A 55,545-nucleotide genomic window follows, 5' to 3' on the forward strand; every position below is an offset into this window, starting at 1 on the left:
CGGCCACCTGCCACGCGCCACTGACCGCGCCGAGCCGCCGGAGCGGTTCGAACATCATGCCGATGGCGGTGAAGAAGGTCATGAATTCGCCGAGCGTCTTGCTGCCGTCCTGAATCTCCGTTCCGGCGAAATAGAGGATGCCGAAAAACCCGAGGCCGGACATGATGTCCACCAGCGAGGGCAGGAGCGCGGAGCCTGCGGCGGAGCGGGTTTCGCCGCGCACGCGGTCGCGTGCAAGGACGCGATATCTGCGGGACTGGTGGCGTTCCAGCTGGTTGAGCTTGATCGCGGTGATGCCGTGAAAGACCTCGTTCAGCCGCGTGGACTGGTCGGCGGCGATGTCGCGGACCTTGCGCGCATTTTGTCGCACGTAGCGTTGCAGCATCGCGGTCGGTGCGATCATCAGCGGCAGGCCGATCAGGGCCACAAGCGTCCACTTCCAGTCGGTCCAGAAGGCCACGCCCAGAAGCGCCACGAAGGTGAGCGCATCCCGACCGGCGCCGGTGACAAGCGTGCTCCAGACCTTGGCGATGGCGCCGACGTCACCCTCGACCCGCTGGATCAGCTGGCCGGGGCCCTTGTCCGCGTGATAGCCGATTTCCAGCGTCATCAGGTGGTTGAGCATGTCCTGCCGGATATCGGCCATGGACAGCTGGGCGGCGCGCGTCAGGATCACCTTGTGCACCGCGCTGGCCAGTCCACGGGCCACAAAGAGCACCAGAACCACCACGCCCACGGTGACCAGAATGCTGCGATTCGAAGAGGTGAAGGCCTTGTCGAACAGCGGCTCCATCATCACCGAGAAGCCGGCGGTCATCCCGCTTTCCAGCGCCATGAAAGCCAGCGCAATCAGCAACAGGCCGGTGTAGCGCCGCAGGTAACGCCGCCACAGCCACATGAACAAGTATTTTGCGTTTGTGTCGGAGGATGTCACTGCTCGCGCGCCTCATGAAGACGTCTGGCCATCTCGGTCTCTGGCGTGCGCGCGTCCCAGCCCTCCTGGATCGGACCGGCAACATATTCCGTCTTCAACCAGTCCTCGAAGCCGATTTCGCCAATGTCCTGGCGCGCTTCGAACAGGCGCAGGATGTAATCCTGAACGCCGGTCTTGGTGAAATCGAGGTGGATGTATTTCAGGCCGAGCTGTTTCTTTGCCTCTGACACGGGCACGTTTTCGAACACCATCAGGTAGATGGCCGCGACGATGCCCGCGCGATCGGCACCGGATTTGCAGTGGAACATCATCGGGCGCTCTGCCTCGCGCAGCGCGTCGATCACCGCCAGCAGGCGGCGGCGGGGGGCGGCGGTGCGGGCCCAGAGCTTGGCATCCACAAGCGTCATGCCGAGCGCCTCGACGCTTTCCTTTTCAAAGAGATAATGCGCGCGCTTGTCCTCGCCGCGCAGGTTGACCACCGTTTTGATCCCCATGGCGGCATAGCGGGCAAAGCGCGCGTGCGTCGGCTGGTTCGAGCGGTAGACCCCCGGTGCGATCTGGAAGAAATTCGTCCAGAGCACGCGCAGAAACGCATGGTCGAAGACATGATAATGCAGCCGCGACAACATCCGCTGTTTCGGATCGGTGATGTCCTTGCCGAAAGAGTGACGCACCCTGCGTTCGGCGTGGTCGAGTCTGTCGAGGAGTTTGGCCAGCATGCATGGTATCCTGTGCTATGGGGCCGCGTCTACCGGGGTCGGGGGGCGCTGTCCAGCAACGCGACATCGCTGGGGGGATTGACGCGGCGGTGCTGCGGGTGTTCCGTCCGACCAAAACGACAAAAGAAAGGTCGCATGATGACGCTTGCCAGCGGTCGGTCCCATATCGCCATTCCCGGACCTTCGGTCATTCCTGATGCGGTGTTGCAGGCCATGCATCGCCCGGCGCCGGACATCTATGACGCCGAGTTGCTGGCCATGGTGCAGGGCATCGTGCCGGATCTGAAGTACGTGGCGCAGACCGATCAGGACGTGGCGATCTATATCAGCAATGGACATGGCGCGTGGGAAGCCTCGTTGGCGAACACGGTCGCGCCGGGGGAAACCGTGCTGGTGCCTGCCTGCGGACGCTTTGGTCACGGCTGGGCAGAGGTGGCTCGGGGTCTGGGGATCAACGTGGAGCTGCTGGAACACGGCCGCCAGACGCCCATCGACGCCGAACGGGTGCGCGCCGCGCTGCTGGCGGACAAGGGGCAAAAGATCAAGGCGATCCTTGCGGTGCATGTGGACACCTCGTCCTCGGTTCGGTCGGATATCATGACGGTCCGGACCGTTCTGGAGGAGACCGGGCATCCGGCGTTGCTGATGGCGGATTGCGTGGCGTCCCTGGGCTGTGATGTCTACCGGATGGATGCCTGGGGCGCGGATGTGACAGTCAGCGCCTGCCAGAAGGGCTTGATGACGCCACCTGGACTGGGGCTTGTGTTCTTTAACGAGCGCGCCGCCGAGGTGCAGCGCGCCATGCCGGCCGTGTCGAATTACTGGAACTGGCGGCCGCGCGCCAATCCCGAGATGTTCTACCAATACTTCGGAGGCACGGCGCCGACGCATCATATCTATGGCCTGCGGGCGGCGCTGGACATGATCCGGGCCGAGGGGCTGGATGCCATCTGGGCGCGTCACGCGACGCTCGCCGGGGCTATCTGGGCCGCGGTGGAACATTGGGGGCAGGACGGTCCCATGCGGTTGAATATCGCCGAACCGGCGCTGCGGTCCCACGCCGTGACGGCGCTGAGCCTTGGCAAGGGGCAGGGCGATCGGCTGCGGGCATGGTGCAGGGATGTGGCGGGCGTGACCCTGGGAATCGGTCTGGGGGTCGAAGATCCCGATGATCCGACCGCCTCCGGCTATTTCCGCATCGGTCATATGGGCCATGTGAACGCGCACATGATCCTTGGCCTTCTGGGTGTGATCGAGGCCGGGCTGACCGCGCTGGACATTCCGCACAAAGCGGGCGGTGCCACGGCGGCGGCACAGGCACTGGCGCGGCGCTAGGCTGCGCGCGCAACTGGTCTTACATCGTGTCGGCGGGCGTGCCCAAGGTTTCGTCCCGCTGGCGGCGGTGGTGATCGAGACGTGAGATCATATGGTTCAGCAAAGCTGAAATAATCAGGATCGGGGCAAGACCCCACACCGACCAGACGGCGATAAAGACCCAAGTGAGGTTGATGGCGAGCAGGAACATATTTGCGGTCATGTAATCCTCGACCGGTTGGGGGTGATGTGGCATGGCCGTGCTCCCGCGTGTTGATGCCTGGGTCTGATGTGTCTCCAAGACAATATAGCGAAAGCGGCCGTTGTCAGATCACGATAGCCAAAAAATAATAAACAGTGGGTTAACCGAGGCGCTGCGCTGCCGGAACAGACGGTCCGCAAGCGTTGGCCGGACCGCATGCGCCCGGCCTTACAGGGGTGTCACACCTTTGCGCGGGCGCGGGCAAGTGCCTTGGGGAGCGCCTCTGCCAGCACTGCCATATCGTCTGCCGCGCCAGCGCTGATGCGGATGCAGCGATCCTGCGGCGCCACGAATGGCATACGGACAAAAACGCCGTCCTCCGCCAATTCCGCCAGGACCTTGCGCGCGAAGTCACCATCCGCGCCGCAGTCCACCGCGACAAAATTGGTGGCGGAGGGAACGCAGGTCAGCCCGTTGTCGGCGGCGATGCGGGTGATCTCGGCCTTCGAGTGTTTGACGAGGGCAATCACCTCGTGCAGCCATTCCTGATCCTGCTGCGCGGCCAGCGCCCCGGCCACCGCCGCGCGATTCATGCCGAAATGGTTGCGGATCTTGTCGAAGGATTTAATCACGTCAGGGTGGCCCATGGCATAGCCGACACGCGCGCCTGCCATCCCGTAGCCTTTTGAAAACGTGCGGAAACGGATGACGCGGTCATCGTCTGCGGCGATCTGCGGCACAGCGTCGGAGGGCGCGAATTCAACATAGGCCTCGTCGAGCATCAGCGTGCAGCCCTCGGGCAGATTGTCCAGCGCCTGCGCGATCTCTGACCCTTTGACGAAAGTGCCCATCGGGTTGTCGGGATTGGCGAGGTAAACGATCTTTGCGTCCGTCTCATGCGCCTTGGCCACCAGGGCGCGCAGGTCCTCGCGATCATCGGCGTAGGGTACCTTGTGCAACGTGCCGCCAAAGCCCGCCACGTGGTAGTTGAAGGTGGGGTAGGCCCCGTCGGAGGTCACGACCGCATCGCCGGGTTCGACCAGCAGGCGCACGGCGTAGCCCAGCAGCCCGTCGATGCCTTCACCGATCAGGATGTTCGCGGCCGTCATGCCAAGCTGTTGGGCCAGCGCGGCCTTCAGCTCTTCGTGGCTGGCGTCAGCGTATTTCCAGATCTCGCCCGCCTCGTCCTGCATGGCCGCCACTGCAAAGGGCGAGGGGCCAAAGACGCTTTCATTCGCGCCAAGGCGGGCACGAAAGGGCGCGCCACGTTTGCGTTGCAATTCTTCCGGTCCGACGAAGGGAACGGTGGCGGGCAGGGCTGCGGCGAGCTTTGTGTAACGAGGTCCGGTCATGGCCCGATTTATGCGGGCCACACCGGGCAGCGCAAGCGGTTTGCCACGTGGCAGTGCGGCATTTCGTGCATACGGCTCAGCGGGCGAGGACGGGCGCCTTGCCGATTGTGCTGTCATCCTCGAGCGCGTTCAGGATGTAATCCGCCACATCCGCGCGGCTGATCATGCCCATCCGCCAGGTGCACGGCTCCTCCATCACGCGATAGTGTTGCGAGGCCTTGTTGTGGGTCAGGATGGTCGGACGCACGATGGTCCAGCGCAGGGTCGAGGCCTTGATGATCTCTTCTTGCCGGGATTTGTCCTTGTACGGCTCTGACAGAAAAAACTGATGCCCCAGCTTTTCGGGCGCGGAGAGCGCGGAGGCACTGTCGCCCGCGCCAATGCCGGTCACGGCGATCAGCCGGTCTGGCCCAAGCCGCTGCATGAGAGGCACAAGTGCCTGAGTTGCCGTGGAAAACAGCGTGACGCGCTGCCACAACATGCTGAGGCTTTCCTTGATCCCCAGCGCCAGCACCACCGCGTCCACACCGTCGAGCGCGGGTTTCAGCGCCTCCGGGTCGGTGGCGTCGCCGGATATGGGCTCCAGCCCCTCGGCGGGGTCGATTTTGTCGGCGCTGCGGGCAAACGCGCGGACCTGATGGCCGCGCGCGAGGGCGTCTGTGACCACGGCGGCGCCGATGCCGCGGGTGGCGCCAATGACCAAGAGCTTCATGGTATCTCCTTGCAGGTTATCGCCATATGCTTTTGATCAACTTGACCCTCCGGGGGCAAAAGGCCAGTTTCCGGCCAGAGAACTCGGCCGAGCAGCCATAAAGAAAGTCACGCCCCCATGCGCAATCCGCCGCCCTTCGCGCCGTTTGAATGGATGATCGCCTGGCGCTACCTGCGCGCCAAACGCGCCGAGGGTGGGGTTTCGGTCATGACCTGGATCAGCCTGATCGGCATCACGCTGGCGGTCTTTGCCTTGATTGCGACGCTGGCTGTGCGGTCCGGGTTTCGGGCGGAATTCGTCGATACCATCGTGGGCGCAAATGCGCATGTGACGGTGTACCATGTGACCCGCGCCGATGAGGCGGGGCAGGACACGCGCACCTTGCCCGATTACGAAGGCATGGCCGAGGCCGTGCGGCAGGTCGAGGGCGTCACCCGCGTGGCGCCGCTGGTGAAGGGGCAGGTCATGGCCTCCGCCGAGGGCAACAACGCCGGGGTCGAGGTGTTCGGCATCGGTCTGGACGACCTGAAGGCCATCCCGCGCATCGCCGACCCGGAAACCGGGCGCGGCGATATCGAGAGTTTCGGCGAGGGGCTGGCCATCGGGTCCGGCGTGGCGATGGAGCTGGGGGTGGGGCTTGGCGATATGGTCAAGCTGATCTCGCCCAACGGGGTCAAGACGGCGTTTGGCGTGTCGCCTCGGGTCAAGAGCTACGAGGTGCGCTATATCTTTACCGCCGGGCGCTACGACATTGATCGCACACGGGTTTACATGCCCTTCGACGAGGCGCAGCTGTATTTCGACCGCGAGGGCGTGGCCGATGAGCTGGAGGTCATCGTCGAAAATCCCGAACAGGTGGAAACCTATGTCTCTGCCATCGCGCAGGCGGCGGGCACGGGCGCGTTGCTGTGGACGTGGCAGGATGCCTCGGGCGGGTTCCTCAAGGCGCTGGACATGGAGGACAACGTGATGTTCGTCATCCTGTCGGTGCTGGTGCTGATTGCCACGATGAACATCGTGTCCGGGCTTATCATGCTGGTAAAGAACAAGGGGCGCGACATCGGTATTCTGCGGACCATGGGGCTGACCGAAGGGGCGGTGATGCGCGTCTTCTTTATCTGCGGATCGTTCACCGGGATCATCGGCACGCTGATGGGCGTGATCTTGGGTTGCTTGTTCGCGCTCTATATTGACCCGATTTTTGGACTGGTGAACTGGATGTCGGGGGGAGGGGCGTGGGATGCGTCGATCCGCGGGATCTACTTCCTGCCTGCCAAGCTGCAACTGGCCGATGTCATGTCGGCGGTGATCCTGTCGCTGGGCCTGTCCTTTGTGGTGACGATTTTTCCGGCCCGCCGTGCGGCGCGGCTGAACCCGGTGGAGGCCCTGCGCTATGAGTGACACCGTTCTGCGCCTGACCGGCATCGAAAAAGCCTACAACCACGGAAAACCAAATGAGGTCAACGTGCTGCGCGGCTGTGACCTGACCGTACAGCGGGGCGAGGTGGTGGCCCTGGTCGCGCCGTCCGGGGCGGGCAAGTCGACGTTGCTGCACATCGCCGGGCTGTTGGACACGCCCGATCGCGGCACGGTCGAAATCGCGGGCGAGCAGTTGGAGGACAAATCCGACCGTCGGCGTACACAGGTGCGGCGGGCGGAGGTGGGCTTTGTCTACCAGTTCCATCACTTGCTGCCGGAGTTCTCGGCGCTGGAAAACATCGCCCTGCCGCAGCTGGCGAACGGCGTGTCAAAGCAGGCGGCGGAGGCGCGTGGGCTGGCGCTGTTGGACAGCGTAGGCATCGCGCACCGCGCTTCGCACCGCCCGGCGGCCATGTCCGGCGGCGAGCAACAGCGCGTCGCTTTTTGTCGGGCCATGGCGAATGAGCCAAAGCTGCTGCTGGCGGATGAGCCGACCGGGAACCTCGACCCCGAGACCTCTGACCGGGTGTTCGGCGCGCTCATGACCCTGGTGCACGAGACGGGCCTGTCGGCGCTGATCGCGACGCACAACCTTGAACTGGCGGCGCGCATGGACCGGCAGGTGCGGATGGGCAACGGCTATCTGACGCAGGGCTGAGGCCTTGTCGAGACTGGGGCCTCAGGCCCTTTGCGTGATCCAGACACCCACGGCCATGACGGTGATGCCCGTGGCGCGGGTGAAGGTCAGCGGCGACAGCCGCGCGCCGAACAGGCCAAAGTGGTCGATGGCGGCGGCGGAAATCAACTGCCCGATCAGCACGAAAAACACCGCGTTGCCGACGCCGAAGCGCGGCGCGATGAAGGTCACGGTCAGCACGTAGAACGCGACAAAGGCGCCGCCGCCCAGCAGGTGGCGCGGGGCGCTGAGCACGGCGCCCATGCTGCCCGCGCCGGTCACGGCCCAGACGATCAGCGACAGCACCAGCGCGACGCAAAACAGCACCACGGCGGCGGCAATCGGGTTGCCGAGGTGCTGCCCGAGGGCGGCATTCAGCGCCGCCAGCGTGGGGATGCCGATCCCGGCAAGCAGCATGGTCAGGGCGTAGGGGGCCATTTCAGAGGTCATGGATGCTCCTGCTGGTCAGGATGTGTGAAAGGTGGTGGAGGGCTGCGCCACCGCTGTGTCGTCGGGGGAGGTGGTAAGGCTGGCCCGGACAAACAGCAAGGCGTGCGTATGCCTACGGTGACTTGCGGGGCACCGGACGTGCCCGGCGCACGTCATCGGTTGATTGCGTGTGTCGCGGGAGATGGGCGTGGGGTCCGGTGGATGCAGGCAAGGGGCCTGTGCAGGGTCTCGGACGAGGCGGTTGCCGTGAACGGGCTTGGATGGCGTGATTTCTGTCACTCTGGGTTGCAAAGCGAACAGCCAGAGGGCGAAATTCCTTTCTAACACGGCTGGAGTTTTGGCAGGATCAGGCAAGAGTGTCTTCGGCGTCCGTGTCTGACAGGGTGGCGGGACAGGCGGCCTGCGTCACGCGCCTTGTGGCAGACGGCCCAACAGAGGCCGGGCAGGGAGGGGCGACAGATGACGATTTGGATGAAGCGCGGGGCGCTGTTGGCGGGCGTTGCGATGCTGGCGGGGTGTGGGCTGTTTCGCGCCCAGCCCGAGGCGCCGGTGACGCTGAGCGGGACGGGGCCAGCCCCGGCCGCGCTGACGATGGTCGCACCGCAAAGGACGGTCGTGCCCGATCTGATCGCGCCCACAGGGCTGAATTTTGCCGGGGGGCGCAATTATGCGCATTGGTGCTCTGACTGTCACGGCGCACAGGGGCGCGGCGACGGTCCCCTGGCGGTGATGACGGCGGAGCGGCCCGCAGATCTGACGAGGTTGGCGCGCGGCAACGGCGGGGTGTTTCCGGCCCGGTATGTGAGCACACGGATGAACATGACGCCCGGCCCCTACCATCGCGGCATTGCGCCGAGCTTTGCCATGGCGATGGATGGGCCATTGGTGGAGTGGGCCGAACCGGGGGCGGCGGGGCATCTCACGACATCGCGCATGGCGGACTTGCTGAGCTACCTTCAGGCGTTGCAGGGCTAAGGCCTTGCTTCGCGTGCCGCGTGAAGGCATCACAGGTGTCAAAAGAAGGAGACGAGGCATGCGGGCATTTATTCTGGCAGCATTGGGCGCAGTGGCGCTGAGCGGATGTATGGAAGACGGCGCGGGCGAGATGCCCGGACCGCAGGACGGACAGGCGCTGTTCATGGAAAACTGCGCAGTCTGTCACGGCGAGGATGCCAAGGGCAACGGCCCGCTGGCCCGCCGTCTGGAGAAGGCGCCAAAGGATCTGACCCTGATCGAGCTGCGCCACAAGGACACCTTTCCCCGGGCAAAGATCATGTCGATCGTGGACGGTTACGCGCGCTCTGACATGACGGGGCCGGGAATGCCGGAGTTCGGTGCGTTGCTTGAGGGCGATCTGGTGCCGTTCGACAGCGGCGATGGCATTCAGACACCGACGCCGCGCAAGCTGGTGGCACTGGTCGAATACCTTGAAACGGTTCAGCAAAAGCGCTGAGCGGGATGAGGGTGGCGCCGCCTAGGCGCGCCGCCACCAAGGGGCACGCCCTGCACCGTTTACCGGCAGGCGACAGGGCCGGAAGGGCCTGTGGGTCAGGCTGTGACGGCGCGGCGGACCATGTTCCAATAGTGGTCCTGAACTTCGGTGGGCGTCAGGCGCCCGCCGTCACGATACCACGTGGTGACGCCGGTCAGCATGGCGATGATGCCGAAGGTCGTGAGCTTGGCATCGTCGATATGGAAGTCCCCGGTGGCGCGGCCCCGGTCGAGGATGGTGGTCAGCGCGTCCTCGTAACGGCGGCGAAGGCTTTCGATCCGGGTGAAATTGTCCGGCGTCAGATTGCGCAGCTCCATATAGGCGATGAAGACGGCTTGCGGGCGCGCCATATGAAACGCGATGTGAAAGCGGACGAAGGATTCCAGGTTCTGCATGGGCTCAACGGTCTGCGGCAGCGCGGCCCATGTGTCGAGCAGGTCGTGCATGTGGCCCTCCAGCAGGGAGACCAGCAGCGCCTGTTTGTCGGGCGTGTAGTTGTAGAGCGCCCCCACCTGTAGCCCGACTTCCCCGGCGATCTGGCGCATGGACACGGCGGCATAGCCGTGATCGGCAAACAGCCGTTGCGCCGCAGCCTGAATGCGAGGGCCGGTGATTTCTGCGTGGGAACCTTGGGTGCGCGCCATGCAGGCAGATTATATGAACGAGTGTTCAGATCAAGCGGAAGGCGCGTCAGGCGTCGCAGGTGGCGTCATCATAGGATTGTGCGAGCGCACGGGATGCGGCATGACGGGGGGATGATGCGTATACGTGATCTCCTTTGGTCCTTGCCCGTGGTGGCTTTGACCGCCTGCACACAGTTTCCGGAACTGGAGACGGTGCAGTCGGAAGGCGTGGCACAGGCCCCCTATCCGGATTTGATTCCGCTGGAGGGGGTGGTGGGACAGCCGACTGCGCCCAATGCCACGGTGGAGGTCATTGAGCAGGTCGAGGGCCGGGTCGGCGGGTTGAAGTCCCGCGCAGACCGGTTGTCGCGCCGGGATGTGGCGCAGGAAGATGCGGTCGCGCGCAGGCTGCGCTTGCTGCGCGAACGTGCCGAGGAGTTGCGCCAGCAGCAGCTTTGAGCGTGGCTGCGACGTCGTGGGCGCGGGGCTTGGCGCTTCCCCCTGTTGCAGGGCGCAGCACTTGGCGGTAACGGGGGCGCATCAGGCCAATTGTCCCGGAGGAACGCCCCATGTCAGACCCCTTGCGCCTTGGAATTGCCGGTCTGGGGACCGTCGGTGCCGGTGTTGTGAAAATCGTTCGCCAGAAAGCGGCCATGCTGGAGACGCGCTCTGGCCGCCGGATCGAAGTGGTCGCTGTCTCTGCCCGCAACCGGGACAAGGATCGCGGTGTGTCGCTGACGCAATACGCATGGGAAGACGATCCCGTGACGCTGGCAACCCGCGATGATGTGGACATCTATATCGAACTGATGGGCGGCAGCGACGGCCCGGCGAAGGCATCGGTCGAGGCCGCTTTGAAGGCGGGCAAGGACGTGGTGACCGCAAACAAGGCGCTTTTGGCGCATCACGGGCAGGCGCTGGCGGAACTGGCAGAGGCCAACGGCGCGGTGCTGCGGTTCGAGGCCGCCGTCGCAGGCGGCATCCCGTGCATCAAGGCGCTGACCGAAGGTCTGGCCGGCAACGACATCACCCGTGTGATGGGCGTGATGAACGGCACCTGCAACTATATCCTGACGCGGATGGAGGCCACGGGGCAGGGCTACAACGCGCTGTTTGACGAGGCGGACAAGCTGGGGTTCCTCGAAGCGGACCCTAATCTGGACGTGGGCGGGATCGACGCGGGGCACAAGCTGGCGCTGCTGTCCTCCATCGCCTTTGGCACGCAGGTGGATTTCGACGCGGTGGAGCTTGAAGGCATCCAGCGGGTCAGCACCGACGATATTCGTCAGGCTGCCGATATGGGCTACCGGATCAAGTTGCTCGGCGTGGCGCGCATGACCGGCCGGGGGCTGGAGCAGTCCATGGCGCCCTGTCTGGTGCCTGCGAATTCAGCGTTGGGGCAGCTTGAGGGCGGCACCAATATGGTGGTGATCGAGGGCGATCAGGTGGGCCAGATCGTGCTGCGCGGCGCCGGTGCGGGCGAAGGCCCCACTGCCAGCGCGGTGATGGGCGACGTGATGGACATTGCGCGCGGTCTGCGGATGACCACCTTTGGCCAGCCTGCCGCGACCTTGGAAAAATCGGTGCCGGCGCAGGCGGCGGTGGCCGCGCCCTATTACCTGCGCATGGGTCTGGTGGACAAACCCGGCGCGTTGGCCAAAGTCGCTACCGCGCTGGGCGAGGCCGGGATTTCGATCAACCGGATGCGCCAGTACGACCACGTCAACGAGAGCGCCCCGGTGCTTATCGTCACGCACAAGACGACGCGGGCGGCGCTGGACGACGCATTGGCGCGGATGTCGACCACCGGTGTCATATCCGATACGCCTGTGGCGTTGCGGATCGAACAGGTCTGAGGGCTTGCAGGGCGGGGATTTCCCCGCCCTTTTTCATTTTACGGTCGCGCAGTGTGTTGTGCGCTTGAGGAGGTCCGATGGATTGGTCCGCACCCATTGATCTGTATTGCGAGCGGGCCGGCACCGGCCTGTGGAGCGAGCCGTTAAACGCGTGGAGCAACCTCGCCTTCCCGCTGGCTGCGCTATACGGGGCGTATGTCGCGCGGGCGCGCGGCCAGTTGCGCCCGGTGGTGGTCGTGCTGCTGGGGCTGGCCGCTTTGATCGGGCTTGGGTCGTGGTTGTTCCATGTCTTCGCCAATGGCTGGTCGGAATATGCCGATGTGATCCCGATCTGGTCTTTCGTGGCCTTGTACGTCCTCGCGGCGGTCCATTTGCTGGGCGGCGTGGCACCGGGGAAGCTTTTGCGCATAGTGGCCGCCGTGGCGGCGGCGATCGTTGTGCTGTCCTTGGCGACGTCGACGGACGCGGGCGCAGAGGCGGCAGCGGACCCGCTGAACGGGTCGGGCCAGTACCTGCCCGCGCTGGTGGCCTTGTGTGTCTTTGCGGTGCTCAGCTGGCAAAGACGCCACCCGATCCGTGGATGGGCCCTGGCCGCGACAGCCGTGTTCGCCATGTCGCTGGTGCTGCGCACCGTGGATCTGCGGTTCTGCGCCTTGCTGCCTATGGGCACGCATTTCATGTGGCATATTCTCAACGGCGCAATGGTGGGTCTGCTGTTGCAAGGGTTGATACGCACGATGCCCGCACGCGAATAACGCCTGGGCGACGCTCCGTTTCGCGCGGACAGACGCATCTTTCGATCTGGCTTGCAACTGTTAGCGCTGGCAGTCTTCCCCCTGTCACGGGGCTGGGGTAAGCCTTCGTCAAAGTTATTACAAAGGACGACCAAATGCCCGAGCCCAAGGATTTCAATGATCGCATGCTGTCTCTGGGCCTTGCCCGCGTGGCAGAGCAAGCGGCCATCGCCAGCGCCGACCTGATCGGGCGTGGGGATGAAAAGGCCGCTGACCAGGCTGCGGTCAACGCCATGCGCGAAGAGCTCAACAAGCTCGACATTTCCGGCGTGGTGGTGATCGGCGAGGGGGAGCGCGATGAAGCGCCGATGCTGTACATCGGTGAGGAAGTGGGTCGCGGGGGCCCCGGCGTGGACATCGCGCTGGACCCGCTCGAAGGCACCACGCTGACCGCGCTGGACATGCCCAACGCGCTGACCGTGATCGCCATGGGTCCGCGCGGGTCTATGCTGCACGCGCCGGACGTCTACATGGACAAGCTGGCCATCGGGCCGGGCTATGCGGTGGATGTGGTGTCGCTCGACATGTCGCCTGCCGAACGGGTCGAGGCGCTGGCCGCGGCCAAGGGCTGCACCACGCGGGACATCACCTGCTGCATTCTGGACCGTCCGCGCCACGAGTCGATGATCGCCGAAGTGCGCAAGACCGGCGCTGGCATCCGGCTGATCACCGACGGCGACGTGGCCGGTGTCATGCATTGCGCCGAGACCGAGAAGACCGGCATCGACATGTACATGGGCTCTGGCGGCGCGCCTGAGGGTGTTCTGGCGGCGGCGGCGCTCAAGTGCATGGGCGGCCAGATGTGGGGCCGTCTGCTGTTCCGCAACGATGACGAACGGGGCCGCGCGGCGAAGGCCGGGATCACCGATCTGAACAAGATCTACGCGCGCGACGACCTGGTGACCGACCACGTGATCTTTGCCGCGACCGGCGTGACCAACGGGTCTGTCGTCGAAGGCATCAAGCGCAGCCCCGGCTGGATCGAGACGGAAACCATCCTGATGCGCTCCAAGACCGGATCCGTGCGGCGGATGCAGTATCGCAACCCGTTCGAGCACAAGATCTGACGGCCGCTTTGGCCCCGTGTGCTGACCGGCAGACGGGACCGTCCACCGATACGAAGGCCTCCGCGCAGCGCGGGGGCCTTTTGCTTTGGATGGGGTTTGGATATGCCCTGCGGAGAGATCAGAAGGGGAATGCGCGTGGCCTATCTGGACGTGGAAGAGAGCCTTTTGGGGCGTCGCTGGGTTGGCCCCGGCGCGGACGTGGAGCGGCAGGCGGAACTGATCGCGCAGCAAAGCGGGTTGGCGCGGCCTTTGTGTGCGTTGCTGGCGCGGCTGGGTGTGCCCTTGGCGGAATGCGATTCCTATCTTTCGCCGAAGCTGCGGGATTTGCTGCCCGACCCCCGATCCTTGAAAGATATGGAACGTGCGGCAGAGCGGTTTCTGACGGCGGTGAAACGCGGTGAGCGGATTGCTGTCTTTGCCGATTACGATGTGGATGGCGGATCCTCTGCGGCGCTGCTGATCGACTGGCTGCGGCAGATGGGGCGGCCTGCGACGCTTTATGTGCCGGATCGCATCGACGAGGGCTATGGGCCGAACGATGCGGCGATGGCCGCTTTGGCCAAGGACCATGATCTGATCGTCTGCGTCGATTGCGGGACCTTGTCGCATGATCCGATCGCAGCGGCCGTGGGCGCGGATGTGGTTGTGCTGGACCACCACCTCGGGGGGGAGACCTTGCCCGATTGCGTCGCGGTGGTGAACCCGAACCGGCAGGACGAGGATGGCGCGCTGGGGCATCTGTGTGCCGCTGCGGTGGTCTTTTTGATGCTGGTGGAGGCCGGGCGGCAATTGCGGCTGGCCGGTGAGCGTGGTCCGGATCTGATGGCGATGCTGGATCTGGTGGCGCTTGCGACGGTGGCGGATGTGGCGCCCCTGAAGGGGGTGAACCGGGCCTTGGTCCAGCAGGGGCTGAAGGTCATGGCCGGGCGGGCGCGGCCCGGTCTGGTGGCGCTGTCGGATGCCGCGCGGCTGGAACGCGCGCCGGAGGCCTATCACCTCGGCTTTGTTCTGGGGCCGCGCGTGAACGCTGGTGGCCGGATCGGTGCGGCTGATCTGGGCGCGCGTCTGCTGTCCACCGATGACCCGGTGGAGGCGCAGGCCCTGGCGGCGCGGCTCGAGGAGCTGAACGCAGAGCGCCGGGAGGTCGAGGCTGCGGTGCGTGCGGCCGCTTTGGCGCAGGCCGAAGAGCGCGGGCTGGACGGACCGCTGGTCTGGGCGGCGGGCGAAGGCTGGCATCCCGGTGTTGTGGGCATCGTCGCGTCCCGCCTGAAGGAGCAGACCAACCGCCCCGCGATCGTGATCGGTCTGGACGGCGGCGAGGGCAAGGGATCGGGTCGGTCGGTCGCGGGTGTCGACCTTGGCGCCTGCGTGCAGCGACTGGCCAGCGAAGGGCTGCTGATCAAGGGCGGGGGCCACCGCATGGCCGCCGGGCTGACCGTGGCCGAAGGCAAGCTTGAGGCCGCGATGGAGCGGCTCGGAGCGCTTTTGGCCAAGCAGGGGGCCGGAGAAGGCGGCGCGGCGGACCTGCGTGTGGACGGCCTGCTGATGCCCGGTGCGGCGCAGGTGGAGCTGGTGCAGGATCTGGAGCGCGCAGGGCCGTTCGGCCAAGGGGCGCCGGGACCGCGCTACGTGGTGCCGGATGTGCGCATCGGCTTTGTCAAAGTGGTGGGCAGCGGCCATCTGAAGTTCCGTGCCGACGATGGACTGGGCGGGCGTCTGGAGGGAATCGCCTTTGGCGCAATGGACGGGCCGTTGGGTCCGGCGCTGATGAATCACGGCGGCAAGCGGTTTCACCTGGCGGGCAAGCTGGACATCAACACATGGCAGGGACGTCATTCAGTGCAATTGCGTCTGGATGATGCCAGCCCGTGCCACGACTGACCTTATTTGGCTGAAACCGTCAGGGATTGCGCGACTTGGCGTCGCCTCGGTCCCGTTGCGCAAAATACACAGCAAAGCTGCGTGAAAAAATGTCGGGGACTTTGGCGTTTTTGCCCTTGCACGGAGGGGAGGCTTTTCATATTAGACGCGACACCGACAGAGTGGCCCGTTCGTCTATCGGTTAGGACGCCAGGTTTTCAACCTGGAAAGAGGGGTTCGATTCCCCTACGGGCTGCCACTTTTCTTCGGAAAAGAGTGCGGAAAGCGGTTGTTGTGCCGCGCCAAATAGGCGAAGACAGCGACATCAGTGGCCCGTTCGTCTATCGGTTAGGACGCCAGGTTTTCAACCTGGAAAGAGGGGTTCGATTCCCCTACGGGCTGCCACTTTCCCCTTGTATATCAAAGTGAAGTGCGCCACCGCAGCACGCTGTGCCAACCGGCGCGAACTCAGGTTTGAGCCCCTCTGTCGTGTGGTGCTTGGGATGCGGCCGTTACACGGTCATCGAACGCCATGTGGCCGCGCCGGAGGGCCGCTGGCCTTGTGATCCTTGCCAGGCCTTTCATGGGTGGGGCGTAACTCTCAGCCATGATCTGACCGCAGGTTGCGGCGCTCCGGTGGCACTGCGACGGGTCAAGGCCGTTGGTGGCAGGCGGTCCGAGCGAAGAGGGGCGAGAACGTGGTGCAAAGGATATGGTACGCTCGGAGAGCCCGGACAGGCTTCAAAGCAATCTGGTTCATGATGGAGAAGCACGGTGGTGGCGTGGGGGGGACTCGAACCCCCGACCTAACGATTATGAGTCGTTCGCTCTAACCAACTGAGCTACCGCGCCGGACCGTGGGCGGGGTCTAAGGTGGGGCGCGCTTGGCGTCAAGCGGGAAATCCAAGAAAAAACGCGACAGATGAAAAACCGCTTCTCCGGGGGCATTTCGGTCTCCCCCCACGTTTCCAGAGAGGCGCTTGCCACGCGTTGTGAGGGCGCTGGCAGAGGCGAGAGGCGTGACACCCGCTGCCGCCCTGGTGTGCTGAAGTTGCGGTGTGTGCGGCATGGTCTGGATGGCTCAGCCAGAGGTACGGCCCCGCCGCTACGGTTTGGTCTGAGGTTTTCGGCAAACCAGCCTATTTGACGATTTTCTCGTCTTTTACGAACATGTTGCTCCACGCCCTGTCGATCAGCTCCGGGGTCATTTTGTAGGGAATACCCTCGAAATCGCAGACCGCGATCATCTGGTCGATCAGGAAAACCGGCTGGTAGTTCGCGAATATGTTTTGGATTGTCGGGTACTTGTGCTTCAGGAGGTGCACGAGGCTGGCCTCGTCCAATTGCATCTTCTTCTTGCGCGCCACGAGGGCGAAGATTTTCAGAAAGTTCTCCTGAGTGGGTCCGTCGATCTTGATCTTGAAGAAGATCCGGCGAAGCGCGGCCTGGTCAAAGATCTCGTTGGGGTGGAAGTTGGTCGAGAAAATCACCAGCGTGTCGAAAGGCACCTCGAATTTTTCACCCGATTGCAGGGCGAGAATGTCCTTGGATTCCTCCAGCGGTACAATCCAGCGGTTCACCAGCTTTTGCGGCGGCTCTGCCTGACGGCCAAGGTCATCGACGATGAAAATCCCGCCGGTGGACTTCAGCTGAAGCGGGGCCTGATAGGTGCGGGCCGTGGGATTGTAGACGAGGTCGAGCATGCTCAGCGACAGTTCGCCCCCGGTGATGACAGTGGGGCGCTGACACAGCACGTAGCGGCGGTCGAAGCGGGACCGCTGTCGCAGGGTGGAGGTGTCTTGGGAATCGCCGTCGGCAATGGTGTGCACGATGGGATCGAACATGGAGATGATCTGGCCGGAATATTCCAGCGCGCGGGGGATGTAGATATGATCGCCCATGGCATCGCGGATGCCGTTGGAGATCGAGGATTTGCCGTTGCCCGGCGGGCCGTACATCAGGATTGATCGGCCGGAACTGACCGCAGGGCCGAGGTTGGAAATCAGATCTTGCGGCAGGACCAGGTGGCCCATGGCCCCGGTCAACTGTTCGCGCGTGATCTGGATGTTGCGGATGGATTGGCGTTCAACCTGTGCGCGGTAATCCTTGAGCGGCACGGGCATGGGGCCAAAGTATTCGGACTGGGCCAGCGCGTCGAGGGCACGGGCCTTGCCACTGTCGGTCAGCTGATAGGGCATTTCATTGGCCACCTGGCCCGCAGCCCCCAGCGTGCCCATCGCCTCGATGAGGTTCTGGCTGCGGGCCATGTCGATGAGTTCCTGACAGATCGGAACAGGCAGGCTGACAGTGCGGGCGAGGTCCGTGACCTTGTTGGTGTTCTTGCGGAACAGTGTCTTCAGGATGATGTCGCGCATCATGACGTTCGACAGCCCGATGTCTTCGATCTGGCGCGGTGTCGGGGGCGCCATTACGGTGCCGGTCTGCATGTTCATTTTGGATGTCCTGCCCGGAAGTATTGTTGCCAAAATCATCCAGGATTGTGGCGTGGTCGCGGCAGGATCTGGGAGGTTGAAGGGCTTTGTCCACACTCGCCCGTGTGGTGGATCAGGGGGCGGGCTGGCCGTAAAATACGCCAAGCGCCAGATAGATCGCCAGCGTGGGGCCAAGCGCCAGACCCATGGGGAATTTCTTGCCCGCCTGCCAGCTGACCCATTCGGGCGCCAGATTGTGGATCGGTGTCAGTTTGGCAAAGCGATGACCGATGAAGGCCGCCAGCAACGTGACGCCGAAAAGGATCATCAGAAAGCTCAGGTCCCCCAGATGGATGAACGGCGCCATGGCGGCAATCCACTTGGCATCGCCCGCGCCCATGGCACGCGCTGCGGTCAGGGCCATGCCCGCCACCAGCGCCACAAGAAAATAGACGTAGCGCCAGAGATATTCAGAGAAGGGCAGGGCGATCAGACCGATCACCACGAAGACCACGAACAGCGTGCCGACGGCATGGTTTGGAATGCGCATCTGCTTCATGTCGGTGAACATGATATAGAGGCAGATGGGCAGCGTGAAAGGCAGGAACCACGTGGCGGAGGCGGCAGTGATCGACATCACGGCGTCAGGAACCTTCTTCCAGCGCGGTCAGGGCGCGTGCTGCGGCGTCAAAGTGCTGCGGATGGGTTTCCACGGCATCGCGCAACAGGCCCTTGCCGATTTGCACATCGCCGCGCTTTACCGCCGCCAGTCCCAGCGTGTACAGCAGTTCGGCACGCTCCGTCTGGCTCATGGGCATGACGGGCAAGGTGTAATTTCCCTGGGCGCCACGCGCCATGACCATATTGTTCTTGGCGGTGAACATGGTTTCGTCGGCGCGGATGGCCTCTGTGAACAGCCGCTCTGCCTCTGCGAACTGGCCCCGGCTGAGCTTGGAATACCCCCAGTTGTTCATGACCGACGCAGGCTCCGTGGTGAGACCCATGGCCACCTCGTAGAAGCTGTCGGCCTTCGCCCAGTTCTTGTTGCCGTCAGCGATCATCGCCTCCAGCCGATAGCGTTTGTAGGTCTCGAAGGTGGGCGGCACGCTGTTCAGCACGATTTCGGCCTGCGCCCAGTCGTTGGCGCGGATCAGAGCGTCGGCAAGCTGCACGGAATCCTCGTGCGTGGCGTCTTTGTGCGCGACCACCTGGGCCCAGGCCGCACGGCCTTCGGGGATGCGTTTGGCGCGGATCAAAGAGGAGGCAAGGCCACGCATCAGGTCGATCCGGTCGGGAGCCGCCGCGGAGCTGCGCTGGAAATAATCGACCGCTTCGTTCGGGTCGCGCACGGATAGCATCACCTCGTTGAGGTTGCTTTCGTCGATGACATTCACGCCCTGGAACTTGCGATCCATCTCGGCCTTGTCGATGTTCCTTTCACAGGCCGACAAGGCGGTCACGGCGACCGCGCCCAATAGTACAACGATGGAATGGCGCATGTTGCCTGCGTCCTCTTACTGCTCTGCCTCGGTCCCGCCTTTGTGACGGTTGTTTTGGTCCGGCCCGCATCTGGCGGCGAGTCTCGGGATCTGTCTGGGCCCGCCTGGGGCCTCGTTCACTCTGTATTGCGTCGGATCAGATAGCTTCCGCTGCCCCGGCGCACGAGTTTGAAATCTTCTTGTTGACCGTTATCGTAAACTCTATTGTCAAGTTTTGCGAGCGCCAAGCGAAGATTGTCGCGAATTGAGTCACTTTCGCCATTGTCGAGCGCATAGGCGCGGCGAAAAATCTGCACGGCCTCGGACGGTTTATTCCGCTCCATCACGACAACCCCAAGGTTGTTCCATGCTTCGGGCCAATCCGGTTCCAGCTCGATCGCGCGGCGCAACAGCTTTTCCGATTGGTTCAGGCGCCCGAGCGAAAGATTGGCCGACCCCAAGGCGACGAGCACTTCTGCGGTCAAGCCGTGGCTCGCGGCGGCGCGGATGAAGGATTCCAACGCCATATTGTATTCGCCGGCTTCCATCAGGCGGTGCCCGACGATCAGCCCGTCGACGGCCTCCCCATCGGGGTCGAGCGTCGGCGCGAAAGGGCTATCAGGCGGGCGCGTGTCCTTTTCCGCACAGGCCGTCAGGGCCAGAACGCAAGACACCGCGCAGGCCGCGCGGATCAAAGGACCTCTGAAAGGCATAGGAAGAAACCGCCTTTTTGTTCTGATCTGTCGTTCTGCGCCGACCTGTGTCAAAGGCTGCCGCAAATTTGCGAGAAATGCAATGTGGCCTGGGATTGCGCGACGCTGGTCGGCGGTCCGAATGGAACGGCCCGCACAGTCTGACTGCACGGGCCATCCGGTGTGACGCAGGTCATCTGTGGCTACGGCGACATGTTCCCCATGTTTGCGATCCCGACGATCGAGGGCGAGACAAGGATGATCAGCAATGGCGGCACGGTCAGCATCATTGTGGTCAATGTCATCTTCGTGGGCAGCTTGTTGGCGGCCTCTTCGGCGCGCATCACGCGTTTGTCGCGCATTTCGGCGGCATAGACCCGCAGCGCGTCCGAAATCGAGGTGCCGAAGGTCTGGGCCTGGTTCAACACGGTCACAAAGCTCGTCACATCCTGCAGGCCGCAGCGTTCCGACATGTCGTTCAAGACCTGCCCGCGATCCTTGCCCGCTTTCATTTCGTGGCTGATGATCTCGTATTCATCCGCGAGGGCGGGGTAGGATGCGCGCAGTTCCTTCGCGACACGCAAAATGGACTGCTCCATGGATTGACCGGCTTCGACACAGACCAGCATCATGTCGAGCGCGTCCGGAAAGCCGGACTGGATCTCATCCTTGCGCTTCTCCACCCGTTTGTTGACCCAGTATTTCGGTGCCATGTAGCCGACGATCCCGGGGCCGAGGATGTAATAGAGCTTGGTCTGCATGGTCGCCGTTTCCGGGTCGATAAAGAGCACATAGTATAACGTGCCGGCGGCGAGCAGACCGATGCCCAGCACAAACTGCATGAAGTAGTAGATCTGCACGGCGTCCTTGGACCGATAGCCCGCCTGAAGCAGCTTCATCTTGATCTCGGACAGCTCCTTGGCGTCCTGTGGTTCGAGGAACTGTGCGTATTTGTTCAGCTTCTCGTTGCGCTTCTTGTCGCGCAGGACGGCGCGCTGCTGCGCATCCATCTTTTTCTGCGCGCCCTCGTTCAGCTTGTCCAGCGGATCAGGCTTTTGGCTGAGCATCATGGGGATGGTCGAGAGGATCAGCAGAACCGCAAGACCGGCGACCAGGATCAATGGACCGGCAGGGCCCAGTGTCTCGTGGATCATGGTGTTGATTTTATCGAACATGGTGTGCGTTCCTTAGACCTTGATGTCCACGAGCCAGCGCATGACAAGCATGTTCAGCGCCAGCATGACGGCCACCACAAGACAGCCCGGGATGAAGTATTCGTGGTCCTTGACCCCGTCGTAGTAGTCCGGCTTCGTCACCTGAATGAACAGCAGCGCCAGAAGCGGGAAGCTCGACAGGAATTTGCCGGACCACTGCGCTTCGGCGGTGATCGCCTTCACGCGGCGGAACAGGCGAAACCGTGCCCGGATCACCTTGGCCAGACCTTCGAGGATCTCCGCCAGGTTGCCGCCCGCCTGCTGCTGGATCGCCACGGCGACCGCGAGGAAGCGCATGTCCTGCATGTCCAGGCGTTCCGCCATGTGTTTCAGGGCCTCACCGATATCGCGTCCGTAAGCGGATTCATCCGCGATGATGCCAAATTCCGTGGCCAGCGGGTCCTTGATCTCCTTGGAAACGATGGTGATCGCAGAGCTGAAGGGATGCCCGACCCGCAAGGAGCGCACCATCAGCTCCACCGCGTCAGGAAGCTGTTCCTCGATCATCGCTAGGCGCTTCTTGGCCTTGTGGCTGACCCACATGAACACGCCGCCCACACCCATGACCACGGCCACAACGGCGCGTACGGCCGGCCCGGTCTCTGTGCCAATGGTCAGACCGACGAAGGCAAAAACCGAGGCGCCTGCCATGATCATCAGCAGCTGCTGTGGCGTGAAGGCGATGGCGGCCTTGTTGGCCTTGTCCGCCAGCATCGAGTAGATCGGCAGCGAGCGGCTTTCCATATGCTGGTCCATCTCCTTGCGGAGTTTTGCCAGCACGTCTTCGCGCCGTTCGCCTTTTTCAAGCATTTCCAGGCGGCGGTTGACCTTGTTCGAGAAGGAGATCGATTTGCCGAAGGCGACCAGATAGACGCCGTTCACCAAAGCGACGACTCCCAGGAAGATCATGCCGTAAATGATGGGTGCTGCAGTGAGCATAATCGATTACTCGCTTTGAAGACTGAGGGTAACGGGAAAACTGGTCAATCGGGTCGGAACGGTTCGTAGATCGAGGCCGGGACATCGTAGCCCCACATGCGGAACCGTTCGGAAAAGGCAGATCGAACGCCGGTCGCGGTGAAGTGGCCGATGATCTTGTTGTCCGGCGTCAGGCCGACCCGCTGGTAGCGGAACAGCTCCTGCATGGAGATAACATCCCCTTCCATGCCGGTGATCTCCGTGATGGAGGTCATGCGGCGCGACCCGTCCTGCAGACGCGACGCCTGCACGATCAGGTTGACAGCCGATGAAATCTGGCTGCGCATGGCCTTGAGCGGCATGTCGATGCCCGCCATGGCGATCATGTTTTCCAGACGCGCCACGCCGTCACGGGCGGAGTTCGCGTGGATCGTGGTCATCGAGCCGTCGTGACCCGTGTTCATGGCCTGCAACATGTCGATGACCTCCTCGCCGCGCGTTTCGCCCACGATGATCCTGTCAGGGCGCATCCGAAGGGCGTTCTTGAGGCAATCTCGGGGCGTGACGGCGCCTTTGCCCTCCACATTCGGGGGGCGGGATTCCATGCGGCCCACGTGGGACTGTTGCAGCTGAAGTTCTGCCGTATCCTCGATGGTCAGGATGCGTTCACTGTCGTCGATAAAGGACGACAGGGCGTTGAGCGTGGTGGTTTTACCGGAGCCGGTACCGCCGGAGACGATGATGTTCAGACGCGTGGCCACGGCGGCCTGAAGGTAGACGGCCATCTCCTCGGTGAAAGCGCCAAAGTTCACAAGGTCGTCGATGCCCAGCTTGTCTTTCTTGAACTTACGAATCGAGACCAGCGATCCGTCGATGGCAATCGGCGGCACCATGGCGTTGAAACGCGAGCCGTCCTGCAAACGCGCGTCGACGTAAGGGTTCGATTCATCGACGCGACGTCCCACGGCAGAGACGATCTTGTCGATGATCCGCATCAGGTGCTTCTCATCCTTGAAGGTGATGTCACTGACCTGCAGCTTGCCCTCACGTTCCACAAAGATCTGGTGCGGACCGTTCACCAGAATATCCGAGACGGTCTCATCCTTGAGCAGCGCTTCCAGCGGGCCAAGGCCCTTCACCTCGTCGTAGAGGTCGGTCATCATGGTGCGCCGCTCTTCGCGGTTCAGCACCAGGCCCTTTTCCTGCAGGGATTCGGTTGCGATTTCAGATATTTCTTCACGCAGCTCCGCCTCGGTGGCCTGATCCAGCGCCGCGAGGTTGAGGTTTTCCAACAGCGCGCGGTGCAGCTCCAGCTTGACCTCGCCAAGACGTTCCTTGCGCTTCTTTTCCTTGTCCGCAGGGGCGGAGATCGCTGATTTTGGCACCACCTTGCGCGCCGCTGATGGCGCCCGCGACGAGGTGATCGAAGGCTTCTCCGCCACGGGAGCGGCGCCCGCGGGATCCAGCTTCAAGCCAACTGCCGGGACAGGCTTTCCTGCAGGCTTTGACGTGCCGGTTTTCTTGTAGCGCTGGAACATTCAGCAGACCCCTCGTATCATGCCGCCTCGGCGCTGTCGGCGCCGATGGCATTGAGCATTTCAGCCAGTTTCACGATCTCCTTGCGCAACGGGTTCTTCGTCGCGTGCGTCGCAAGCGGCTGGCCATGGTCGCAGGCCTGCATCACGGCGCGACCGCCGTCAGGCAGTTGCAATTCCAGCGAAATCCCAAGGCTGTCTGCCATGCGCTTCACCCGGCTTTTGCCCTGAAGATCGGTGAATTTCGGCGCGCGGTTCAGCGCAAAGCGGATCTTGTCGAACGGCAGTTCTTCGGATTGCAGCATGCGCTTCAGCCGCAGGGTGTTTTGGGCGGAACGCATGTCCAGCTCCATGACGGCAAAAAAGATCTGCGCCTCTGTCAGGACGGTCTCCGTCCATTGGACAAGGCTGCCGGGCATGTCGACCACCACATAGTCGAAGTGCTCCCGCGCCACATCCAGCAGCTTGCCGACCTCGGCGGGACCGACCAGATCCAGTGGCAGGATATCGGCAGGGGAGGTAAAGACCTGCAGCTTGTCCTCGAAAGACACAAGCGCCTGACCAAAGCTGTCACCGTCCATCGATTCGATGTCAGAGAGCGTCTCGAACACCGCCTCGCGCCGGGGCAGGTCGAGGTACGTGGCGACGGAGCCGAACTGCAGGCCCAGGTCGATCAGGCAGACTTTTGGCGGCTTGTTCCCTGCCGACACAGTGGCCAGCTCATAGGCGAGATTGACCGCCAGCGTGGTCGCGCCGCAGCCGCCGGACAGCCCCTGGACGCCGATAAGGACGCCGTCGCCGTCACCCGCCAGTTTGACCTTGGACCCCTCGGGGGCCTGAGCCACGGGCACCGGGTCTGGTGTGCGCAGCCTTTCGACGGCTGCCGACAATTCCCCTTCGGGCAGGGGGTAGGGCACGAACTCATCTGCGCCACCGCGCAGCAATTGGTGCAGCGAAGCCGGTGTGACATCCTCGGCAATCAGGATCACCTTGATCCCCAGCGCCTTCGCGCCGGCGATGATTTCGGTGATATACGACAGCTCGCCCTCGTCGATGGCGTCGATCGCAATCGCGACGAATTCCATCTCTGCGGCCTCTGGCTGGTGCAGGAAGGGCAACGCCTCGTCAAAGCCAAGATCTCCCCAGGCTTCACCTAGGAGGGTTTCCATGTCCTCAATCAGCAGGTCGAAGTTCTGTACGTCCCGGCTGATGGTGCAGGCCACGATGGGGGCGGGATCTGCGGGTGTACCTGTCATGCCTCTCGTCCTTCATTCCTCGCGCTTTGGGCTACGGTCGCGGCATTCTGCCGGCCCCCCTCAGACACGGGCGCCGATTCGGTTCGGCGCAAATCTGGTTCCTGCACAACTTCTCCTGCAAACGAGGCGACATTTTGGCCAAATCCTCGTAATTGTGCGGTGTTTCTGTACGCTGCCCGGAAACAAGGGCGCGCTTTGCCGATATCGGCACCAGTTCAAACACATGTGTTCGACAGCAAAACGGGCCGCCAAGTCATTGGCAGCCCGCTAAAATTTCTGACACGCTTCCGATCAGGCCGGGTTACTGACCAATGGACAGTTCGTTGCCGGTTTGTGCGTTCAGCGAGGAGGACGGTTCCGCACTGTTGATGTATTCGCGATAGATAATCTCGGCATACTTGCCTTCGAGCACGGTGGGATGCCGCCCGACAAAGCCAGACACTTCGGTCACGGTACGCCTGTTGCGCCGTTCGCGTCCCTCGGTCACAATCAGGGGCTGTGTTTCGCCAAAGGACACGACCGCCTCCAGACGGGAGCGGGAGATGCCCTGGCTGACGAGGAAGTTCACGACTGTATTTGCACGGGCAAGACCAAGCGCCTTGTTGTACCCGTTGCCGCCAACCTTGTCGGTATGGCCATAAACGCGGAACGTCGCCTCGGGGAACTGGCGTATCCACCGCGCCTGTTCCCGCAGGGTGTCTACGCCGCCCTGGTCCAGCACCGAAGAGTTGAACGCAAAGTTCACCGTTGTCATCACCTCGGAGGCAAAACGCTGCGACAGTTCATAGACGTAGGTCTTTTCGCCGGTCATGTACTGGTGGTTGTTCATCGTCGCATTGCCAAAGGCACCGGTGTCGACGGAGGCGCCCACATCGCTGCGAAAGCCTTCGACCATGGAGCTTTGGGTCGAAGAGGAACAGCCCGAAACGAGCAGCCCCATCGCCATCCCGGACAGGGCAAGCCTGAAGGTCGGCCGGGGAAGGGAGGTGTCTGCCATGGTCATCAATCCATCACGTAGCCGTAAGAGCCGTTGAAATCCTGCTTGGCGATTTCGCCTGCGGCACCTGTTGTGGGCGTGCGGCCGCCGGTGACCTTGCCGCCCAGAAACAACTCGCGCTCGGTGGGCAGGGTCACGCGGTCGGTTGGCAGCGCAAGCGCCTCGCCCCGCACCGGCGTCACCAGGTGCGGTGTCACAATGATCACAAGCTCCGACTGTTCCCGTTCGTATTCAGCGGACCGAAACAGCGCCCCAAGGATCGGCACGTCCCCGAGCCAGGGCACCTGGCTGTTCAGGTTGTAGAAATCTTCCTGCAGCAGGCCTGCCACGGCGAAGCTTTCACCGTCACGGAGCTCGACGGTGGTCGACGTTTCGCGGCGCGCAAAGCCAGCGACGGTGACATCTGAAAAGGTGATGCCGTTGCCGGCGTCGATAGAGGAAACCGCAGCCTCGATTTCGAGGTTGATGAGGTCGCCATCAATGACACGCGGAACGAAGGCCAGCTCCACACCGAAGGGTTTGAATTCGATGGTGACGGAATCGTCACCCTGCGCCACCGGAACGGGATATTCGCCACCAGCGAGAAAGGTGGCCTCTTGCCCCGACAATGCGGTCAGGTTTGGCTCCGCCAAGGTGCGGACCATCCCCTTGTTTTCAAGCGCTTCAAGCAGGATGCCCACTTCGAGGCCGCCTGCGTTGAACCCGAAAATCACCGCGCCATCTGTGCCAAGGCGACGGGGGCCAAGCTTGTTGGCAACAGCGTCCACATCCGCGGCAACGGCGGCGTTCCCGGTGCCAAGCTCGACGCCCAGATCGCCATTCAACACCGAACCGCCGGTTGCGATCGAGGCGCGCAGCGCCTTGGATACCGACCTGCGCATTTCTGCGAAGCGGACCTTGAGCATCACCTGCTGAATGCCGCCGACCACCATCAGGTTGGAGACGCGTTCCGGCGCATAGCGTTGGGCCAGATCAAGCGCGCGTTCCATCCGCGCAATTGAGGTGACGGTGCCAGACAACACGATGCCATCGTTTGCGGTGCGAACCTCAATTGTTTCCTCTGGCAGGATCTGGCGCAGACGTTCCTTGAACTCGGTCACGTCCGCGGCCACGCGCACATCCACGTTCGTCACAAGCTGACCCGCCGCGTCGAGGATGGTCAACGTCGTCGTGCCGGGCGATTTTCCCAGCACGTAGATGGTACGATCCGAAAGGGAGGAAATGTCAGCGATGGCGGGGTTGGCGATGGAGAGTTCGGCGAAGGGGATATCACTTTCGACGACCACAGCGCGGTTCATGGGCACGTTCAGAACCGACTCCGTGCCTGTGCGCACCACGCGGATGGATTCCGCATGGGCCGGCACGGACAGTGTCGCAGCGCCCAAGGTCAGCCCAAGCAGGGCCGCCTTTATAAATCCGTCAATTTGCATGTGACCTGCCTTTCGATCACGCCTCGTTCGCGGGTCTTGCTGCCCACATTTGCCGGTACTGTGCGGCACAACTGCTTTTAATGCAAGAATCAAGGCATTCGGCTGCACGCTTTATGTGGATAACCGGTCACAGATCCGGTTTTTCGTATAGCGGAGGCCAGGCCCTTAAATGGAAACAGAGCGCGGAGGCGCGCGCTCTGAGTGTTGCGTAACTTGATGACCGCCGGCTCAATTGGTGCAGGGAATTGGGATCTCCATCACCTCTGACCCGCGCCGTACACGGGTAGAGCAGGTCTTCGCCTTCGGGGCAGCCTGCGGCGTCGGCGCCGCGCGCTCGATGCCGAGCATCGACAATTGGTCCACTTCGATCGGACCCGTGACGGGGGTGGTGTCGGTCACGCCGATCAGCGACAAGGTCAGCTTGCCGGTTGACTGCGCGTGTGTCAGCACACTGACCACATCGCGGGTGCCCGCAACGGTGACGGTTTGCGCGATGCTTGTCGCGGATGTGTCCGCCTCGGCGTTCTGGTCGATGGCAATCAGGCGCACGCCGCTTTGGATCAGCCGGGTGACTTCGTTGGTCTGACCACGCCCGTCGCCGTTGAGCGATGGCGTTTCCACGCGACCCGTCCAGTAAATGTCCACCCTGTCGCCGGGGCGCAAGAAGCCGGACACGCCGGAGGCCACGTCCACCTTCAGGGCAAACGCACTTTCTCCCGCCCGAAGATGGGACGTCAGCCCGGCGGAGCCGCCAGGTTCGGAAACCTTGCTGGGCAGAAGGGCTTCAAACGGGTCGATGGCACGCAGGGCGACGCGGCGCTCGATGCCGGGGCCCAGAAACGGGGTGTCCTCGGTGAAGACACCCTCGGGCATGATTTCCACGGGCCAGGGCGCCAGCTTCACGTCGTCCTCGGTGACTTCGTGGCCATAGGGAATGGCGTTGACCGAGACATACACCATCTTTGTCGGGACGGAGGCCACCTGGTTTTGCTGAGCTTGGTCCAGCGCGGTCTCATACGCTCCGATATAGTTCTGAGCCATGTAAACGGCGAAACCGGCGAGGCCGATTCCGACGAGAAGAACCAGTCCGAATACAAGTCGCATAAATCACCTCATGGTACGCGTCAGTCGCAGGGCACGGATGGCGCCCTACGGCGGTTTTCTAAAGTCTCACTGCATTGTTGCGAGAGCGTGGAGCCTTTGCGGCCTTTCCAAGGCGCTTGGGCCTCAGAGCAATGAAGCGTGCCACACGTGGCACGCCTGAGCAGACCTTTCGAAGAAGACTGGCGTCTCGGCGGGCAGGGCCGCCGGTGTCCTTACTCTTCGGTCGGAAGGGGTTCTGCCCCGATGCGCGCGCCGGCAGCATTCGCCAGAGTGTGGGTGCTTGTTTCAATCTGCAAATATGCAGCAACGGCGAGCCCGACCACGGCGGCGGTCAAAACGACCCAATCCACGGTGACAGCACCGGACTCATTGCGGGTAAAACGCTTGATAATCTGGAACATGCGCCTGTTTCCTACTGATATAAAAACGGGCGGACCCAATGACTGGCCAGCCAGATGGAAAAGGGAGGCGCGCGCGTTTTGCGGACGCCTCCCTCAAGAGGTGGTCACGCCGCGTTCAAGAGCGGCGCGGCGGCTATTAGTCAGCTGCCAGGGTGTTTTCAGCGTCCACACGCAGAGCGGCTGCGTCGATCAGGGTCGTGGTCGATGTTTCGATCTGGGTGTAGGCGGCCACGGCCAGACCCACGACGGCTGCGGTCAGGACGACCCAGTCAACTGTCACGGCGCCGGCTTCGTCTTTGCGGAAGTTCTTGATGAATGCGAACATGGTTTTGTCTCTCGATCTGAAGCTCTGACCCATCGCGGGCCTTCTGAGCTATGAAATGTGGGGGCGCGCGAGGGGCGAAACCCGCGCAAGTCTCAGCCGATCAGGCGATGGTCACGCGGTCCACGTGGACTGCGGAGCGCCGATCAGTCAGCTGCCAGAGTGTTTTCAGCGTCCACACGCAGAGCGGCTGCGTCGATCAGGGTCGTGGTCGATGTTTCGATCTGGGTGTAGGCGGCCACGGCCAGGCCCACGACGGCTGCGGTCAGGACGACCCAGTCAACTGTCACGGCACCGGCTTCGTCTTTGTGGAAGTTTTTGATAAAGTTCATCATGGTCTCTCTCCGTAGGTATGTTGTGCTCACGTGGACCAGCTTTGGGATCGTAGCGGGCTCTCTCATTCCCTGTCCCTCGTTGGTATGACCTAGTTTTGAACCTGCTTTGGGGCGTTTTTTTGACCTGATTGTAGTGATTTTTAAGCCAAGGCTAATTTCGTAATTAAAATATGCAACGCCATGGTTTCATTGTGTAAAACAGGCTGATCGCCGTCGCCTCGGTGGGGATTTGTATGCTTTCGGGCAGGGTGGTGAGGCAAGGCGGTTCCTCGAATGGCAACACTATTGGTGTTTTGGGGCGAATTGTGCGAAGTTAGGTCAAAGAAAACCCGACAAGGGATCGAGCAGCCCATGGGACTCACTATCGCAAAAGCTGCGGCTTTGACCGTTCTGCTGTCTGTGCCGCTAGCGCTTGAGGCGCAGCAGATCACCAGTGACTTCTCTGCCCGTCGGGTGAAACCGCCCAAGCCGGGAGAAAAGCGTATCACTGTGCAGATTGCGCCACGCGCCAATCCTGCGGTGCCGCCGTTGCCAACCATAACCGATCCCGCCCCTGTTCAGCGTGCCAGTGCCGCGGCCAGCGCGCCGCGTGCCGCGACCGGCCACTACAGTTGGTTCTGGGACGTGGTGTCCCCGACGATCGAGGCAACTGCGCCGGGTCGTCTTGCGCCGGCCCTGGCCTCCTTGAGCAAAGGGCCGGGTGGGGCACGGGTTGCCGCGCCGAGATTGCAGGACATCCAGGATATCGCGGCGGTGCACGGCAGGGATTTGTTGATGGAAACCGTCGGGACCCGCGTGTCACCTGCGCTGGCGCTGGCCGTGATCTATGTGGAATCCGGCGGGCGACCGGCGGCCGTCAGCAGCGCAGGCGCGCAGGGGTTGATGCAGCTCATGCCCGCCACCGCGAGCCGATTTGGCGTCGAGGACTCCTTGGACGCCGTGCAGAACATTCGTGGCGGGGTGCGGTTTCTCGACTTTCTTATCGAGAAATTCGATGGCGACCCGATCCTGGTGCTTGCGGGGTATAATGCGGGCGAAAATTCCATCGGCACTCACGGCGGTGTGCCGGATTTTGCTGAAACACGGGACTATGTGCCGAAAGTCCTCGCCGCTTTCGAGGTCGCCCGTGGTCTGTGCCTCACGCCACCGGAGCTGTTGTCCGATGGCTGTGTGTTCCGTGTGTCGCAGTAGCGAATAGGACGCGGGGGCCAGCCTCCGTACCGCCGGAGCATTTCGAAAGCAAAGAAACGGGCCGGGCCTCGCTAGTCGGGCAGCACCGCGCCGGGGTTCATGATGCCCGCCGGGTCGAGCGCTGATTTGATCGCTCGCATGGCGGCCAGCTTGGTCGGGTCGCCGTAGCGCAGCATGTCATCGGTTTTCAGGCGCCCGATGCCGTGCTCTGCGCTGACGGAGCCGCCCATGGCGTGGGTCAGGTCATGCACGCAGGTCTTGATCGCGTCGCGTTGGTGGGCGTGGTCAGCGCGGGTCCGGCCCGGCATGGGAAAGACGTTGAAGTGCAGGTTGCCATCCCCCAGGTGGCCGAAGCAGTTGATCCGGTAGCTGTCAATCTCGGCAAGGCGCGCGTGCGCTTCGGGGATGAATTCCGGTATGACAGAGAGCGGCAGCGCAATGTCGTGGCTGGAGATGGAGCCGATGCGGCGGTTGGCCTCGGGGATCTGTTCCCGGATCGTCCAGAAGTCCTGCGATTGCTGTTTGGATTGCGCAATGAGGCCGTCCTCGGACAGCCCGTCCTCCAGCGCGCTGGCAAAGAGGGTCTCCAGGGCTTCGGTCGGATCGGTTGCAGGGCCGGTGCCGATTTCGATCAGCACGCACCATTCCGGTGGCTCGGGCCAGGGGCGGCGGATGTCGGGCAGTGTCTCTGCCAGAAAGTCGATGCCCTGACGGTGGATCAACTCGAAGGCGGAGATGGTGTCCCCCAGAATGTCACGGGCGCGGGCGAGCAAAGACAGCGCCGTGGCCGGGGAAGGTGTTGCCAGCAAGGCCGTGCCCGTGGCGCTGGGGCGGGGGAACAGTTTCAGGCTGGCGGCGGTGATGACGCCCAGCGTCCCTTCGGCCCCGATCAGGAGATGGCGCAAATCGTAGCCGGTGTTGTCCTTGCGCAGACGTTTCAGACCGTTCCAGATCTCGCCGTCTGGCAGCACGGCCTCCAGCCCCAGAACCAGATCGCGGGCGTTGCCGTAGCGCAGGGTGTTGATGCCACCGGCGTTGGTGGACAGCAGGCCACCGATGCGCGCAGACCCCTGAGAGGCGAGCGACAGCGGGAAGAGGCGGTTCACGGCCTCGGCGGCATCATGCACGTCGGCGAGAATGGCGCCTGCCTCGACTGTCAGGGCATTTTCCTCCGGAAAGACGGCGCGAACGGCGGTCATGCGCTCCAGCGACAGAAGCAGCGGCGCACCGTCAGGGGCGATCTGCCCACCCACCAGCCCGGTGCCGCCACCGTAAGGCACCAGTCCGGTGCCGGTCTGTGCGCAATGGCGGACGATGGTGGCGACGTCTTGGGTGCTGCGCGGCAGGGCGACCCAGCCTGACGATCCTTGCCAGCGGCCCCGCGGTTCTTCGAGAAACCGCGGTTCGACGCGGCGCAGGGTGTCGGCGGGCAACTGCTGTGACAGCGTGTCGGCAAAGGCATCGGTAGCGGGGGTCAGCGTCATGGTCGGTCCTTTATACTCCCCCAAGGGATAGGCCAGTGGGACCGGGATGCAAGGGGTCAGCGCAGGTAGTCCGGGCGCAGGACCACGACGGTGGGACGGGAGGGCAAGCTGCGCAGGCTGACCTCCATCGACGAGGCATCGCGGCGGTCGATGGCAAAGCTTTCGCTGATCTCGGTCAGGAACTGCTCCAGCGCGTAGCCGGAAAACCAGTGCATGGGGATCACGACGGAGGAGCGTAGCCGTTCCAGCATGGGCACGACCTTGTTGAGCGGCAGGGTCATGCCGCCATCCACCGCAACCATGACAACATCCAGCCGCCCGAGGGCCGCGAATTGTTCATCCGTGGGAATGTGATGAAGGTGGCCAAGGTGCCCGATGCACAGCCCTTCGACCTCGAACACGAAGATGGAATTGCCCTTTTCCTCGGTGCCGCCGAACCGCGAGCGAATGTTGGTGGACACATTGCGGATCAGCACTTCGCCAAGATCGAGATGATGGTCGATGCCGCTGCCGAAGGGTTCGCCCCAGCCGGGCAGGACATGCGGTATGGCGGGATCCGGGAAGGCGGTCCAATGGGTATCATGAGCGTGGTTCATGGTCACGACGTCAGGGATCATGTCGACATTGCCGATAAACCCGGTGAAGTCGGTGACTGCGTTCAACCCTCCCGGCGTTTGCAGCAGAAAGCTGGCATGGCCGATGTAGCTCAGACGCACGGTGTACTCAGGGATCGGGTCCTGCCAGGACGCCTTTTGCAGATACTCCAGACCCGGCGCAGCATCGGCGATGGCGATGCAATGCGACGGTCGGCGCGTCTCTGTCTGCGCCTGCGCAGGAGACATTTGCGTGGCGAGAAGGGCGAAGACGAGAGCGAGGCGGGACATGGGCAGGCTCCTTATGGTTGAGGAAGCCTAGCAAGGGAGTGTCGATTGCCAAAGCAAAGCCAACGCAAGCGCAGTTCACGTTGGGGTGAGCGATGAGATGCGCGGCAGGGCCAAAGATGCCTGCCGACCGGCGCTTAGCCCGCGTCGGTGCGACCGCGTCGGTCCAGTCGAAGGCAGGAATACAGAACATGCGTCCGCCACCGGCCATTGATCTGGAGGTAGCTTTGCGCCACGCCCTCGTATTTGAAGCCGGAGCGTTCCAGCAACCCCCGCGAGGCGGTGTTCTCCGGCAGGCAGGCCGCCTCCATCCGTGAAAGGCCCAGCCTTTCAAAGGCGTGATGGGTGACGGCGGTGATGGCTTCGGCCATGTAACCCTGCCGTGCGTAGCGTTGGCCGGTCCAGTAGCCCAAGGTGCCCGCCTGCGCCGGACCGCGCCGTATGTTGTCCAGCGTGATCGCACCGATCAGCGCATTGTCTGCCCGCCGGATCAGGAACAACGGGATCGCCGTTTCGCCAGTGACAGAGCGCTGCGCCCAGTAGACGCGATTGGTGAACGCCTTGCGCGACAGGTGATCCTCGGACCAGCTGGGCTCCCAGGGGGTCAGGTAGTTGCGGCTTTCCTGACGCACGGCGCACCATGCGTTGAAATCGGAGTGCAAGGGCGGCCGCAGGGTCAGCCGCTCCGTTTCGATCCGGAACTTGCGCCGGAAGGACAGCATCACGCTGCCCGCCGCGCCTGCAATGCCTCCAGCGTGGGCGCGCCGGAGACCGGCCCGTACAGAGCCAGCGACAGCGCCGCCTGCGCCGCCTGTTGTTCGGCAAACGCCAGAACAGCTTCGCGCGTGACGGCGTCGATGCGGGCCACGGTTTCCTCGATCGGGGGGACCTTGCCCCAGATCTGGATCATCCGGGCCATGCGTTCGGCGCGGCTTGACGGGCTTTCGAGCCCCATCAGCAGACCGGCCTTCATCTGGGCGCGGGCACGCTCGATCTCGGCATCGGACATGTCCTCGGCCGCGCGCTTCATCTCATCGACGGTCAGAGTCATCAGGTCGGACAGCTCGTCGCCCGAGGTGCCGGCGTAGATCGTCGTCATGCCGGTGTCGGCATAAGCGCCGCTTTGCGCGAAGATGGTGTAGCACAGGCCGCGCTTTTCGCGGATCTCCTGGAACAGGCGGGAGGACATGCCGCCGCCAAGCGCCGTGGCGTAGATCTGCGCGTTGTAGAACATCGGATCGCGGTAGCCGGGGGCCTCGAAGGCCAGCGCCATATGCGCCTGCTCCAGGGTCTTGTCCTTGCGCGTTTCGCCCCCGTGGAAGGTGGCCGTGTCGGCGATCAGCCCGTCGCGGGGCGCGCGGTCGCCAAAGAGGCGCTCTGCCTGTTTGACCAATGCGTCGTGGTCCACGGCACCGGCGGCCGACAGGATCATCTGGCTGGGACCGTAATGTTCGTCGACAAAGGTTTCCAGGTCGGCGCGGCCAAAGCTGTTCACCCTTTCGGCTTCGCCCAGAATGGTGCGGCCGATGGGCTGGTTCGGGTAGGCCTTTTCCTGCAACCAGTCAAAGATCACGTCGTCCGGCGTGTCGGCGGCCTGACCGATTTCCTGAAGGATCACATGACGCTCGGTCTCGATCTCCTTCTGGTCAAAGACCGGGTTGAGGAGGATGTCCGCCAACACGTCCACCGCCAATTCGGTGTCTGCCTTCAGCACGCGGGCGTAATAGGCAGTCACTTCGCGGGAGGTATAGGCGTTGATGTAGCCACCCACATCCTCGATCTGCTCGGCGATTTGCAGGGCGGAGCGTTTGGCCGTGCCCTTGAACGCCATGTGTTCGAGAAAATGCGCGATGCCGTTCTGCTCTTCACGCTCGTGGCGCCCCCCAGCAGTGATCCACAGCCCGAGAGCGGCGGATTCCATGGATGGCATATGTTCGGTGACGACCCGAAGGCCGTTGGAAAGCGTGGTGAGTTGGACGGTCACTTGTTGATGCGCTCCTGAATAAGAGACTCGAGGGCGGCGAGGTCATTGGCGACCCGCGTCACACGTTCGGGACGCTCATACAGGTCCGCCATCCGGTTTGGAAGGGGCGGGCGCATGCCGGAGGCTTTCTCCACCGCGTCGGGGAATTTGGCCGGATGCGCCGTGGCCAGCGTGATCATGGGGGTGTCGGAAGCGCGCAGGGTTTCCGCGACGCGCACGCCGATGGCGCTGTGCGGGCAGAGCAATTCGCCCATGGTTGTCTGGGCCGACTGGATGGTGGCGAGGGTTTCCTCCTCGGACACGCGGCCCGAGTCGAAATGTTCGCGCAGGGCTTGCAGCGCGCCTTGCGACACGTTGAAGCCGCCGTCCTTCAGCTCGTCCATCAGCTGTGCCACCGCCGCGCCGTCGCGGTCATAGGCGTCGAACAAGGCACGCTCGAAGTTGCTGGAGACCTGAATGTCCATCGACGGCGAGATCGACGGATGCACCTGCGAGGTCTGGTAGGCGCCGCCGGTCAGGCAGCGGTGCAGGATGTCGTTCTGGTTGGTGGCGACCACCAGCCGGTCGATGGGCAGGCCCATGCGCTTGGCGATATAGCCGGCAAAGATGTCGCCGAAGTTGCCGGTGGGCACGGTGAAGCTGACCTTGCGGTCCGGCGCGCCGAGCGACACGGCGGAGGAGAAGTAGTAAACCACCTGCGCCAGAACGCGCGCCCAGTTGATGGAGTTCACCCCGGCGAGGCGGACGTTGTCGCGGAACTCGAAGTGGTTGAACATGTCCTTCAGGCGGGCCTGACAGTCGTCGAAGTGACCATCCATCGCCAGCGCATGCACATTGGCCTCCGGCGGGGTGGTCATCTGACGGCGCTGCACCTCGGAGACGCGGCCGTGGGGAAAGAGGATAAAGACGTCGACATTGTCGAGGCCCTTGAACGCTTCGATGGCCGCAGACCCTGTGTCGCCGGAGGTCGCACCCACAATGGTCACACGCTCGCCGCGCCGTTCCAGCGCCTCTTGAAAGAGCTGACCGATGATCTGCATGGCGAAGTCCTTGAACGCCAGCGTCGGACCGTGGAACAGCTCCAGCAGGAAATGGTTCGGGGCCAGTTGCACCAGCGGCGCGCGGGCGTTGTGACCGAAACCGGCGTAAGCCTTGGCGATCAGGTCGGCAAAGACCTCGTCGGTGAAGCCGTCACCCACGAAGGGGCGCATGATGCGAAAGGCGGTTTCTTCGTAGGTCAGCCCTTGGAGCGCACGGATATTGTCAGCTGACAATTGTGGGATGGTCTCCGGGACGTAGAGGCCACCGTCGCGGGCAAGGCCGGAGAGCATCGCCTCTTCGAAGGTCAGGGCAGGGGCCTGTCCCCGTGTGGAAATATAGCGCATCAGTCAGTGCCTTTCGCGATACGGCGTATCCAGACGCCGGTCATGATCAGCCATACCGCGGCCAGGGAGAACCAGGTGATGGCGTATTGCAGGTGATCGTTCGGGATGGCGGAGGTGTCAACCGGCATGGGCTGCACGCTGGTCGGAGCCGGATCAATCTGGCGCGCCACGACCAGAAGGGGTTCGGTTTGCAGCGCCTCGGACATGGGGCCGAGGTCTCGCGCATACCATATGTTCTTGGCTTCGTCGTTGTCCGGCGTCGAGGAGTTGCGGTCGTCAGGCCAGTGCAAGTTGGCCGAGATGTGTGCCGGCCCGGCGTAGAGCGGCGCGTCCTTCTGGTCGACGGGGAGGAACCCGCGGTCGACCAACACGCGGCGGCCCTCCTCCGTCTGGAACGGAGAGATCACCCGCCAGCCAGCGCCGCGCATCTTGGCGGAGACAAGAACATAGAGCGCGCCGTCTTCCAGCGTGCCGTCGAGCGCGGTTGGCAGATAGCGCTGAGTCTCCGGGTCCATCAGCCTGGGAAGGGGCTGCGGTTCGCCGTAGATGGTGGCTTCGATGAGGGCCAGTTCCGCTTCCTTCTGGCCCAGCCGGTCCACCTGCCAAAAACCGAGGCGCAGAAGAATGGCCACGCCGATCAAGCCGATCAGGATGGGGGCGAGGTAGCGTTTCATGACGTCTCCCGGAACGGAAAAGGCGCGGCCGTGACAGCCGCGCCTTGGTTTACCTTGTGAGCCACGGGACGCAAGGCCCTGTGATCTGGTCCAGCGTCAGGGACAGCCCCGACCTGCGATCAACCGCCCCAGATGTAGATGGACGCGAAGAGGAACAGCCACACCACATCGACGAAGTGCCAGTACCAGGCAGCCGCCTCGAACCCGAGGTGGTTTTCGGGAGTGAAGTGACCCTTCATCGTGCGCAGCAGGCAGATGAACAGGAAGATGGTGCCGATGATGACGTGGAAGCCGTGGAAGCCGGTCGCCATGAAGAAGTTCGCGCCGTAGATATTGCCCGAAAAGCCGAAGGCCGCGTGGGAATACTCGTACGCTTGGAACACGGTGAAGATCAGGCCGAGGATCACCGCGATGGCGAGGCCTTGCTTGATCTCGTCACGTTTGTTGCCGTGCACCAGAGCGTGGTGTGCCCAGGTGGCCGCCGCGCCGGAGCACAGCAGGATCAGCGTGTTGATCAAGGGCAGGTGCCACGGGTCAAATGTCTCGATGCCCGCTGGCGGCCACTGGCCATCCACTGCGGGGGAGTTCGGACCCATCGGGTACAGGGCGTGTTTGAAGAACGACCAGAACCACGCGAAGAAGAACATCACTTCGGACATGATGAACAGGATGAAGCCGTACCGCAGGCCGATCAGCACAACAGGTGTGTGGTCGCCGACCTTGTTCTCTGCAACGGTTTCTGCCCACCAGCCGAACATCACGTAAAGTGTGCCGACGAAGCCGATCAGAAACAGCCACGGTCCGGAAATCTGAATCGCGCCGAACAGGACGGTCATGCCGCCGGACATCCAGCCGACTGCCCCGAACAGCATGATGAACGCAAACACGGAGGCCAGGAGGGGCCAGATGCTGGGGTTCAGGATGTGGTAGTCGTGATTTTTTGCATGCGCCATGGCGTTCCCTCGTTAGGCGTTAGTTCACGGATGCCGGAGCACCGTTTTCGTTTTCGGCACCGCCCGGAAGATCGGAGGTACCGCTGTCTATATCGAGCGCGGCCTGCACGTCTTCGGGCAGGTCGATCTCGTAGAAAGTGTAGGAAAGCGTGATGTGCTTATAAAACTTTGCGTCGCCGTCTTCGAGGATCTCGGGATCGACAAAGAAGCTGACAGGCATCTGAACACGCTCACCGGGCTGCAGAACCTGTTCGGTAAAGCAGAAGCACTCGATCTTGTTGAAGTACCCACCCGCCTGATAGGGCGCGACGTTGTAGGCGGCCTGACCGGCGACGGGGTGGTCGGTGGGATTGTATGCCTCGAAGAAGGCGAGGCCTTCTTCGCCGAGGCGTACTTCCATCTCTGTCTGCATGGGTTTGAATTCCCATGGCATGTTGCGTTCCTTGGAGGCGTCGAATTTGACCTTGATGGTGCGGTCGAGGATCTCGCGCCCCTGATCGGCCAGTGCGACCTGCGTGGTGCCGCCGAAGCCGGTCACACGGCAGAACCAGTTGTAGAACGGAACGGATGCCCAGGCGAGCGCGCCCATCGTGACGACCACGCCGAGGGTCTGGACCAAGGTTTTGGTTTTGGGATCAATCGCCATCTGCGGAGCCTCCGGAGTCGATCACGGTGGAATTCTCGGTCGGTCGCATGGCAAAATCACCGCTGCTGACCTTGACCATGGTCATGCCGAAAACGATCGCGATGAAAGCGCCAAGTGTCAGGCCCAGCCCCACATTGCGGGAGCGTCGGCGCTTGTGCAGTTCGTGTTCTTTGGTGATAGCCATATCAGAGCACCCCGAAGCGCGTGAGACCAGCGTCCACCAGGATCGCGCCGAAATGCGCGAAGAGGTAGAGCAGGGACAGTTTGAAGAAGCTCTTCTCGACCTTGAAGTTGTCTGCCTCCGATGCGGCCTCGTCACGGCGCCAGATGTCGACAGCGCCTTTGAGGAAGAGCGCGTTCAGCACCACGGCCGTTGCAAGGTAGACGGGGCCGCCCACCTGGGTGAACCCGAGGCCAATGGCAAAGATCGCCAGAAGCACGGTGTAGGCCAGGATGTGGTTGCGGGTCGCGCGGCGTCCGTGTGTCACGGTCAGCATCGGCACGGTGGCGTTGTCGTAGTCCATGCGGACGAACAGGGCGAGCGCCCAGAAGTGCGGCGGCGTCCACAGGAAGGTCAGGCAGAACATAAGCACGGAAGCGGTGGAGATTTCACCGGTGGCTGCCGCCCAGCCGATCATCGGAGGGAAAGCCCCTGCGGCACCGCCGATGACGATGTTCTGTGGCGTCAGACGTTTCAGCCACATGGTGTAGACAACGACGTAAAAGAAGATCGTGAAGGCCAGCAGGCCAGCGGCCAGCCAATTGGTGGCAAGGCCGAGGAACACCACGGCAAATACGGACAGTGTCAGGCCGAAGGCCAGAGCTTCCTCGCGGGTGACTTTGCCTGCGGGGATGGGCCGCTTTGCGGTGCGCTTCATGACGGCGTCGATATCGCTGTCGTACCACATGTTCAGGGCGCCGGATGCGCCGCCGCCAAGGGCGATGAAGAGCACGGCACAGAAGCCGAGGAAGGGATGCACCGACACAGGCGCCGCAAGCAGGCCGACGAAGGCCGTGAACACCACAAGCGTCATCACGCGCGGCTTGAGCAGGGCGAAGTAGTCGCCGAACTGGGCTTCTTGCGTGTCGGTCAAAGTGGGATCGAAGCTGGCGTCGCTCATGAAGGGGGCTTTCGCTGACGGTTCGGTAAGGCGGGTAGGCCGGGGTGTCCCCGACCTACGAGATCTTGCGAGATCAGTTGGTCAGAACTTCGCGGACGTCGGTGTACCAGCCTGCCTCGGTGGAGGCGGCAAGCCATGCGTCATAGGCTTCCTGGCTGACCACTTTGACGGTGATCGGCATGTAGGCGTGGTAGATGCCGCAGAGTTCGGAACACTGGCCGAAGTAGACACCTTCGCGGTCAGCCTCGAACCACAGTTCCGCAAGGCGACCCGGAACGGCGTCCTGTTTTACGCCGAAGGCAGGGATGGTCCAGGAGTGGATCACGTCCGCGCCGGTCACCTGCATCACAACGGTTTTGCCAACGGGCACGACCACGGCGGTGTCGGAGGCAAGCAGGAATTCGTCTTCGGACAGGCCGACGGCTTCGAGCTGCGCGATCACGCTGTCGTTCTTGCGGTACTCGGCATCAGCTTCCGGCGCATCGCCGCTGAGGTAGCTGAGGTCGGCGCCGGGCGAGCCGATCATGTAGCTGTCGTAGGCCAGGTCGGTGCCGACATATTCGTAGCCCCAGTACCACTGGTAGCCGGTGACCTTGATGGTCAGGTCCGCCTCGGGGATTTCCTGCTGCTTGAACAGAACCGGCAGCGAGAAGGCACCGATGAAAATCAGGATCACGATGGGGCCGAGGGTCCATGCGATTTCCAGCGGCGAGTTGTGGGTGAAGCCCGCCGGTGTCTTGTTCGCCCGCCGATTGAAACGGATCGCGACGAAGGCCAGCAGCGCGGTCACAAGCAGACAGATCGCGGTGATGATGATCAGGATCATGCCATCAAGCCAATGCAGATCTGTCGCCAGTTCGGTGGCCGCGGGCTGAAAGCCAATCCCGCCTTGATGTGGCTTGCCAATGATTGGCAGGTCCTGCGCCAAAGCCGGCGCGGCGACAAGGGCACCCATCAGGCCCGTCATCATCGTCTTGAAGGTCATGTATCTACCCTGATCGATTCTAGTTGCACGCGGGCCCGCCGACCCGAAAATTCTGAGTGGTAACGCGAAGATGGAGCATGGTCTTCTGGTCCTGCTCCCTCCCTACGGCATACCGTTGCGTTCTGCCGGACTAGAAACCATATTCTGTCCACCCGTGGAAGCATGGTGTCCGCGGCAAAGCGCCGCTTTTTTGATCCAGATCAACTCCGAGGTCCAGATGTCAGACGCAGAATTTCGCCCTTTTGAAACACATTTGGACCTTGACCGCACACTTGCGCAGGTCCGTGATACCCTTGCCGGCGCGGAGGACGGGGAGCTTTTCCTGGAGCGACGACGCTCTGAATCACTGGTTCTCGACGATGGGAGGGTCAAGACGGCCAGTTACGACGCCTCCGAGGGATTCGGTTTGCGCGCCGTTCGGGGCGAGGTGGCAGGCTACGCCCACGCCACGGAAATTTCCGAACAATCTTTGAAAAGAATGTCGGAAACGGCCCGTTTGGCGATTGGAGAGGGCGGTGGCGTCATGGCGCCTCCCCCTTTGGGCACGAATCGGCACCTGTATACCGACGCCGATCCCATCGCTGGCGCGAGCTTTCCGGTGAAGGTCGACACGCTCAAGGAGATCGACGCCTTTGCACGGGCGCTGGATCCAAGGGTGGTTCAGGTCACGGCGACCATCGCCGCATCCTTGCAGGAAGTGGCGATCCTGCGGCCCGAAGGTGGCCTGGTGACGGATGTGCGCCCAATGACCCGTGTGAACGTGTCCGTGATCGTCGAGGACCAGGGACGGCGCGAGGCGGGCACCGCCGGCGGCGGTGGGCGTGTGTCGCTGGACGGTCTGCTCGATCCCGTCGACTGGCAGTCCAAGGCGCGCGAGGCGCTTCGGATTGCGCTGGTGAACCTGGAGGCGGAGCCAGCCCCGGCGGGTGTGATGGACATCGTGCTTGGCCCCGGCTGGCCCGGTATCCTGTTGCACGAAGCCATCGGTCACGGGCTGGAGGGCGATGCGAACCGCAAGGGGTCGTCGGTGTTTGCGGGTCTCATGGGGCAGCAGATCGCAGCGAAAGGTGTCACCGTGTTGGACGACGGCACGATCCCCGACCGGCGTGGGTCAATCACCATCGACGACGAAGGCACGCCCTCGGGCAAGAACGTTCTGATCGACGACGGCAAGCTGGTGGGCTTCATGCAGGACCGCCAGAACGCGCGATTGATGGGGGTCAATCCCACCGGCAACGGGCGGCGTGAGAGCTATGCGCATATTCCGATGCCGCGCATGACCAACACCTACATGCTGGGCGGAGAGACCGATCCGGGCGATATCGTTGCGGATCTGAAGGATGGCATCTGGGCCGTGGGCTTTGGCGGCGGGCAGGTGGACACAACGAATGGCAAGTTCGTGTTCTCCTGCACCGAGGCCTATCGCGTCAAGGATGGCAAGGTCGGCGCGCCGGTCAAGGGCGCGACGCTGATCGGCGACGGGGCGACCGCGTTGAATGGCATCCGTGCCATCGGCAACGATATGGCGCTTGATCCGGGCATGGGCAACTGCGGCAAGCAGGGGCAGTGGGTGCCCGTGGGGGTGGGCCAGCCGACGGTGATGATCGGCGGCCTGACCGTGGGTGGCGCTGGCAACTGATGTCAAAGAGCGCGTGAATGAGGGCTGCGTGATCCGTCGCGCGGCCCTTGGTGTATCTTGATGATGGATGTTTGGCATCCTGCGCTTTGGGTGCAGACCGTCGCCAGCGGTTTTACAACAGGGTCTGGCCCGCAGGTGAAGGATGGCAGTGACAATAGCTTGGTCGGCGGTGCCTGCTTTTACCATGGCTTGATGCTGCTGCGAGGTTGGGAGCGGCGCTGCGGCCGTGACGAGGTTCAGGTGGGCGGTGCTTTGGGGCGATGGCCACACATGGGGTTGATGATCACAAGGGGGCCAAACCTCGGGGCGGTAGAGCGCGTCGGGCCGCTTATGGTGTTTTTTCAATGCGCTATTCTGCGCGGGCTTGTGTCCAGGTCGGAAAATCTGGCGCGTTGCGGAAGCGCATTGACAAGATGAGCGGCATTCTTGAACCAAATTTTCCACGAATTCAGAAGGTTAAAGAGATAGGCGCAGCTTTTCGCTTTCGGGTTTACTTCTGATTAACCGGCCACTCGCTATAGATGTTCTTGCAAGACGGCGGGGCCAGGATGCGCAACGACAGTTACTCTTCCACTCACCCCCCACTCCCACCCACCACGGAAGATTCTCGTGTGGACTGGCTCCGTCTCTTGCGCTCTCGTCGGGTGGGGCCGACGACCTTCTGGAAATTGATGGCGGAACACGGCACGGCGCGCAACGCGCTGGAGGCTTTGCCAGAGGTTGCCCGAGCTGCCGGTGTAGCGCGGTACGAGGTCTGTCCTGAACATTTGGTGCTCAAGGAGATGAAAGCAGCGCGCACCTGTGGCGCTCGCCTGATTTGTCGCGGTGCGCCTGAATATCCCGGCGCTCTGGCGCAGATTGCAGATGCGCCGCCGGTCTTGTGGCTGGTGGGCGACAGCAATGTCCTGCGCCGTCCGATGGTGGCGCTGGTGGGCGCGCGCAATGCGTCCTCCTTGGGGCTGCGGATGGCGCGACATCTGGCGGGGGGGCTGTCAGACGCGGGCTATTGCGTGGTGTCTGGCCTAGCGCGCGGGATCGACGCTGCGGCGCATGAGGCGACGCTGGATAGGGGCACCGTTGCTGTTTTGGCGGGCGGTGTCGATGTGCTGTATCCTGCGGAGAATGCAGAGCTGGCCATGCAGATCGCGGAAAAGGGCGGGGCGCGCCTCAGCGAACAGCCGATGGGAATGCAGCCCATGGCGCGACATTTTCCCACACGCAACCGCATCATTTCTGGCCTGGCGCTGGCCGTGGTGGTGGTCGAGGCGGCGACCAAGTCAGGCTCTTTGATCACCGCACGGGGCGCTTTGGACCAGGGGCGCGACGTGCTGGCCGTACCGGGCCACCCGCTGGACGCGCGGGCGTCCGGTTGCAATATCTTGATCCGCGACGGCGCGCGTCTGGTGCGCAGTACGGAGGATGTCCTTGAGGTGTTGCCGCCCTTGGAGGCGTCTGCGCAGCAGGAAATGGATTTGCCCGCGCCCGCGCCGGAGCCGCGTGGCATGCGGGAAGCGAGCGCAGCTGCACCGAGCGTCAGCTTGCAACAGGTTGCTACGCTGCACCGTCAGATCCTTGACCGGCTTGGGCCGTCGCCCACGGCCGAGGATCAGCTTGTGCGCGATATCGGCGCCGGGGCGGATCAGTTGTCTCCTGCGCTGACGGAATTGGAACTGGAAGGTCATATCCGACGGCAGCCGGGTGGATTTTTGTCACTGGTGCCGCGATCCTGATCCTAGTCGCAGACCTCCGGAAGGACACTCGACCACGTCGCGCAGTATTCCGTCCAGTACCACCACGCGTCTGTGGCTCCGACGGTCCAGTGGACCGCGACCCATGTGTCACCGGACCGCTGGTAGAGCGCCTGCATCGCCGCACCGTCGTAATCGAAAATATCGTCGGCGTCGGTGCCACGGATCACCAGATCGGAGGGGGCCATGGGCCGACCGTCCGGGCGGATCGGCTCCAGCATGGCGAATGCCACGTCGCCTTGTTGGCGCAGGTCGTTGACGCGAAATACCAACGGCGCGTTGAACAGCCATTCCGCGTGCGGTCGCATGGCGTCCATCAGGGCGCTGCGCGTCTCGGTGCCGCGTGCGGGTGTCTCCCATGCGGCCAGAGGTGCAGCGAAACAGGTCAAAACGAAGGCCAGGCTGGTGATGCGGCGCATGAAACGTCCTGTGGTGTGTCGGGTCAACCTTGTGCAGGCCGGGTGTCTGGGTCAACCGTAAAAAAGGCTCAACATTGACAAACACCCCCAATAGCCCACATCAAGCGCCGCGGTGGTTTCGCAAGTCGAACCGCCAAGAGGTACAAGAGAGGTAGCATAACCAGATGCCAGTCGTTGTCGTCGAATCTCCGGCCAAGGCCAAGACAATCAACAAGTATCTGGGGTCCGACTACACCGTTCTCGCCTCATACGGGCATGTTCGCGATCTGCCGCGCAAGGATGGTTCCGTCGACCCAGAACATGACTTTGAGATGCTGTGGGAGGTTCCCAACGATTCGCGGAAACACGTTGCGGCCATCGCCGAGGCGCTGAAAAGTGACGACGAACTGATCCTCGCGACTGACCCCGATCGCGAAGGGGAGGCGATTTCGTGGCACCTCAAGGAGGCGCTGACCAAACGCCGGTCGATCAAGAAGACCACCCACGTCAGCCGTGTGACCTTCAACGCGATCACCAAGGCCGCCGTGACCGAGGCGATGAAGAACCCGCGCGAAATCGACGCGCCGCTGGTGGAGGCTTATCTGGCCCGCCGCGCGCTGGATTACCTCGTCGGGTTCAACCTGTCGCCGGTGCTGTGGCGCAAGTTGCCCGGCGCGCGGTCGGCGGGGCGGGTGCAATCGGTGTGCCTGCGTCTGGTGGTCGAACGTGAGATGGAGATCGAGGCGTTCGATGCCCGTGAGTACTGGCAGGTGCGGGCGCAGCTGGTGACGCCGCGCGGCCAGGAATACGAGGCCCGGCTGACGGTTCTGGGCGGCAAGAAGCTGGATCGCTACGACATCCCGACGCAGGAAGCTGCAGAGCTTGCGGTGCAGGCCGTGACGTCGCGCCCGCTGACGGTGACCAGTGTCGAGGCAAAGCCCGCCACCCGCAATCCATCCGCGCCGTTCATGACGTCGACCATGCAGCAGGAAGCCAGCCGCAAGTTCGGGATGGGCGCCAAGCAATGCATGAGCACGGCGCAGCGGCTTTATGAGGCCGGGCACATCACCTACATGCGGACCGACGGCATCGACATGGCGCCAGAGGCGGTGACCGCCGCCCGTGCCGCCATCGAGGCGCGGTATGGCAAGGCCTACGTCCCTGAAAAGGCGCGCATTTACAAGAACAAGGCGAAGAACGCCCAGGAAGCGCACGAGTGCATCCGCCCGACCGAAATGACGGCGGACGTGGAGAAGCTGCAACTGCGCGATGCGGATCAGCGCAAGCTGTATGATCTGATCTGGAAGCGGACTTTGGCCTGCCAGATGGAATCCGCGCGGATGGAGCGCACCACGGTGGAGATCGGATCTGAGGATGCGCAGGTTGGTCTGCGCGCCACAGGGCAGGTCATCACCTTTGACGGGTTCCTGAAAGTCTACGAAGAAGGCCGGGACGACGTCGAGGCGGGGTCGGAAGATGATCGCCGCCTGCCGCAGGTCATGCAGGGCGAACCGGCCAAGCTGAGCGGGGCCGCAAGCCTGCCCAAGGGCGATGCCAAGGTGGTCAAGGGCGCCGACGGTTCGGTTGTGGGGCAGCAGAGCTTTACCCAGCCGCCGCCGCGCTACACCGAAGCGACGCTGGTCAAGCGCATGGAAGAATTGGGCATCGGTCGCCCGTCGACTTACGCCAGCGTCATCAGCACGATTCAGGACCGCGACTATGTCCGCAAGGACCAGAACCGTCTGATCCCTGAGGACAAGGGCCGGATCGTCACGATCTTCCTGCAGAATTTTTTCAAGCGTTATGTGGAATACGATTTCACCGCGGCGTTGGAGAACCAGCTCGACGATGTGAGCGCGGGCGATATGGACTACAAGGAAGTCCTGAACCAGTTCTGGCGGGATTTCTCGGCGGCGATCAGCGAGACGTCGGATTTGCGGATCACCGAGGTGCTGGATGTGCTGGACGAGGCGCTGGCCCCACAGCTGTATCCGGCGCGTGATGACGGCACGGACCCTCGGGTCTGTCCGCGCTGCGGGGCAGGGCAGTTGCACCTGAAGACCTCGCGCAGCGGCGGTTTCGTGGGCTGCGGCAATTACCCTGAATGTACGTACACACGTCCCATCACCGGCGATGGTGCCGATGACCTGCTGCTGGGCGAGGACGATGGCGATCAGATCTGGCTGAAATTTGGCCAGTATGGTCCTTATCTTCAGCGTGGGGAGCAGGTTCCCGGATCGAAAGAAAAGCCGCGGCGTTCAAACCTGCCGATGGATCGGTCGAAAAAGCCGCTTCCCGGTTGGTCGCCCGATGAGATGACGCTGGAGAAGGCGGTGACGCTGCTGACGTTGCCGCGCGAGATCGGGATGCACCCGGAGGGCGGGGTCATCAAGGCGGCGCTTGGCCCATGGGGGCCATACATCATGCACCAGCTGCCTGACGAGGAGAAGCCGGTCTACGTCAACCTCAAGGAATTGCAGGAGGTTTTCGAAACCGGCATGAACTTGTCGGTGGAAATGCTGGCCGAGAAACGCGCCAATCCCGGACGGGGCCGACGTGGTGCGGCCAAGGTTCTCAAGGAAGTGGGCGACCACCCCGATGGTGGCAAGATCGCGGTCTATGACGGCAAATACGGCCCGTACGTGAAATGGGAGAAGGTCAACGCGACCCTGCCCAAGGATGTGGAGGCCGACGCGTTGACCATGGAACAGGCGCTGAAGCTGATCGAGGAAAAGACGGGTCAGAAGGGCGGCAAGAAAGCCGCTGCCAAGAAGCCCGCCGCGAAAAAGACAGCTGCCAAGAAGACGACGGCCAAAAAAGCGCCCGCGAAGAAAAAGGCCCCGGCCAAGAAGGCAGAAGGGTCTGAAGACTGACAGGATCGGGGCATCGGGAGATCATCCCGGTGCCCTTTTCACGCGTTTTTCGTGTTGCGTATATACCATCATATGCACGCTCAAGAATGTGTGATTTTCCTTTGAGGCATGTCGACCGCATTTTAAGGCGCAAGACACATCAAGGGAAGGACCCCACATGGCATCGCACCACATGTCCCGTCGCGCTCTTATGGCCGCTGGCGCAGCGTCGTTGATCATGCCCGCAATGGCGCGTGCAGCAGACCCGCGGCGCAATACATCGAGCTTCCTGGCGCAGGATTGGCGCGACCATTTCAGCCAGTTGGGCAAAGGTTGCATCGTGTGTGACACCGAAAGCCGCGCAATGCACTTCTGGTCGGGTGACGGTTCTGACTACCGGATTTATCCGACATCCGTGCCGAAGACCGATGAGCTGACGCGGCGTGGCTATTCCGAGATCGTGCGCAAGAAGGTTGGGCCGTCCTGGACGCCGACCTCCAGCCAGATGGAGCGGTTCCCCGACTGGAAACCGGTCAAGGGCGGTGCGCCGGACAATCCGCTGGGCAGCCATGCCATGTACCTCGATTGGCCCGCCTACCTGATCCACGGCACCCATGACACGCGCAAGATCGGGCGGCGGTCGTCGGACGGCTGCATCGGCACCTACAACGAAAAGATTGCCGAGTTGTTCGAAATCACGCCGATCGGCACGCAGGTTCGTCTGATCTGACGGGATCGTGAGGTCAGCCCTGCAACGTGTGCGGGTTGGCTGCGTTAACCTGATATGCGAGGCGCGCCCGAGTGCAGGCGTCCTCAAGACATATCAGGGAGATTTTCATGAACCGTTTCATTTTGTCCGCCGCAGCGGCGCTTTGCGCAACATCAGCCTTGGCGGAAAGCCATTCGATGGAGCCGCCTGAACCGACTGCCACGTCAGAAATCATCGGTCTCGAAGGCGAGGCCATCGGGGAGGCGACACTGACCCAAGGGCCGGATGGCGTTCTGATCCACGTCCGCGTCGAGGGGCTGGAGCCGGGCAAGCACGGGTTGCACCTGCACCAGATGGCGACCTGCGAGCCGGGCGAAGGTTTCACCACCTCCGGTGGCCACGTGGGCAAGGTCGAAGGCGGCCACGGTTTGCTGAACATGGACGGCCCGGAAGACGGCGACTTGCCTAACTTGTTCGTGGCTTCCGATGGCGTGGGCGAGATGGAGGCCTATACCACCATGGTCACGGTGGAGGGGCTGATGGATGAAGACGGCTCCGCCTTTATCATCCACGAGGCTGGCGACGATCATGTGAGCCAGCCCATCGGTGGCGCAGGCGGTCGCGTCGCCTGTGGCATGATTGGCGGCTGATGAACCGGGCCACCCTGTTTCAGGGTGGCCCTTTTTACTTGGTCCATGACGGGTATGGTCTGTTACCGGTCGCTTCTGCTGGCGTCGCGTTGACTTCGTCCGGCGAAGGGGCGAGAACTCTCGGGACCAAAGTCCAAGGGAGTGTCCCATGAAGAAAGTCTACGGCTCCGCGCAGGAGGCGCTCGACGGCCTGCTGAACGACGGCATGCTGATCGCGGCGGGTGGCTTCGGCCTCTGCGGTATTCCGGAACTGCTGATTGACGCGATTGTCGAAAGCGGTGTGAAGGATCTCACCGTTGCATCCAACAATGCAGGCGTCGATGATTTCGGCCTCGGCAAGCTGTTGGCGACGCGTCAGGTGAAAAAGATGATGTCGTCCTATGTCGGTGAAAACGCGGAATTCATGCGCCAGTACCTGTCCGGTGAGCTTGAGCTGGAATTCAATCCTCAGGGCACTCTGGCAGAGCGTATGCGCGCCGCCGGGGCCGGTATTCCGGGCTTTTACACCAAGACCGGCGTCGGCACTGTCATTGCCGAAGGCAAGGAAGTGAAGCAGTTCGGCGGTCAGGATTACATCCTCGAAGAGGGTATCTTTGCCGATCTGGCCATCGTCAAAGCCTGGAAGGCCGACACGTCCGGCAACTGCATTTTCCGCAAGACCGCGCGCAACTTCAATCCGCCGGCCGCTATGTGCGGCAAGATCTGCGTGATGGAGGTCGAGGAGATCGTCGAACCCGGCGAGCTTGACCCGGACAACATCCACCTGCCGGGCATCTACGTGCATCGCATCATCAAGGGCGAGCACGAGAAGCGCATCGAGAAAGTCACCACGCGCAGCCGGGAGAACGCATAATGCCTTGGGATCGCAATCAGATGGCGGCGCGGGCCGCGCAGGAACTCGAAGACGGCATGTACGTCAACCTCGGCATCGGCATCCCGACGCTGGTGGCCAACTATGTCGGCGACAAGGACATTACCCTGCAGTCCGAGAACGGCATGCTGGGCATGGGCCCGTTCCCCTACGAGGGTGAAGAGGACCCGGACCTGATCAACGCGGGCAAGCAGACCATCACCGAGCTGCCCAAGACCGCGTATTTCGACAGCGCCATGTCCTTTGGCATGATCCGCGGCGGCAAGATTGCGGCGGCGATCCTTGGCGCGATGGAAGTGGCCGAAAACGGCGACCTGGCGAACTGGATGATTCCGGGCAAGCTGGTCAAGGGCATGGGCGGCGCGATGGACCTCGTTGCCGGTGTTGAAAAGGTCGTGGTGGTCATGGATCACCAGAACAAGGCCGGTGAATCGAAGCTGTTGAAAAGCTGCACGCTGCCGCTGACCGGCACGGGTGTGGTGGATCGCATCATCACGAACCTCGGCGTTCTGGACGTGGTCGAAGGTGGGCTGAAAATCGTCGAATGCGCCGAAGGCGTGACCGAGGAAGAGCTGCGGGCGGCGACCGAGGCGACGATCGTCTGAGGCTGGACAGATCTGAAGTATTTGAACGGCGGCCCTTCCGTGGGTCGCCGTTTGTCATATGCGGCTATACATCCGGATGCTTGAACTTGCGTCAGATGCGCTAGCTGCTGCATTTGAAGTTACAGACCACGGACTGGCATTCTCATGACCCTTTCTTTTCGACAGGCCGCAACGGCCTGTTTTTTCGCACTGACGCTGTTTTTGACCGGATTGACCGGTGCAATGGCGCAAAGCTCGGCGGACGCGACTGCCTCCGACACCAGCGGCGCGGCCAATCTCAGTGCGGCTCAGGCGGGCGCCCTGGCAGATCTGCTGAGCGACGACGCCACGCGAGAGGCGCTTTTGGAAGCGCTGAACCGCGTCAGTGAAGGCACGGCCAAGGACCTCCCCGAGGAAGCGGCAGAAGTGGCCGCAACGGAGGAGGTCTCTCTCAGTCGGCGCGTTGCACGGACGACGCAGGACACCGCAGAGCGTGTGGGCACGACGGCCAGAGTGTTCTGGGGCCATTTGTCAAACGCGCCCGAGGTGCTGAGCAGTGCCGTGGCCATCGATCCGGCGGTGATCTGGGATACGTTGCGCGAACTGGCGCTGGTGATCGTTGCGACGGTCCTGATTTACAATGTGCTTCGGCTGGTCGCGAAACGGCTGTTCCGAAAGCTTGGGTCTGCGGCGCATGTGCGCGGTCCGGTGCAAAGTGGGTTCATCATCCTTGCGTCCGTGTTGATCGACGCTGTGGTCGTCGTTCTGGCGTGGGGGGCTGGCTATTTGCTGGCTTTGATGGCCTTTGGGTCGGTCGGGCAAATGGGGATCCAGCAGACGCTGTATCTGAACGCATTCCTGATGATCGAGATGGCAAAGATGGTCGTGCGGGCGTTGCTGTCGCCGACGACGCCGGATCTGCGACTGATGCCGATCCCGGATCGTGGCGCGAAATACGTCAACAGGTGGACCGCGATCATCGTCAGTATCCTAGGCTATGGTCAGCTTCTGGTGGTGCCTATCATCAATCAGAACGTGAACTTCCTGACCGGTCGTGGCGTGTCGACGCTAATCTCCTTCATTGCGATCGTCATTGTCATGGTGCAGGTGGTGCGCTTTCGTCGGGCTGTGTCCGATTGGCTGCTGGGCGCGCGTCTGGCGGATGCGGGCAACGCGCTGCGCTTTCTCGCGCGCAACTGGTACGTTGTGGCGCTGGTCTACCTGGTGGCGCTGCTGGCAGTGGTTCTGGCGCGTCCCGGTGGCGTGCTGTTCCCGCTGTTGGGCGCCTCGGCCAAGGTGCTGGCGGCTATCATCGTGGCCTTCATCCTGTCGAACCTAGTGGGGAGCGTCGTCAAAAAGGGCATCAAGGTGCCCGCCACGATTTCCCAGCGGTTGCCGCTGCTGGAGCGTCGCCTGAACGCCTTTATCCCCAAGGTGCTGAAGTTCCTGCGGCTCGCGATCCTTGCCGCCGTGATTTTCTTTACCCTGAGCGTGATTGGCCTTTTGGACGTGCAGGGGTGGCTTGAAAGCCAGGTCGGCATGGCGATGACAGGGACGATCATTGCGATCTTCTTCATTCTGGTTGGCGCGTTCCTTGTCTGGCTGGCGGTGAACTCGTGGGTCGATTTCCGTCTGAACCCGGACTTTGGGTCCGCCCCGACATCGCGGGAAAGCACTCTGCTGTCGCTGCTGCGGAATGCGGTGACCATCGTTCTGGTGGTGATCACGCTGATGTTCGTGCTGTCCGAAGTGGGCATCGACATTGCGCCGCTGATTGCATCTGCCGGGGTTCTGGGTCTGGCCATCGGTTTCGGTGCGCAGAAAATGGTTCAGGACATCATCACGGGTGTCTTCATCCAGCTTGAGAACGCAATGAACGTTGGGGATGTGGTAACGGTTGGCGGGACGACGGGCACGGTGGAGCGTCTGACCATTCGGTCCGTGTCGCTGCGCGACTTGCACGGGGCTTTCCACATCATTCCGTTCTCGTCGGTGGACATGGTGTCCAACTACATGCGCGAATTCGCTTTCTTTGTCGCGGATATGGGCATTGCCTACCGCGAGAATGTACAGGATGCGAAACAGGCCATGATGGACGGCTTCGACGAACTGCGGGCCAATGAAGACTACGGCAAGCTGATCCTCGACGATCTGCAATGGTTTGGTCTGAACAGCTTTGGCTCCAGCGATGTGGTTGTGAGGGCGCGGATCAAGACCGTGCCGGGACAGCAATGGGGCGTAGGGCGTGCGTACAACGAGATCCTCAAGCGGATCTTTGACGAGCGCGGCATCGAAATCCCGTTCCCGCACCAGACGATCTATTTTGGTGAGGACAAGGAGGGCAATGCGCCCGCCGCGCCGATCAGGATCGAGAAGGCTCCGCAGAACATGGTCGAAGCCACAGCCAAACCCGCGGAGCAGGCGGACGATCAGCTCAGCGTCGACGCCTCGCCTGATGACGAACCTCCGGGCGATACTGGCCGCTGACACGAAACAAGCCACCGCGCCTCGGGTGCGGTGGCATGGATTGCGTGGCAGGTTCTTGCCCTCGAAGTGAGAGAACGCGTGGATTTTGCTGACCGCTTAACAGGCCACCACGCAGGTTTCTCATTTCGATATATCGTGGAGCGAGACGGCAGCCTGTCGCGTATGCCTTTGGCTGCGAGCAGGCCCGTTATGTCGGGAGTTGACGCAACTGTTGTTCGTCGCACGGCTGCAAAACGCATCCCCCCAAAAAGGAAGGGGCGAGTACCGAAGTACCCGCCCCAGGATTTTGCGCCAAATGGGAGGAGAGGGCGCAAACCCTTACCCAGACGCCACGTGGGCGTCGGGAAACCTGTCAAAGTGACTTACTTCGCGGCGTCGGACGCTTTTTTGACCGAAGATGTCATTTCTTCCGACGCTTTCTTGGCGGCGGCGGTCATGTCCTCGGAGATGTCCTTGCCTGCGGACATCATCAGCTCGACGGTGTCCATCTGAACCTTTTTCGCGATTTCGGCGAAGGCAGCCATGTTTTCGGCCGCTGTTTCAGCTTGCGAAGATGCGAAATCGGTCATCGCTTTGGCGTAGTCAGCGGGCTCGGACTTCATGGAGGTCATCGCTGAGAGCTTGCTCAGTGTGTCCTTGGTCCAGGCTGCGGACAGTTCGGTCGACTTCTCGGCTGCTTCCAGAGCGACGGACGAGAGCTTCTCGTTCATGCTTGCGGTGGTTTTGAAAGCATCTTCCATCGCTTTGTTGTCGACCGGGAAGGAACCCATCATGTCTTTCATCATCGCGGTGAAGTCTTGAGTCTGTGCCATTTCCAAATTCCTCTTAATCTATTTTTCCGCTGCTAAGCGGGCCCACCCCGTTTCACTGCAGCTGCAAACAATATGCATGCTGCGATGCAGCATTTCAAGGGAAATTTCTGCATCGCAGCGAGAGGCTCATAAGTCATTGGAATTGTTTGGCGGCCTTCAGCTTAACGTAAGACCCTGGGGCAGGGGCAAGCGGTTTGATCCCCGAATCGCCCGGAGCGCGAGCCGGGATCATCTTCCCCGAGCGCTTTTTCAGCCAGGCTTCCCATTCCGGCCACCATGACCCCTTGTGATGCTCGGCATGGGCTTTCCAGTCGTCGAACGCTTCCCCAAGGTTGTCATTCAGGTAGTGCCCGTACTTGTCCTTGCCCGGAGGGTTCACGATGCCCGCGATGTGACCGGACTGGCCCAGAACGAACGTCTTGGACCGGGAGCCCATCAGCTGCACACCCCGATAGACGTCACGGGCGGCGGCGATGTGATCGGTTTCCGTCGCGATGGACATGAGCGGGACATCGACGTCCTTCACCGACAAGGTTTCCCCCAGTATCTGGTAACGGCCCTCGGCGAATTCGTTGCGCTGGCAGAGACCGCGCAGGTATTCGCGGAACATCTTGCCCGGCAGGTTCGCGCCATCGCCGTTCCAATAAAGCAGATCGAAGGCCGGCGGAGTTTCCCCCATCATGTAGGATTTGATCGCCGGCCCGTAGATCAGGTCGTTCGAGCGAAGGAAGGAAAACGTCCGCGCCATTATAAAGTGAGGCAGGATGCCTTCCTGGTCGATCTCCTGTTCGATGCCGGCGGCGAAGTCCTCTTGCAGGAAGGGTGTGAATTCGCCCTGATCGCTGAAATCGGTGAGGGCGGTAAAGAAAGTGGCGGATTTGATAGACTTGTCGCCGCGCTTCTTCATCAGGGCCTGGGTGATGGCGAGCGTGGTGCCCGCGATGCAGTAGCCCACGGCGTTGACCTTTGGGACATCGCAGACATCCTTGACCACGTCGATGGCCTTCAGGAAACCGTCTTCGATATAGTCTTCCATCCCGGTGTCGGCGTAGCCGTGATCCGGGTTCACCCAACTGACGACGAACAGCGTATAGCCCTGCTCGACAATCCAGCGGATCAGCGAGTTCTGCGGCTTCAGATCCAGAATGTAGAATTTGTTGATCCACGGCGGGAACAGCACGATGGGGGTCTCATGCACCTTTTCCGTGGTGGGGCTGTACTGGATGATCTCCATCATGCGGTTGCGAAAAATGACCTCGCCCTCGGCGGTGGCGATGTTGCCCCCGACTTCGAAGGCGCCTTCGTCCACCAGACGCACGATCATCTCGCCATTGTTGGCCTCCAGATCGGCGACGAGGTTTTCAAGGCCCCGCACGAGGCTTTCGCCTTCGGTTTCCACCGCGCGCATCAGTGCGTCGGGGTTTGTGGCAAGGAAGTTGGTGGGGGCGAACATGTCGATGATCTGCTGGCTGAAATACCTCAGCCGCCGCTTTTCAATCGGGTCCAGCTCGTCGATCGCCTCAACTGCGGCGCGCATGGCATCCGCATTGATGAGATACTGTTCCTTAACGTAGTTGAAATATGGATGGGTGTCCCAAAGGGGATTCTTGAACCGCTTGTCCTGCCGCGGCGCAGCATTTTCCTGCTCTGGCGCAGCCAGTTTTCCGGAGGCGAGCGCTTGCTGTGCCTCAACGAAATGCGTGACGGTTTTGCCCCAAAAGCCAACCTGCTGTTCAATGAGCTTTGCGGGATTGGTCACCCATTCCTGCATGTAGGCGTGGGCCGCCTTGGCATAAAGCGAGGTATCAGGGCCATTTAGGGCCGTTGGCGTCGAATGACGCTTTGTCAGTGCGCCGATAAGCCGTTGGGACAGTTCCTCGACCTTCTTCAGGTTTGCTTCGAGCTTT

General features: G+C 62.4%; 54 protein-coding genes and 3 tRNA genes (2 of these 57 cut by a window edge). 21 read left to right on the forward strand and 36 right to left on the reverse strand.

Features of this window, described 5'->3' with window-relative positions; genetic code table 11:
* Nucleotides 1–898 carry the 5' portion of an ABC transporter ATP-binding protein gene (locus J4E08_RS09125; protein ID WP_183964077.1) on the reverse strand. It extends 818 nt beyond the left edge of the window, so 898 of the gene's 1,716 nt are visible here — the first part of the coding sequence; the start codon lies at nucleotides 896–898; its stop codon lies beyond the left edge, outside the window.
* 32 nt (nucleotides 899–930) lie between these two features.
* Entirely contained in the window at nucleotides 931–1,653 is a 723-nt protein-coding gene (locus J4E08_RS09130) for a phosphatase domain-containing protein (protein WP_349538210.1), read from the reverse strand.
* Between the two features lie 138 nt (nucleotides 1,654–1,791).
* Here J4E08_RS09130 and J4E08_RS09135 point away from each other — a divergent pair, with 138 nt between their 5' ends.
* Complete coding sequence (locus J4E08_RS09135; RefSeq protein ID WP_349538482.1) at nucleotides 1,792–2,988, forward strand: pyridoxal-phosphate-dependent aminotransferase family protein; 1,197 nt, start codon at nucleotides 1,792–1,794, stop codon at nucleotides 2,986–2,988.
* A gap of 19 nt (nucleotides 2,989–3,007) precedes the next feature.
* On the opposite strand, the gene J4E08_RS09140 is transcribed toward J4E08_RS09135, so the two are convergent.
* The 3 genes from J4E08_RS09140 to J4E08_RS09150 form a co-directional block, all read right to left on the reverse strand.
* Nucleotides 3,008–3,223: a histidinol phosphate aminotransferase gene (locus tag J4E08_RS09140; protein WP_349538211.1), complete on the reverse strand. Its 216-nt coding sequence runs from the start codon at nucleotides 3,221–3,223 to the stop codon at nucleotides 3,008–3,010.
* Between the two features lie 185 nt (nucleotides 3,224–3,408).
* The gene (locus J4E08_RS09145; RefSeq protein ID WP_349538212.1) at nucleotides 3,409–4,521 is read right to left on the reverse strand and encodes a pyridoxal phosphate-dependent aminotransferase; all 1,113 of its coding nucleotides are present in this window, start codon (nucleotides 4,519–4,521) and stop codon (nucleotides 3,409–3,411) included.
* Nucleotides 4,522–4,597: 76 nt separating this feature from the next.
* On the reverse strand, nucleotides 4,598–5,233 hold the full coding sequence (locus J4E08_RS09150) for an NAD(P)-dependent oxidoreductase (protein ID WP_349538213.1): 636 nt from the start codon (nucleotides 5,231–5,233) through the stop codon (nucleotides 4,598–4,600).
* A 117-nt stretch (nucleotides 5,234–5,350) separates the two neighbouring features.
* Here J4E08_RS09150 and J4E08_RS09155 point away from each other — a divergent pair, with 117 nt between their 5' ends.
* The gene (locus tag J4E08_RS09155; RefSeq protein ID WP_349538214.1) at nucleotides 5,351–6,634 is read left to right on the forward strand and encodes a lipoprotein-releasing ABC transporter permease subunit; all 1,284 of its coding nucleotides are present in this window, start codon (nucleotides 5,351–5,353) and stop codon (nucleotides 6,632–6,634) included.
* A complete protein-coding gene (locus tag J4E08_RS09160; RefSeq protein WP_183963460.1) occupies nucleotides 6,627–7,310 on the forward strand; it encodes an ABC transporter ATP-binding protein in 684 nt (227 codons plus the stop codon). Before J4E08_RS09155 ends, J4E08_RS09160 begins: the two co-directional genes overlap by 8 nt.
* Before the next feature lie 21 nt (nucleotides 7,311–7,331).
* Here J4E08_RS09160 and J4E08_RS09165 read toward each other — a convergent pair whose 3' ends face one another.
* Complete coding sequence (locus tag J4E08_RS09165; protein WP_183964073.1) at nucleotides 7,332–7,766, reverse strand: DMT family transporter; 435 nt, start codon at nucleotides 7,764–7,766, stop codon at nucleotides 7,332–7,334.
* A gap of 471 nt (nucleotides 7,767–8,237) precedes the next feature.
* Between J4E08_RS09165 and J4E08_RS09170 the strand changes: the two genes are divergently transcribed.
* Nucleotides 8,238–8,753, forward strand: coding sequence for a hypothetical protein (locus J4E08_RS09170; RefSeq protein ID WP_349538215.1), 516 nt, complete (start codon nucleotides 8,238–8,240; stop codon nucleotides 8,751–8,753).
* Nucleotides 8,754–8,811: 58 nt separating this feature from the next.
* The gene (locus J4E08_RS09175) at nucleotides 8,812–9,231 is read left to right on the forward strand and encodes a c-type cytochrome (protein WP_183963456.1); all 420 of its coding nucleotides are present in this window, start codon (nucleotides 8,812–8,814) and stop codon (nucleotides 9,229–9,231) included.
* Between the two features lie 95 nt (nucleotides 9,232–9,326).
* Here the strand turns inward: J4E08_RS09175 and J4E08_RS09180 are convergent, their stop codons facing one another.
* The gene (locus tag J4E08_RS09180) at nucleotides 9,327–9,914 is read right to left on the reverse strand and encodes a TetR/AcrR family transcriptional regulator (protein WP_349538216.1); all 588 of its coding nucleotides are present in this window, start codon (nucleotides 9,912–9,914) and stop codon (nucleotides 9,327–9,329) included.
* A gap of 114 nt (nucleotides 9,915–10,028) precedes the next feature.
* Between J4E08_RS09180 and J4E08_RS09185 the strand changes: the two genes are divergently transcribed.
* The 7 genes from J4E08_RS09185 to J4E08_RS09215 all read left to right on the forward strand — a co-directional run bounded on the left by J4E08_RS09185 (nucleotide 10,029) and on the right by J4E08_RS09215 (nucleotide 15,875).
* Complete coding sequence (locus tag J4E08_RS09185) at nucleotides 10,029–10,352, forward strand: hypothetical protein (RefSeq protein WP_349538217.1); 324 nt, start codon at nucleotides 10,029–10,031, stop codon at nucleotides 10,350–10,352.
* Nucleotides 10,353–10,462: 110 nt separating this feature from the next.
* Nucleotides 10,463–11,749, forward strand: coding sequence for a homoserine dehydrogenase (locus J4E08_RS09190; protein WP_349538218.1), 1,287 nt, complete (start codon nucleotides 10,463–10,465; stop codon nucleotides 11,747–11,749).
* Between the two features lie 77 nt (nucleotides 11,750–11,826).
* Nucleotides 11,827–12,504 (forward strand): ceramidase domain-containing protein, encoded by a 678-nt coding sequence (locus J4E08_RS09195; RefSeq protein WP_349538219.1) that lies wholly within the window; start codon nucleotides 11,827–11,829, stop codon nucleotides 12,502–12,504.
* Between the two features lie 134 nt (nucleotides 12,505–12,638).
* Entirely contained in the window at nucleotides 12,639–13,610 is a 972-nt protein-coding gene (gene glpX, locus J4E08_RS09200; RefSeq protein ID WP_349538220.1) for a class II fructose-bisphosphatase, read from the forward strand.
* Nucleotides 13,611–13,739: 129 nt separating this feature from the next.
* A complete protein-coding gene (gene recJ, locus J4E08_RS09205; protein ID WP_349538221.1) occupies nucleotides 13,740–15,491 on the forward strand; it encodes a single-stranded-DNA-specific exonuclease RecJ in 1,752 nt (583 codons plus the stop codon).
* A gap of 163 nt (nucleotides 15,492–15,654) precedes the next feature.
* A tRNA-Glu gene (locus J4E08_RS09210) sits at nucleotides 15,655–15,729 on the forward strand.
* A gap of 71 nt (nucleotides 15,730–15,800) precedes the next feature.
* A tRNA-Glu gene (locus tag J4E08_RS09215) sits at nucleotides 15,801–15,875 on the forward strand.
* A 370-nt stretch (nucleotides 15,876–16,245) separates the two neighbouring features.
* Here the strand turns inward: J4E08_RS09215 and J4E08_RS09220 are convergent.
* From J4E08_RS09220 to J4E08_RS09290, 15 genes are all read right to left on the reverse strand, one after another.
* Nucleotides 16,246–16,322 (reverse strand) — tRNA-Met (locus tag J4E08_RS09220).
* Between the two features lie 287 nt (nucleotides 16,323–16,609).
* On the reverse strand, nucleotides 16,610–17,923 hold the full coding sequence (locus J4E08_RS09225) for a DUF8689 domain-containing protein (protein ID WP_349538222.1): 1,314 nt from the start codon (nucleotides 17,921–17,923) through the stop codon (nucleotides 16,610–16,612).
* 112 nt (nucleotides 17,924–18,035) lie between these two features.
* Complete coding sequence (locus J4E08_RS09230; protein WP_349538223.1) at nucleotides 18,036–18,539, reverse strand: prepilin peptidase; 504 nt, start codon at nucleotides 18,537–18,539, stop codon at nucleotides 18,036–18,038.
* Between the two features lie 7 nt (nucleotides 18,540–18,546).
* On the reverse strand, nucleotides 18,547–19,401 hold the full coding sequence (locus J4E08_RS09235; protein WP_349538224.1) for a tetratricopeptide repeat protein: 855 nt from the start codon (nucleotides 19,399–19,401) through the stop codon (nucleotides 18,547–18,549).
* A 116-nt stretch (nucleotides 19,402–19,517) separates the two neighbouring features.
* Nucleotides 19,518–20,093, reverse strand: coding sequence for a tetratricopeptide repeat protein (locus tag J4E08_RS09240; protein ID WP_183963437.1), 576 nt, complete (start codon nucleotides 20,091–20,093; stop codon nucleotides 19,518–19,520).
* Between the two features lie 182 nt (nucleotides 20,094–20,275).
* Nucleotides 20,276–21,247: a type II secretion system F family protein gene (locus J4E08_RS09245; protein WP_183963435.1), complete on the reverse strand. Its 972-nt coding sequence runs from the start codon at nucleotides 21,245–21,247 to the stop codon at nucleotides 20,276–20,278.
* A gap of 12 nt (nucleotides 21,248–21,259) precedes the next feature.
* On the reverse strand, nucleotides 21,260–22,225 hold the full coding sequence (locus J4E08_RS09250; protein WP_183963433.1) for a type II secretion system F family protein: 966 nt from the start codon (nucleotides 22,223–22,225) through the stop codon (nucleotides 21,260–21,262).
* A 44-nt stretch (nucleotides 22,226–22,269) separates the two neighbouring features.
* Nucleotides 22,270–23,742: a TadA family conjugal transfer-associated ATPase gene (locus J4E08_RS09255; protein WP_349538225.1), complete on the reverse strand. Its 1,473-nt coding sequence runs from the start codon at nucleotides 23,740–23,742 to the stop codon at nucleotides 22,270–22,272.
* Between the two features lie 17 nt (nucleotides 23,743–23,759).
* Nucleotides 23,760–24,995 (reverse strand): CpaE/TadZ family protein, encoded by a 1,236-nt coding sequence (locus J4E08_RS09260; protein ID WP_349538226.1) that lies wholly within the window; start codon nucleotides 24,993–24,995, stop codon nucleotides 23,760–23,762.
* Nucleotides 24,996–25,296: 301 nt separating this feature from the next.
* Nucleotides 25,297–25,992: an OmpA family protein gene (locus J4E08_RS09265; RefSeq protein WP_183963422.1), complete on the reverse strand. Its 696-nt coding sequence runs from the start codon at nucleotides 25,990–25,992 to the stop codon at nucleotides 25,297–25,299.
* 5 nt (nucleotides 25,993–25,997) lie between these two features.
* On the reverse strand, nucleotides 25,998–27,422 hold the full coding sequence (locus J4E08_RS09270) for a type II and III secretion system protein family protein (protein WP_349538227.1): 1,425 nt from the start codon (nucleotides 27,420–27,422) through the stop codon (nucleotides 25,998–26,000).
* A gap of 228 nt (nucleotides 27,423–27,650) precedes the next feature.
* Nucleotides 27,651–28,526 (reverse strand): Flp pilus assembly protein CpaB, encoded by an 876-nt coding sequence (gene cpaB / locus J4E08_RS09275; RefSeq protein WP_349538228.1) that lies wholly within the window; start codon nucleotides 28,524–28,526, stop codon nucleotides 27,651–27,653.
* Between the two features lie 212 nt (nucleotides 28,527–28,738).
* Entirely contained in the window at nucleotides 28,739–28,927 is a 189-nt protein-coding gene (locus J4E08_RS09280) for a hypothetical protein (RefSeq protein ID WP_183963416.1), read from the reverse strand.
* Between the two features lie 136 nt (nucleotides 28,928–29,063).
* Nucleotides 29,064–29,252 (reverse strand): hypothetical protein, encoded by a 189-nt coding sequence (locus tag J4E08_RS09285; RefSeq protein WP_349538229.1) that lies wholly within the window; start codon nucleotides 29,250–29,252, stop codon nucleotides 29,064–29,066.
* 143 nt (nucleotides 29,253–29,395) lie between these two features.
* Nucleotides 29,396–29,584: a hypothetical protein gene (locus J4E08_RS09290; RefSeq protein WP_349538230.1), complete on the reverse strand. Its 189-nt coding sequence runs from the start codon at nucleotides 29,582–29,584 to the stop codon at nucleotides 29,396–29,398.
* 351 nt (nucleotides 29,585–29,935) lie between these two features.
* Here J4E08_RS09290 and J4E08_RS09295 point away from each other — a divergent pair, with 351 nt between their 5' ends.
* Nucleotides 29,936–30,775, forward strand: coding sequence for a lytic transglycosylase domain-containing protein (locus J4E08_RS09295; RefSeq protein WP_349538231.1), 840 nt, complete (start codon nucleotides 29,936–29,938; stop codon nucleotides 30,773–30,775).
* A gap of 71 nt (nucleotides 30,776–30,846) precedes the next feature.
* On the opposite strand, the gene J4E08_RS09300 is transcribed toward J4E08_RS09295, so the two are convergent.
* From J4E08_RS09300 to coxB, 11 genes are all read right to left on the reverse strand, one after another.
* Nucleotides 30,847–32,259, reverse strand: coding sequence for an FAD-binding oxidoreductase (locus J4E08_RS09300; protein ID WP_349538232.1), 1,413 nt, complete (start codon nucleotides 32,257–32,259; stop codon nucleotides 30,847–30,849).
* Nucleotides 32,260–32,315: 56 nt separating this feature from the next.
* A complete protein-coding gene (locus J4E08_RS09305) occupies nucleotides 32,316–33,143 on the reverse strand; it encodes an MBL fold metallo-hydrolase (protein WP_349538233.1) in 828 nt (275 codons plus the stop codon).
* Between the two features lie 134 nt (nucleotides 33,144–33,277).
* Nucleotides 33,278–33,862 (reverse strand): GNAT family N-acetyltransferase, encoded by a 585-nt coding sequence (locus tag J4E08_RS09310; RefSeq protein WP_349538483.1) that lies wholly within the window; start codon nucleotides 33,860–33,862, stop codon nucleotides 33,278–33,280.
* Nucleotides 33,862–35,124, reverse strand: a complete 1,263-nt coding sequence (locus J4E08_RS09315; protein ID WP_349538234.1) for a M16 family metallopeptidase — start codon at nucleotides 35,122–35,124, stop codon at nucleotides 33,862–33,864. The genes J4E08_RS09310 and J4E08_RS09315 overlap by 1 nt, the downstream gene beginning before the upstream one ends.
* Nucleotides 35,121–36,509, reverse strand: a complete 1,389-nt coding sequence (gene thrC / locus J4E08_RS09320; RefSeq protein ID WP_349538235.1) for a threonine synthase — start codon at nucleotides 36,507–36,509, stop codon at nucleotides 35,121–35,123. The genes J4E08_RS09315 and thrC overlap by 4 nt, the downstream gene beginning before the upstream one ends.
* Entirely contained in the window at nucleotides 36,509–37,183 is a 675-nt protein-coding gene (locus tag J4E08_RS09325) for an SURF1 family protein (protein ID WP_349538236.1), read from the reverse strand. Before J4E08_RS09325 ends, thrC begins: the two co-directional genes overlap by 1 nt.
* A 119-nt stretch (nucleotides 37,184–37,302) precedes the next feature.
* Nucleotides 37,303–38,136, reverse strand: coding sequence for a cytochrome c oxidase subunit 3 (locus J4E08_RS09330; protein ID WP_183963398.1), 834 nt, complete (start codon nucleotides 38,134–38,136; stop codon nucleotides 37,303–37,305).
* 19 nt (nucleotides 38,137–38,155) lie between these two features.
* On the reverse strand, nucleotides 38,156–38,782 hold the full coding sequence (locus J4E08_RS09335; protein WP_349538237.1) for a cytochrome c oxidase assembly protein: 627 nt from the start codon (nucleotides 38,780–38,782) through the stop codon (nucleotides 38,156–38,158).
* Nucleotides 38,772–38,966: a cytochrome c oxidase system small membrane protein gene (locus J4E08_RS09340; protein WP_349538238.1), complete on the reverse strand. Its 195-nt coding sequence runs from the start codon at nucleotides 38,964–38,966 to the stop codon at nucleotides 38,772–38,774. Before J4E08_RS09340 ends, J4E08_RS09335 begins: the two co-directional genes overlap by 11 nt.
* Before the next feature lies 1 nt (nucleotide 38,967).
* A complete protein-coding gene (cyoE, locus tag J4E08_RS09345) occupies nucleotides 38,968–39,903 on the reverse strand; it encodes a heme o synthase (RefSeq protein WP_349538239.1) in 936 nt (311 codons plus the stop codon).
* A 73-nt stretch (nucleotides 39,904–39,976) separates the two neighbouring features.
* Nucleotides 39,977–40,888 carry a cytochrome c oxidase subunit II gene (gene coxB / locus J4E08_RS09350; protein ID WP_349538240.1) on the reverse strand — a complete coding sequence of 304 codons (912 nt, stop codon included), beginning with the start codon at nucleotides 40,886–40,888 and terminating at the stop codon, nucleotides 39,977–39,979.
* A gap of 217 nt (nucleotides 40,889–41,105) precedes the next feature.
* Between coxB and tldD the strand changes: the two genes are divergently transcribed.
* Both tldD and dprA read left to right on the forward strand, forming a co-directional pair.
* Nucleotides 41,106–42,527: a metalloprotease TldD gene (gene tldD / locus J4E08_RS09355; RefSeq protein WP_349538484.1), complete on the forward strand. Its 1,422-nt coding sequence runs from the start codon at nucleotides 41,106–41,108 to the stop codon at nucleotides 42,525–42,527.
* 548 nt (nucleotides 42,528–43,075) lie between these two features.
* Nucleotides 43,076–44,257: a DNA-processing protein DprA gene (dprA, locus tag J4E08_RS09360; RefSeq protein ID WP_349538485.1), complete on the forward strand. Its 1,182-nt coding sequence runs from the start codon at nucleotides 43,076–43,078 to the stop codon at nucleotides 44,255–44,257.
* A gap of 2 nt (nucleotides 44,258–44,259) precedes the next feature.
* Here the strand turns inward: dprA and J4E08_RS09365 are convergent, their stop codons facing one another.
* Nucleotides 44,260–44,694: a hypothetical protein gene (locus J4E08_RS09365; protein ID WP_349538241.1), complete on the reverse strand. Its 435-nt coding sequence runs from the start codon at nucleotides 44,692–44,694 to the stop codon at nucleotides 44,260–44,262.
* 164 nt (nucleotides 44,695–44,858) lie between these two features.
* Here J4E08_RS09365 and topA point away from each other — a divergent pair, with 164 nt between their 5' ends.
* The 6 genes from topA (at nucleotide 44,859) to J4E08_RS09395 (ending at nucleotide 52,826) form a co-directional block, all read left to right on the forward strand.
* Complete coding sequence (gene topA / locus J4E08_RS09370; RefSeq protein ID WP_349538242.1) at nucleotides 44,859–47,546, forward strand: type I DNA topoisomerase; 2,688 nt, start codon at nucleotides 44,859–44,861, stop codon at nucleotides 47,544–47,546.
* A gap of 157 nt (nucleotides 47,547–47,703) precedes the next feature.
* Nucleotides 47,704–48,255 carry a L,D-transpeptidase gene (locus tag J4E08_RS09375; protein ID WP_349538243.1) on the forward strand — a complete coding sequence of 184 codons (552 nt, stop codon included), beginning with the start codon at nucleotides 47,704–47,706 and terminating at the stop codon, nucleotides 48,253–48,255.
* A 107-nt stretch (nucleotides 48,256–48,362) separates the two neighbouring features.
* Nucleotides 48,363–48,884, forward strand: coding sequence for a superoxide dismutase family protein (locus J4E08_RS09380; protein ID WP_349538244.1), 522 nt, complete (start codon nucleotides 48,363–48,365; stop codon nucleotides 48,882–48,884).
* A 148-nt stretch (nucleotides 48,885–49,032) separates the two neighbouring features.
* Nucleotides 49,033–49,737: a CoA transferase subunit A gene (locus tag J4E08_RS09385; RefSeq protein WP_183963371.1), complete on the forward strand. Its 705-nt coding sequence runs from the start codon at nucleotides 49,033–49,035 to the stop codon at nucleotides 49,735–49,737.
* Nucleotides 49,737–50,360: a 3-oxoacid CoA-transferase subunit B gene (locus tag J4E08_RS09390; protein ID WP_183963369.1), complete on the forward strand. Its 624-nt coding sequence runs from the start codon at nucleotides 49,737–49,739 to the stop codon at nucleotides 50,358–50,360. Before J4E08_RS09385 ends, J4E08_RS09390 begins: the two co-directional genes overlap by 1 nt.
* 144 nt (nucleotides 50,361–50,504) lie before the next feature.
* Complete coding sequence (locus tag J4E08_RS09395; protein WP_349538245.1) at nucleotides 50,505–52,826, forward strand: mechanosensitive ion channel domain-containing protein; 2,322 nt, start codon at nucleotides 50,505–50,507, stop codon at nucleotides 52,824–52,826.
* 362 nt (nucleotides 52,827–53,188) lie between these two features.
* Here the strand turns inward: J4E08_RS09395 and J4E08_RS09400 are convergent, their stop codons facing one another.
* Nucleotides 53,189–53,638, reverse strand: coding sequence for a phasin family protein (locus J4E08_RS09400; RefSeq protein WP_349538246.1), 450 nt, complete (start codon nucleotides 53,636–53,638; stop codon nucleotides 53,189–53,191).
* Nucleotides 53,639–53,771: 133 nt separating this feature from the next.
* On the reverse strand, nucleotides 53,772–55,545 hold the 3' portion of the coding sequence (locus tag J4E08_RS09405; RefSeq protein WP_349538247.1) for a PHA/PHB synthase family protein. 38 nt of this gene lie beyond the right edge of the window; 1,774 of the gene's 1,812 nt are visible here — the last part of the coding sequence; its start codon lies beyond the right edge, outside the window — the gene reads right to left on this strand; its stop codon occupies nucleotides 53,772–53,774.

It is taken from the genome of Sagittula sp. NFXS13 (assembly GCF_040148795.1).
Taxonomy (GTDB): domain Bacteria; phylum Pseudomonadota; class Alphaproteobacteria; order Rhodobacterales; family Rhodobacteraceae; genus Sagittula; species Sagittula marina.

Bases quoted from the DNA above. Each gene is read 5' to 3' on its own strand.
- J4E08_RS09130 (WP_349538210.1), bottom strand. From the start codon at position 1,653: ATGCTGGCCAAACTCCTCGACAGACTCGACCACGCCGAACGCAGGGTG.
- J4E08_RS09135 (WP_349538482.1), top strand. From the start codon at position 1,792: ATGACGCTTGCCAGCGGTCGGTCCCATATCGCCATTCCCGGACCTTCG.
- J4E08_RS09140 (WP_349538211.1), bottom strand. From the start codon at position 3,223: ATGCCACATCACCCCCAACCGGTCGAGGATTACATGACCGCAAATATG.
- J4E08_RS09145 (WP_349538212.1), bottom strand. From the start codon at position 4,521: ATGACCGGACCTCGTTACACAAAGCTCGCCGCAGCCCTGCCCGCCACC.
- J4E08_RS09150 (WP_349538213.1), bottom strand. From the start codon at position 5,233: ATGAAGCTCTTGGTCATTGGCGCCACCCGCGGCATCGGCGCCGCCGTG.
- J4E08_RS09155 (WP_349538214.1), top strand. From the start codon at position 5,351: ATGCGCAATCCGCCGCCCTTCGCGCCGTTTGAATGGATGATCGCCTGG.
- J4E08_RS09160 (WP_183963460.1), top strand. From the start codon at position 6,627: ATGAGTGACACCGTTCTGCGCCTGACCGGCATCGAAAAAGCCTACAAC.
- J4E08_RS09165 (WP_183964073.1), bottom strand. From the start codon at position 7,766: ATGGCCCCCTACGCCCTGACCATGCTGCTTGCCGGGATCGGCATCCCC.
- J4E08_RS09170 (WP_349538215.1), top strand. From the start codon at position 8,238: ATGACGATTTGGATGAAGCGCGGGGCGCTGTTGGCGGGCGTTGCGATG.
- J4E08_RS09175 (WP_183963456.1), top strand. From the start codon at position 8,812: ATGCGGGCATTTATTCTGGCAGCATTGGGCGCAGTGGCGCTGAGCGGA.
- J4E08_RS09180 (WP_349538216.1), bottom strand. From the start codon at position 9,914: ATGGCGCGCACCCAAGGTTCCCACGCAGAAATCACCGGCCCTCGCATT.
- J4E08_RS09185 (WP_349538217.1), top strand. From the start codon at position 10,029: ATGCGTATACGTGATCTCCTTTGGTCCTTGCCCGTGGTGGCTTTGACC.
- J4E08_RS09190 (WP_349538218.1), top strand. From the start codon at position 10,463: ATGTCAGACCCCTTGCGCCTTGGAATTGCCGGTCTGGGGACCGTCGGT.
- J4E08_RS09195 (WP_349538219.1), top strand. From the start codon at position 11,827: ATGGATTGGTCCGCACCCATTGATCTGTATTGCGAGCGGGCCGGCACC.
- glpX (WP_349538220.1), top strand. From the start codon at position 12,639: ATGCCCGAGCCCAAGGATTTCAATGATCGCATGCTGTCTCTGGGCCTT.
- recJ (WP_349538221.1), top strand. From the start codon at position 13,740: ATGCGCGTGGCCTATCTGGACGTGGAAGAGAGCCTTTTGGGGCGTCGC.
- J4E08_RS09225 (WP_349538222.1), bottom strand. From the start codon at position 17,923: ATGAACATGCAGACCGGCACCGTAATGGCGCCCCCGACACCGCGCCAG.
- J4E08_RS09230 (WP_349538223.1), bottom strand. From the start codon at position 18,539: ATGTCGATCACTGCCGCCTCCGCCACGTGGTTCCTGCCTTTCACGCTG.
- J4E08_RS09235 (WP_349538224.1), bottom strand. From the start codon at position 19,401: ATGCGCCATTCCATCGTTGTACTATTGGGCGCGGTCGCCGTGACCGCC.
- J4E08_RS09240 (WP_183963437.1), bottom strand. From the start codon at position 20,093: ATGCCTTTCAGAGGTCCTTTGATCCGCGCGGCCTGCGCGGTGTCTTGC.
- J4E08_RS09245 (WP_183963435.1), bottom strand. From the start codon at position 21,247: ATGTTCGATAAAATCAACACCATGATCCACGAGACACTGGGCCCTGCC.
- J4E08_RS09250 (WP_183963433.1), bottom strand. From the start codon at position 22,225: ATGCTCACTGCAGCACCCATCATTTACGGCATGATCTTCCTGGGAGTC.
- J4E08_RS09255 (WP_349538225.1), bottom strand. From the start codon at position 23,742: ATGTTCCAGCGCTACAAGAAAACCGGCACGTCAAAGCCTGCAGGAAAG.
- J4E08_RS09260 (WP_349538226.1), bottom strand. From the start codon at position 24,995: ATGACAGGTACACCCGCAGATCCCGCCCCCATCGTGGCCTGCACCATC.
- J4E08_RS09265 (WP_183963422.1), bottom strand. From the start codon at position 25,992: ATGGCAGACACCTCCCTTCCCCGGCCGACCTTCAGGCTTGCCCTGTCC.
- J4E08_RS09270 (WP_349538227.1), bottom strand. From the start codon at position 27,422: ATGCAAATTGACGGATTTATAAAGGCGGCCCTGCTTGGGCTGACCTTG.
- cpaB (WP_349538228.1), bottom strand. From the start codon at position 28,526: ATGCGACTTGTATTCGGACTGGTTCTTCTCGTCGGAATCGGCCTCGCC.
- J4E08_RS09280 (WP_183963416.1), bottom strand. From the start codon at position 28,927: ATGTTCCAGATTATCAAGCGTTTTACCCGCAATGAGTCCGGTGCTGTC.
- J4E08_RS09285 (WP_349538229.1), bottom strand. From the start codon at position 29,252: ATGTTCGCATTCATCAAGAACTTCCGCAAAGACGAAGCCGGCGCCGTG.
- J4E08_RS09290 (WP_349538230.1), bottom strand. From the start codon at position 29,584: ATGATGAACTTTATCAAAAACTTCCACAAAGACGAAGCCGGTGCCGTG.
- J4E08_RS09295 (WP_349538231.1), top strand. From the start codon at position 29,936: ATGGGACTCACTATCGCAAAAGCTGCGGCTTTGACCGTTCTGCTGTCT.
- J4E08_RS09300 (WP_349538232.1), bottom strand. From the start codon at position 32,259: ATGACGCTGACCCCCGCTACCGATGCCTTTGCCGACACGCTGTCACAG.
- J4E08_RS09305 (WP_349538233.1), bottom strand. From the start codon at position 33,143: ATGTCCCGCCTCGCTCTCGTCTTCGCCCTTCTCGCCACGCAAATGTCT.
- J4E08_RS09310 (WP_349538483.1), bottom strand. From the start codon at position 33,862: ATGCTGTCCTTCCGGCGCAAGTTCCGGATCGAAACGGAGCGGCTGACC.
- thrC (WP_349538235.1), bottom strand. From the start codon at position 36,509: ATGCGCTATATTTCCACACGGGGACAGGCCCCTGCCCTGACCTTCGAA.
- J4E08_RS09325 (WP_349538236.1), bottom strand. From the start codon at position 37,183: ATGAAACGCTACCTCGCCCCCATCCTGATCGGCTTGATCGGCGTGGCC.
- J4E08_RS09330 (WP_183963398.1), bottom strand. From the start codon at position 38,136: ATGGCGCATGCAAAAAATCACGACTACCACATCCTGAACCCCAGCATC.
- J4E08_RS09335 (WP_349538237.1), bottom strand. From the start codon at position 38,782: ATGGCGATTGATCCCAAAACCAAAACCTTGGTCCAGACCCTCGGCGTG.
- J4E08_RS09340 (WP_349538238.1), bottom strand. From the start codon at position 38,966: ATGGCTATCACCAAAGAACACGAACTGCACAAGCGCCGACGCTCCCGC.
- cyoE (WP_349538239.1), bottom strand. From the start codon at position 39,903: ATGAGCGACGCCAGCTTCGATCCCACTTTGACCGACACGCAAGAAGCC.
- coxB (WP_349538240.1), bottom strand. From the start codon at position 40,888: ATGACCTTCAAGACGATGATGACGGGCCTGATGGGTGCCCTTGTCGCC.
- tldD (WP_349538484.1), top strand. From the start codon at position 41,106: ATGTCAGACGCAGAATTTCGCCCTTTTGAAACACATTTGGACCTTGAC.
- dprA (WP_349538485.1), top strand. From the start codon at position 43,076: ATGCGCAACGACAGTTACTCTTCCACTCACCCCCCACTCCCACCCACC.
- J4E08_RS09365 (WP_349538241.1), bottom strand. From the start codon at position 44,694: ATGCGCCGCATCACCAGCCTGGCCTTCGTTTTGACCTGTTTCGCTGCA.
- topA (WP_349538242.1), top strand. From the start codon at position 44,859: ATGCCAGTCGTTGTCGTCGAATCTCCGGCCAAGGCCAAGACAATCAAC.
- J4E08_RS09375 (WP_349538243.1), top strand. From the start codon at position 47,704: ATGGCATCGCACCACATGTCCCGTCGCGCTCTTATGGCCGCTGGCGCA.
- J4E08_RS09380 (WP_349538244.1), top strand. From the start codon at position 48,363: ATGAACCGTTTCATTTTGTCCGCCGCAGCGGCGCTTTGCGCAACATCA.
- J4E08_RS09385 (WP_183963371.1), top strand. From the start codon at position 49,033: ATGAAGAAAGTCTACGGCTCCGCGCAGGAGGCGCTCGACGGCCTGCTG.
- J4E08_RS09390 (WP_183963369.1), top strand. From the start codon at position 49,737: ATGCCTTGGGATCGCAATCAGATGGCGGCGCGGGCCGCGCAGGAACTC.
- J4E08_RS09395 (WP_349538245.1), top strand. From the start codon at position 50,505: ATGACCCTTTCTTTTCGACAGGCCGCAACGGCCTGTTTTTTCGCACTG.
- J4E08_RS09400 (WP_349538246.1), bottom strand. From the start codon at position 53,638: ATGGCACAGACTCAAGACTTCACCGCGATGATGAAAGACATGATGGGT.